This window comes from Lysinibacillus sp. G01H (genome assembly GCF_028872195.1).
GTDB lineage: Bacteria > Bacillota > Bacilli > Bacillales_A > Planococcaceae > Lysinibacillus > Lysinibacillus capsici.
Genome location: NZ_CP118397.1, coordinates 4,383,037 through 4,439,385, shown reverse-complemented (window position 1 = coordinate 4,439,385; position 56,349 = coordinate 4,383,037). Strand labels below are relative to the sequence as shown.

Genomic DNA, 56,349 nt, shown 5'->3' with positions numbered 1-56,349 from the left:
AGGGCTTTCTCTAATTATTCGAAACCGCAATCATATTGTTTTAACGAGTGAGGGGAGAATTGTTTACGAACATATCTCAAAAATATTGCAGCAACAACAGCAGCTTGAAACCTCTGTAGCAAATTTAAAAAATCTCATTGGGGGGACGTTATCGGTTGGTATTCTACCAAGTGTTTCCTTGGTGTTATTACCAAAGGTTTTAGCGTATTTCGAACAACATCATCCAGACCTACAAATACGTTTGATGGAGGGAGATTATGATCAAATCGAAGAATGGCTTCATAATGGCGTTGTCGATATCGGTTTTTTAGTGCAACCAAATTCTAAACATCTTGTATTCGATGCGATTTTTAATGATGAGCTTGTTTGCATTATGGCACAGGAGCATCCATTGGCGAAGGAAGAGATGCTCTCTCTAAAGCAATTGCAGGATGAACGCTGGATTATGCCTAAACGTACGATTGATCGAGATGTATCAAAGATTTTAGCTAAACATAAAATCCATCCCAATGTAGTCTATGAACTATCAGTAGACCAAGTCATTTTGACAATGGTCAATGAAAATTTAGGCATTTCTGTTGTGCCCAACTCCCTTTTACTACATGCACCAAGTAACCTGATTAGAAAAAAATTTTATCAAGCTTATATTAGACAGGTTGGAATTGCACATAAACACAGTATTCATCTTTCTCCAGGAGCTTTGAAGTTTGTAGAAATATCGAAATACTTTGCCTCCTTTTTACAAAATTAGTTATTGACAATTAAAAAAACCCGAACTATTATCTGATAAAACCAATTGGGATTGTTTTGATTAATCAGATGGAGGACTTTGGGTATATGCATACAATTGTTTATGTTGAAATATTTGTCTATTTATTCGCTATGCTAGGAGTAGGGATTTACTTCAGTAAAAAAGATTTATCACATAATGATTACTTTCTAGGGGGAAATAAACTACCGGGCTGGGCGTTAGCCTTTTCAGAGCGTGCAACGGGTGAATCCGCCTATATGTTTTTAGGGGCAATTGGCTTTATTTATGTGGCTGGGTTGTCTGGCATTTGGATTTTATCTGGCATGCTTTTAGGCGTTGTTGTGTCATGGCTATTTTTATCAAAGCGCTTTATGACAGAGCAACAAAAATATAAGGTGAATAGCCTAACAGATTATATTGCTGTTAAATTTCCAAAGCACGCAGATATAATTCGTTGGTTAGCTTCTGCAGTATTGGTGTTATTCTTTGTTTGCTATTTAGCAGCTCAATTTTCCGGGATGGGTAAAACGATTTATTCATTTTCAGGACTCAACATCACATGGGGAACAATTATTATTGGAGCAATAATAATTGCCTATTCATGTATGGGAGGATTTATGTCCGTAGTTTGGACAGATACAATCCAAAGTTTTTTAATGCTGATCTCGTTCGTTATTGTACCAATTGCAGCTTATATGGAAATTCAACATCAAGGTTTAAGCATTTCAACAGAGCTTGCACAAATGGGCAATGGTGCGGATAGTTGGGTTGGAGGCTTAAATGGACTTGCCTTAGGGGCGATGTTATTTACAAATCTATCATGGTTCTTTGGCTGGCTTGGGGGGCAACCTCAATTGAGCTCTCGCTTTATGGCTATTACGACTGAAAAAGAGCGAATTACTGGCCGTAACATGGCGATTATTTGGACATTAATTGTCTATGTGGGTGCCTTTTTATCTGCCATTTTCGCGTCCACTTTGTATAAGCAAGGTTCTATTGAAGATCCTGAAATGATATTGCCGCATATGGTATTTGAAATTTTACCACCTTGGGTTGCAGGAATTATTGTGGCTGGTATTTTAGCAGCTATTATGTCAACGGCTTCGTCTCAATTGTTAGTCATCACAACATCGATAAGTGAGGACATAATTCATAAAACTTTACGTTGGAATATTTCTAGCAAAAAATTGGTTCACCTTTCACGTCTAGTGGCTGTTATTAGTGGGATTGTGGGTATTATCATTTCACTCAAATCAGGTTCAGTGATTTATAGCTTAGTATCCTTTGCATGGGCAGGGATTGGCAATACATTTTCGGTTGTGATCCTTTTAATCTTTTTCTGGAAACGTGTTTCAGGCATTGGGGTCATTGCTACAATTATTGTCGGTTTTATTAGTGCGATTGTATGGTCCCTGTCACCTATGGAGGCAGTTGTGTCAGCCAAGGCAGCGACATTCTTTATTTGCTTAATTGTTGGAGTTGTGCTGTCTTTAGTATGTCCTGATAAAAAGGAAAACGATCTGAATGATATTTTAAAATAATAATAAAACTCCTCTTTTGCTGATATATTTCTCAAAAGAGGAGTTTTCTTTTTATGCTTATGACCATATTGAAATATGATAGAAAGAAGAGCAACCACTCTAACAGGAAATTACATAATGTGTGGACCTTTTTGGTTAACAGGGTTTATGCAAAAATGAAGCAAGGGGGTTAGGAAGTGTTTAGTGATTTTAAGCTTATGGATGAACGACCAATTTATGTACAATTGAAGGATTATGTTCAAGACATGATTGTCAAGGGGCATCTGTTGGAACATCAAAAGCTTCCATCTACCCGTGAACTTAGTAAGTTATTAGCGGTCAGTAGAAACACGGTGCTGAACGCATATGCCGAATTAGAGCTAGATGGCATCATCTATGCAGTGAAAGGAAAAGGGCATTTTATCGGAAAGGTTACTACATTGAAAACTTCTTCTGTTGAAATAGATTGGAAACAAAGGCTGAATGAAACAACTTTATTAGCTGATGAAATTGATTTAATACGACAAGATATACACTGGAAAAAAGGTATGATTTCATTTACTAGTATAGCTCCAGAAGAAAAGCTTTTTGATGTGGAAAATTTCAAAAGGGCATTTCTCACAAGGATGTCCATTGAAGGAGATATTGTCTTGAACTATGGCTATGCCAAGGGGTATAAGCCCTTAATTGACCATCTTCTTAGCTATATGGAGATGAAAGGTGTGGACATTTCGAATAAGGATATATTAATTACAAATGGTTTTACAGAAGGTCTAGATATTTTATTGTCCTCTTTAGCTAAAAAATCAGGGCGTGTACTATGTGAAAATCCTACACATCATGCAGCATTGAAGCTTTTCCGTTTGCATGGGTTAGACATACATGGCATCGATATGCAAGATGACGGGATTGACATGGAACAGGTGGAAGAAACGTTAGCAGATCAGGATTTTGATTTTGCCTATCTTATCCCGTCCTATCATAATCCAACAGGAATTGTCACTTCCTCCGAGAAAAGGAGTGCTATTTTTCAGCTTTTCTCCAAATATCAAATACCCATTGTAGAAGATGGTTTTAATGAGGAGTTAAGGTATTCAAGCTCGCATTTGGCACCACTAATCGCTTTTAGTGGTACAGGTAATAACATTGTCTATATTGGTAGCTTTTCTAAAATTCTTTTCCCTGGCTTACGTGTTGGCTGGATTTTAGCAGATAAGGAGTTAATTGACAGCTTGGAAAGTATGAAAAGAGCTCGAACAATTCATACATCAACCCTGGATCAGGCAGTGTTATATCAATATTTACAGGATGGTTACTTTGAAAAATATTTAAAGAAAGCAAGATTTGTTTACAAGAAAAAATATGAGCTTGCCCGTCAAGCCTGTATGCAATATCTTCCCTTTAGCAGGATAACAGGGGATGGGGGACTTCACCTTTTTATAGAACTAAAAGAGGATGTAGATGCACGTTTGTTGCTTGAGAAGTGCTATGACAAGGGCGTGGTATTTTATCCAGGCGATGTATTTTATACAAATGGGAGAGGTAGTAATACATTTCGTTTAGGTTTTTCTAGGTTAGCAGATGACGATATTATTCGAGGTATTCAAATCATTGGTGATACATTGAAAAACGTTATGAGGAGTTGAAAAAATGAAGGTTGGCGTAATTATGGGTGGTACTTCCTCTGAAAAGCAGGTTTCCATCATGACAGGTAAGGAAATGGTCGCTCAATTAGATAAGCAAAAATACGAAGTTGTGGCCATCACATTAGATGACAACAAAGAGGTAATTGACAAGGTGGGTGATATTGATGTGGCTTTGTTAGCACTTCACGGTAAGTTTGGGGAAGATGGTACGATTCAGGGGGTACTAGAAACGTTAGGTATTCCTTATACAGGAAGCGGTCTTCTAGCAAGTAGTTTGTGCATGGATAAAAATATGGCTAAAAAAATCCTTCGATATGAAGGTGTCGCAACTCCAGATTGGGTGCATCTCATAAAGGGAGAGGAGTTGCCCTTACAGGATATAGAGCTTATAGGTTATCCACTTGTAGTTAAGCCAAATGCTGGTGGTTCTAGTGTGGGTGTCCAAATTGTCCATGATCGGAGTGCCTTATTGGCTGCGATTACAGAGGTATTTAAGTGGGATAACGAAATCATTATTGAGCAGTATTTGATGGGTGACGAAATTACATGTCCAATACTCAATGAACAGCTATTGCCAGTCCTGTCAATCAAACATACAGCAGTATTTTTTGACTATCAGGCAAAATATGATGATGCTTCTACAGTAGAGGAACCTGTGGAACTACCACTTGCAATTCATGACCGAGTGGCAAAGGCTGCGATGATTAGTTACAAGGCTCTAAGATGCACTGTCTATGCAAGAGTAGATATGTTAATTAAGGATGGCGTTCCTTATGTGTTAGAGGTTAATACATTGCCTGGCATGACGCAAAATAGCCTCCTACCAAAAAGTGCCCTTGCTGCGGGGATCAGCTATTCAGCACTATTAGACAGCATTATCGAAAGCTCTTTATAGATGGATAGAAATAGGTAAATAGAAAAATAAAACCACCAATAGAATTTTTGTGAAAGGTGAAAATGGATATCCGTTGCAAGCTACTGCTAATGAGTCCTTAGATCGTTACTTAGGATGAAAGATAAGGAAAAGACACTTTTGCACATGGTTGATTGGAATGGAGCCAGCGTCACTCCTAGGGGTTTAAGCGGCTCATCGGACGCCCCCTGGAAAGGACGCTGGCGTAACGGAAATCCCCCTCGCTTTGCCAAAAGATCTTTTTTCTGCTAGTGACATGAATCTTTTTTCAACAACATAAAACACCTTTTGTTGTTACCTACAAAAGGTGTTTTGACTGTTTTATGATTTTGCTAATTCAATAAAGCCTTCTCCGAAAACGTCCCTTACATCATGAATGGCAATAAAGGCGTCCTTGTCTACTTCTTTGACAATTTTTTTAAGCTTTACAACTTCTTGCTTACTAATAACAATATACAGGATTTCCTTTTGTTCCTTTGTATAATAACCATGACCTGATAGAACAGTTACCCCACGATTCATATAAGCAGTAACCTGTCCAGCAATGTCTTCAGGTTTTTTAGAGATAATGGTAACTGCCTTTTTAGGGTTAACCCCTTCAATAACAAACTCCATTACCTTTGTACCAACATACAGCATAACAATTGTTAGCATTAATGCCTCCGCACCAATGATAAAATAAGATGAAAAAGCAACAATTAAATCGAAGAATAAAAGTCCATAGCTAATACTCCATCCAAGATATTTGTTAGTGATTCTCGCTAAAATTGTAGAACCTGCTGTTGTACCACCAACTCTGATAATCAAGCCAATACCGACTCCTGCAAATACGCCACCAAAAATTGTATTGACGATAATCTCATCTGAAGAAATAGACCATGTTTCTGTTAAATGTAAAAATAAAGAGTGGAATGAGACCGCAATGATTGTATAAATTGTTGTTTGTCTATTTAAAAATTTATAACCAACGATAAGTAAAGCTGCATTCATAGCAAAGCTGACAATACTTGGCGACCATCCGAACAGATAATAAGCAATAATCGTTAAGCCTGTTACGCCACCTTCACCTAAATCATTTGGAATAACAAATAAGTTAACTGCTAGGGCAAAAAGCAGTGATCCAAGCATAATCATTAAAATATCGATAACGTATTTCTTCATTCACATAACACCACCAAATCAAATTTTATTTTTTCTTAAATTCCATACTATATCAGGTTTTCACCAAATGATATACTTTTTGGAATGTTCATTTGTGATATATCGACAGTAATAAGTGTGTCTTTAGAGAGAACTTTGGAAACTTGACATATTATAGCCAGAATTTATAATAGTTGTAACACCGCTAGGAGGGTTATTAAAAAATGACACATGCTATGAGACTACGTTTCCCAATATTGAACCAATAACTGAATAGGGCCAAACTCTATTTTGTGACACCAGAGTAAATGGGATAGTCTGTCCTTTTTTAATCATCTTCATAATCATGAGAAAAAGAGACGCTTGTCTTACAATAAATCTCTTTTACTTTACCTCACAGGCAAATTGTCTGTGTTTTTTTATTGAATGTAGGGAGGAAAGTGAAATGTATAGTCTATTATTCTTTTGATACGAGCTTTGATTAAAAGCTCGTATCGATACCATCGCTATCGATACGGAATGATCAATTTCGGGAGGTAGCAATATGGAAAAGGTTTGCTTTGAGTTAGAAAATGTAGTCGTTACTTATTTAGATAAAGAACTTTTAAATATTGAAAAATTAGCTGTGCATCAATTTGACCGGATAGGTATCGTTGGTAAAAATGGTGCAGGTAAAAGTACGTTGATGAAGTTACTTGCTGGCAAGCAACAACCGGTAAGTGGGAAATTGAAAAGACATGTTCATTTCGGATATTTTGAACAGATGGAGGCACCAACGTTAATAGAGGCAGATCCACAGTTATTAGGGAAATTAGCAGTACCTAAGTATTCTGAAGGATTAAGTGGTGGAGAGCAAACAAGATTAAAGCTAGCACAATTATTTACTTCTTATGAGGAAGCTTTGCTTATTGATGAGCCGACAACACATTTGGATCAACTCGGAATCTCCTTTTTATTAGATGAATTACGTTATTATTATGGGGCACTCGTGCTCATCAGCCATGATCGTGCTGTACTAGATGAGCTGGTTACAACGATATGGGAGGTAGATGGTGGTAAGGTAACGATCTACTCAGGCAATTACAGCGATTATGTCATGCAAAAGCAATTAGAGCAAGATCAACAAAATCAGGCTCATGACCAATATTTGAAAGAAAAGAACCGACTTGAAAAAGCTGTAGATGAAAAAATGAAAAAAGCTGAAAAAATTGCTCAGGCAGGCAATCTGTCTAAAAGAGAGGCTAACGCTAAACCTAATCGTATGTTTATGACAAAGTCCAAAGGCACAAGTCAAAAAGCCGTACAGCGTGCAGCAAAAGCTATCGAACATCGGATAGGGAAGCTTCAAAAAGTAGAAGCGGTGCAGGAAGAAAGAAAAATTGTTTTTCGGCAATCAAAAGCGTTGGCATTGCATAATAAGTATCCCATTATGGCAGATCGATTCACTTTATATGCTCAAGATAAGGTGCTATTACACGAGGTCAGTTTCCAAATCCCGTTAAGTAAAAAAATTGCGCTTACGGGTAACAATGGTAGTGGTAAAAGTACATTACTAAAACATATAGCCAATAATGGTGAGGGAATAACTATTTCTCCAAAGGCTAAAATAGGTTATTTTCATCAGATGGGCTACCAGTTTGCTGATGAGGAAACAGTGCTACAATTTTTAAAGAATCGCTCTGAATATGATGAAAGTTTATTACGAAGCGTACTTCATTCCATGCAGTTTGCTGGCACTGATCTACAAAAGAAAATTACCACACTTAGTGGTGGTGAGGCCATACGTCTTCAGCTTTGTCAGCTGTTTTTAGGAAATTATAATATTCTGCTGTTGGATGAACCAACTAATTTCTTAGATATTCAAGCCCTTGAAGCCCTTGAACAATTTATAGCTGCTTATGAGGGAACAATAATCTTTGTCACACATGATAAAAATTTTATCGACAATGTAGCAGATATTCAGTTTACTGTTCATAATAAAAAGATATTTTAAGTGGAAAAGGTGTGATTCTCTTAGGAGAATCGCACCTTTTTTAGTGAATTTTTATTAGGAAGGAAGGTTAATGGAAAATTTCGGCGAAGGTGTAGATAGATAATATGAAAAAGGATGATGAACGATGATAAATACGGATGTGACGACGAAACTAAAAATCAATCAACCAGCCCATAAAGTATTTGAAGCCATTATTTCCCCTACTGAAATCGGGCATTATTGGTTTTCTAGCAGTTCTGAAAGATGGGGAGAAGGTAAAAGAATTACGCTTAAATATGAGGAATATCGTGCAGAGGGTGTGATCACCGTGCTTGAAATGGAGGTGAATAGAAAAATTGTGTTTGTTTGGGGAGAAGAGCATGGTGAAGTGACGATGGTTACCATCACTTTTGAAGAATCACAAAGTGAAACAATTATTACTGTTGTAGAATCAGGGTTAAATGCACATGACCCAGAAATTGTGACAAAAATGATGGGCCAAAAAGAGGGTTGGGTCTATACATTAACGTGCCTCAAAGGATATTTAGAAAATGGGGTTAGCAATTTACGAGCTTCTCTAGTTCATTAAGGAGGAGAAGTATGTCAACGATCGAAATAGCATTACGATTAAATAACCAGTCGTCTACAGTATTACAGCAATGATTGTTAGAAGCAGCTGAGTGAGGGAGGGATGAATATGAAAAAGTTGTATTGGATGATTGGCGGTGTTTTGGTTTGTATAGGTTTTGTATGTAGCATTATTTTTTGGAAGTTTCAAAAAGAAATCAAGAAGAACGATCCTGAATATATCGTGCAATTTATCAAGGAACATAAAGAGGATAAAAATATTTCCGTAGCCATTCAATATAATCAACAACATTGGGTGGAGCTAAACACCAAGGAACAGCTACCGTTAGCAAGTACGGTTAAAATAATCGTAGCCATCGCCTATGCGCAACAAGCAGCTGATGGCCGTATTAATCCTAAAGAGCAAGTAAATCTAAAGGAGTTAGAGGCATTTTACATTCCTAAAACAGATGGTGGCGCACATAAAGCATGGTTGGCGCAGTTAAACCTTCAGGGTGCAGATAGTGTACCTTTAAGTGAAGTAGCAAATGGCATGATTGCCTATAGCTCCAATGCAAATACGGAATATTTAATGCATGTATTAGACTTTCAAATAATTAATGATGTGCTTACACAGTTAAATGTAGAGGATCATGAACCTTTGTATCCAATTGTAAGTGCACTTTATATTCCCATTCACTTGATGGAGGAAAAAAATTTAACGAAAAAAGCAACATTAACTGCTTTGCGAAAAATGGATATGGTTGAATATCGAGAGCGTGCATTGGCTATTCATTCGAATTGGATAGAACATCCTTTAACAATTGAGGAGAAAACAAAAGCTCAAAAAATGCTCAATATGGATTTTCAAAAGATATGGTCTGATCGTTTAATAAGGGCCACAACAAGTGATTACATCTCTATTTTAGAAAAATTGAATGGTAAAAATTTCTTTAGCGCAGAAGTACATAAATATTTAGATCCCGTGTTGGAGCAATTGATGCAGAATCCTAGAAATCAAGCATGGTTAAAACATGCAGGTCAAAAGGGAGGATCGACGGCATTTGTATTAACACTAGCAGCCTATGCGGAAGATAAAGATGGAAATCAAACAGAGATAGCCTTTTTCGCTAACAACTTAAATACAATGGAGCAGATTAAGCTCTCCAATAGTATGAATAGTTTTCAATTGAAATTTCTTACAGATGATAAATTTCGTAAGCGTTTGAAAGAGGAATTTTCCGAGTTGTGAGTTGCCCATAGATAAGGCAACTCATACTATTGACTACGCTCATCAATCAGTTTTTCAAGAAATTCTGAGAAAGAAGAGGCATATTCTTAGATCATGTCATTCATTAAGTCATAGCACATAACTGGAAATTCGCCGTGTTCATCTTTAGACGAACGATCAAAGAAGTACAATTCGTCAGAGTCTGGAATAAATAAATCCAATCTATTCGGAAATTGTTTACACCACTCCTCGTCAGCCAAGTTAAGACGATGTATATAGAGAATATCATGATCATTGATGTCTCTGTATGCTGGTGGACCGATTGAGAGAATAGATCCACCAGTCAGCTGCCCATTGCCATAATTTTTTAACCACCAGCAATAGGATGGTGGTAATTCAAATCCTAACTCTGCTTCACTTCTACAATCCATTCATGTTTAACAACGTGTCCAGAAAACCATTTAATTGCAGGAGTGCCTGCAAGTTTTTCTGTTAATCTAGCATACACTGTATCTACCTCCAGTCTATATATAAAGATTACTCAATTAAGTCACACTACATGTGAGTACCTTCTTTCATTCAACTGCATACTATAGCGTTATCATGTATGAGAGGATTGAGATAAATGTACCACCCTTATTACGGTAATTATCAATCGTATCATTACGGTTATCAACCTGTTTATTGGGCCTACCCAAATCAGGCAGAACGAGAGCCAAGAAGTAATGTCCAGAATGATTTTGGACCAACACCATTTGTTATCGACATTGAAGAGGCTACAAAGCGCAATAATAATTATCGTACAGCATTGTGGACAGGGTCAAACTTACAAGTAACGGTGATGAGTCTTAATGTCGGAGAAGATATTGGTTTAGAAGTACACCCACATGTGGACCAATTCATTTGTATTGAGGAGGGGCATGGATTAACTCAAATGGGGCCAACTAGAGATTATTTAAACTATCAGAGACATGTCGCAGAAGATACGGCTATTATGGTACCAGCAGGAACATGGCATAATATTACGAATACAGGGGATAAACCCCTGAAGCTTTACACGATTTATGCGCCACCAAATCATCCATTTGGGACTGTACATGTAACAAAGGCTGAAGCTCTTGCGGGTTATGGACAGCATGACTAGGGATCATAAAAGCGTGTTTTCATACAAAACATGCTTTTTTCTTGAATTATGATAGAATGTGTTTTAATTGCAGATAATAAAGGTCCTGAATGAAGGGTGATGAATGATGAAGTATTCAAAAGCAACAAACTATGCTTTACATACAATGGTGTTTTTAACACGCAATCCTAAAGGGAAATCAATGAGTGTAGAGTCTTTAGCAGAAATACAAAAATTATCTCCAACCTATCTATCGAAAATATTAACAAAGCTAGTGAAAGCAGGTTTAATTGAGTCGAATCCAGGTGTTAACGGTGGTTACCGCATTTCTAAGCGCTCCCAAGAAATTTCGTTTTTAGAGGTTATTTATGCGATTGAAGGACAAACCTCATTATTTAGTTGCTCTTCTGATCACGAAGATTCCTTCCATCATCAAGGCTGTCTCATTGAGCAAGTGATGGTAGATGCTGAGAATAATATGAAAGAAGAGCTTAGTAAGAAATTTATAATAGATATAGCTAATAAAATGGAATTAAAAGGATAGCAGCTGGAATAGGAACTAGGGTTTCGCCCCTAGCTCCTTATTATTTTAATTGCATGAGTGCGCCAAAATATTGCTGTGCTGTTGTGAAGCAGATAAATGCTAGTAGCTCACTAATCTCCGCTTCTGTTAAATATTCTTTTAATACAGCCGTGACATTGGGGGCGGTGTGCCCCTTAGCAGACAAGAATGCTTCTGCAAAACCTGTACATACTGCTGTTTTCTCATCATAGTGCTGAGGATTGGGCTTCCCTTTAGCCTGACAATACTGACAGCCATTTTTTTGAGCTAAAGTTTTTCGAACCTCTTCTTTTAATGAAGCGGATAGATGCCCGTCTTTTTCGAGTACCTCCCCCAACTGCTGCCAGTGCAGCTGAATTCCCTTGTTGTAGCCTAATAATTGTTGAAAGGGTGTTAAGCCCTTGTCATATAATTGAATAAGTGTCATTAATCATTCCTCCTTCTATTAATTAGTGTAAAATGTTCATAACGAAGTTAATATATCAATTCGAAGGGAAATATGATTGTTTTCCTTCAAAAAGAAGGGGTATTTACAAAATGGATTTCATTAACGAAATGATACTTAAAGAATTAAAAGAAGATAGTCGAATTTCTATGAGCGAGCTAGGAAGAAGGGTTCACTTATCTGCACCAGCAGTTCGTGAAAGAATAAGACAATTAGAGGAACAGAAGGTCATTAAGAGATATACGTTGGCTATTAATAAAAAAGCATTGGGTTATCCAATTGACGCTATTGTTGAAGCGACAATCAAAAATAACCGCTATGCAGACTTTAAAGAACATCTGAAAGTTTATACAAATATAGACTTCTGTTATCGCATTTCAGGTGAATCATGTTTTTTATTAAAGGGGCATTTTCAATCTTTTCCTGATGTAGAGCAGTTTATTGATGCATTACAACCATATGCGCATACAAAAACTAATTTTATTTTTTCAGATATATGTGAGGACGTATAGAAGATATGTATGGAAATCAAATTATTTGAAGAAGAAATTAATGATTTAGTTCATTTATTGACACAAAATAAATGGTTGTATCACACCAATCCATACATAAAAGAAGAGGCTGTTCGCACCGCATATGCAGAGGGATACTATCAGAACAATCGTGAAACACATTGGATACTTGAAGATGGAGAAAAAGTTGGCGTTATCTTTATTCATGATATAGACGATACGATCCCCCTTTTTGATCTCCGTTTAGATGCAAATTATCGAGGCAAAGGATATGGTGTCAAAGCACTTCATTGGCTACAAGAATATCTGTTTGCCGAAAGAAAGAAAATTCGTATTGAAGGCTACACAAGAGTTGATAATATAGGAATGCGAAAATGCTTTAGTAAAGCTGGCTTTGTGAAGGAAGGGTATTGAAGAAATGCTTGGGAAAATGGCGATGGTACCGTGACAGATAGTATTGTCTATGGTGCCATTAAAGATGATTGGGTAGTAGGGAAGTCGAGACCAATAAAAATAGATGAAGTCCCATTTTAAAGTATTTGAGAGGAGTTATAGCATGGAAAAAGACGTATTAAATGCCTTAAGAAAATCATGGTCCATTCAATCAAGTTCTAAATGGAGTGTGGACAACCCTGCAAAAGGACAATGTGGCGTCACTTCATTAGTTGTGCAGGATATTCTTGGCGGAGAAATTAGGAAGACATTTCTTGAGGAAGGCTGGCACTTTTATAATATTATTTATGGAGAAAGAAAGGATTTCTCCGAGGAACAATTTCCATACCTAATCGACTACCAAGATATTGATTCAAATAGGGTAGAGGCTTTTCAAGATACTAATGATATTCAATATCGTTATCTAAAAACACAAGTTTATCAGCTTTTAGGGAAGGCAGAGAATTAATTATCTCTGCCTTTTTAATTTTCAAAACAAAGTTGTTGACGTGTATAAAAATATCGTGTTATTATTATCTCGAATTCAAGATAAATAAATTCAAGATAAATGAATTCGAACCTTTAGCTTCGTCAGGAGGTATAATTATGGGGTTTTTTAATAAATTTTTTAATACAAAAAAAGAGGAGGAACAAACAATGGCAGAATTAAATATTGGTATTATTATTGGATCAACTCGTGAGGGGCGTGTAAGCCCTCAAGTAGCACAGTGGGTAAAGGAAATTGCAGATCAACGTGGAGATGCCAATTATACAGTGATTGATATTGCTGATTATAAATTACCATTATTAGGTGAGCCAGGACAGGATGCTTCAGGAGCACAAGGTTGGTCAGAAATTATTGCTAAACAAGATGGTTTTGTATTCATCGTACAAGAATACAATCACTCTATTACAGGGGCATTAAAAAATGCACTAGACTACTTACGTGTTGAATGGAATAACAAAGCAGCTGGAATCGTATCTTATGGTTCTGTTGGCGGTGCTCGTGCAGCAGAACATTTACGTGGGATTATGGGTGAGCTTTTAATCGCAGATGTGCGTGTTCATCCAGCACTATCATTATTCACAGATTTTGAAAATGGCACAGAATTTAAACCAAAAGAAGTACAAATAGATTCAGTAAACCAAATGTTAGATCAATTGATCCCATGGTCTAAAGCGTTGTATACAATTCGCTAAGCTTTTACAGATTGAGGTAGGTATAAATAGAGCATAGTATAGGTGAGAAATATAGTCATGAAAGGGCTTGTTAACATGAAAAAACATACAGCAGGTATACACCATATCACAGCGATCGTAGGACATCCGCAAGAGAATATTGATTTTTATGCGGGAGTATTAGGCTTACGTTTAGTAAAACAAACAGTAAACTTTGATGATCCGGGCACATATCATTTATATTTCGGTGACAAAGGTGGGAAACCAGGAACAATCATTACCTTCTTCCCTTGGGCTAATACTTATCATGGACGTATTGGTGATGGTCAGGTTGGCGTTACAACGTATGTTGTACCAGAAGGAGCACTGCCATTTTGGGTTAATCGCTTAGCGAAATACTCGATTCCTTTCCAAAAAGCTGAACGTTTTGGTGAGCAAGTCATTCAATTTGATGATCCACATGGTTTGCATATTGAAATCGTGGCACGTGCGGAAGGCGGGCTCAACGAATGGTCATTTGGTGAAGTAACACCTGAGGTTGCTATCAAAGGATTTGGTGGAGCTACATTATTCTCAAGTCACCCTGAAGAAACTGCAAAAGTTTTAACAGAAGTAATGGGTCTTGAAATGGTTGGGACAGAAGGTGACTATACGCGTTTTACTTCTAGTGCAGAGATCGGCAATACAGTGGATTTAAAAACAGTTGCAGGTCAACGTGGCCAAATGGGTGTAGGAACAGTGCATCATATTGCGTGGAGAGCTCAAGATAATACAGATCATTTAGAATGGCAAGAGTATGTGATGAATCATGGACAACATGTAACAGAAGTAAAAGATCGTAATTATTTTAATGCGATTTATTTCCGTGAACCTGGTGAAATTTTATTTGAAATCGCTACAGATCCTCCTGGATTTGCTCATGACGAGACACCAGAGACTATGGGTAGCCAATTAATGTTACCACCTCAGTATGAGCAGCATCGTGAACAATTGGAAAGAACATTAATTCCTATTAATGTACGTGAACTGGATTAAAGGGAGGAAGTCGCTTTATTTCGATTAATCCTAAAAGTAATTCAGAGTGAGAAACTTGTAGAGCAGATAAATGAAACAGCTGCTCCTTGCCTGTTACAGATAGCGAACTTGTACGAATAGAATTTAATCAAGCGAAAATGTTGAGTTAATAACATTTTCGCTTTTTTTATTATCAATACCATCTAAATAATACAAATTTACTTCGCTTTTACACACAAAAGACTTTAAAGAAGCGGATGTGCTTCTTGTTCCATTTCTGCCTCCCATTTAGCCACTTCTTCACGTACACGAGGAGCAACCTCTTTACCTAGTAGTTCGATAGCTTGCATTACTTGATCATGTGGCATGGTACTTAAAGGCACGTACAGCATAAATCGTGTAATTCCTACGTGCTTGCATAGGTGAATAATTTTTTTAGCAACAGTATCTGGATCACCGACATAAAGTGCTCCTTCAAAGCTTCGTGCAGCATCATAACTAGAACGGTCATAATAGGGCCAGCCTCTTTCCTTGCCTAATTTATTCATACCAGCCATTGTTGATGGGAAAAATGTGTCCGCTGCCCATTCACTACTGGGTCCAACAAAACCTATTGAATGAGTACCTACCTGAAGTTTTGATAAATCATGACCTGCATGAAGTGCTGCCTTTTTATATAACTGAACAATCGGGGCAAATTGCATTGGGCTGCCGCCGATAATTGCTAACATTAGAGGTAAACCTAAAAGCCCAGCGCGAACTGCAGATTGTTGATTTCCTCCACTAGCTACCCAGATTGGGAGATTCTTTTGAACTGGTCTAGGATACACACCTAAATGATTGATTGCTGGTCGATGTCTCCCTTCCCAATTTACTTTCTCAGACTGCCGAATGCTAAGTAGTAAGTCTAAATGTTCCTCAAAAAGTTCATCATAATCATGTAAATCGTAGCCAAATAAGGGGAAGGATTCGATAAAGGAACCACGACCTGCCATGATCTCTGCACGTCCATTTGATAGTCCATCCAATGTGGCAAAATCCTGAAAGACACGCACAGGATCTGCCGAAGAAAGGACAGTTACAGCACTTGTGAGTCGAATGTTTTTTGTTTGAGAAGCAGCAGCAGATAGCACCATTGCTGGCGAAGATGCAGCATAGTCTGCTCGATGATGCTCACCAATGCCAAAGACATCCAATCCTACTTGATCTGCAAGAATAATTTCTTCTACTACTTCACGTAAACGCTGTGCATGACTAATTACTTCACCACTGTGAACATCTGGTTTTGTTTCTACGAAAGAAGTAATTCCTATTTCCATTTGTTATCTCTCCAAGTCTAATTTTATTTAGTAAATCGTTTGGTTATTGCCCAAAAAAGAAGAGCAACCGTACTAATAGAGGCTCCGAGTAAGCAAACCCCTCCCCAACCAAAATGTGCATACATCTGAGTTGAAGCGATTGAACCGCTAGCACTACCAATAGAATAGAACACCATATAGCCTGCGGTCAGTCGACTTCGTGCTTCTATACGTAATGGGAGAATCATCGTCTGGTTCGTGACATGTACTGCCTGTACTGCCAAGTCAAGTAACACAATGCCAATAATTAATGCCAAGAATGACTTATCTAAATAATTAATAAATATCCAGGAGATAAGTAAAAGCGTTAAAGCAATACCTGTCGTTCTTTGTCCATAGCCTTGGTCAGCAAGTTTGCCCGCTTGTGCAGCAGCTAATGCCCCTGCCACACCTACAAGACCAAAAGCGCCAATTACAGTGTGTGATAGAGCCAATGGTGGTGAACTAAGTGGTAGAACAAGGGGCGTCCACAAAATACTAAAATCAGCGAAAATTAGCATGGCTAGAATAGAGCGGATACGTAATGTTCGCTCTTGAATAAACAGCGTGAACACGGATTGAATTAGCTGAGAATAGGTGAGTGATTTTACTTCACGCCCGCCCCCTGGTAAAACTTTTATAAACATACCAACCATTAGAAGCATGAAAGCGGCGGAGGCTAGATAGACAGAACGCCACCCTGCAAGATCTGTTACTAACCCAGCAAAGGTACGAGCAAGTAGTATGCCAATGACAATGCCACTTGTAACAATGCCTACGACACGACCACGTTCTGTAGAGGAAGCCATAGTTGCAGCGAACGCAACAAGGGTTTGAGTCACGACTGCAAGTAGACCAACTAAGGCCATACCCGCAAATAGCACTACAACATAGGAGGCAGTACCGACTAGAAGCAAAGCAACAGAGGACAATAGCATTTGTCCAATAATCAAGCGGCGTTGGTTTAGTAAATCTCCAAGTGGAACTAGAAGAAGTAAGCCTAGCCCATAGAAAATTTGTGTGACAGTAATAATCAAACCAATAATTGATTGATCAATAGCAAAATCATTCGATAATTCATCTAGCAGCGGCTGAGCAAAATAAATATTGGCGACAGACATTCCGCAGGCTGTAGCGAATAATAATGTTACAGCTCGGGATATAGAAGATGATTGATTTATATGAATTGCATCATCATTTGCATTGTTCACACTGTAACCTCCCTTTCTAATTGAGTTGTAATTATAACATACCGTTCGGTACAAAATAATTATTGGTAAATATATCTTAACTACATTGGATTTGTCAATATTTATTTGGTATATATTTTCTTTTTAATTCGGTTGATGAAATGAAATTGACAATAAAAAAAGCCAGATATAAAATAATTACATACTGTTTAGTATCGTAAAAATTTAATGATTAACTTACTATTTCTTCCTAATGGGGTGTATCTATAATGGCAAGAACTCGGGAATTTGATGAGGCAAAAGTGTTAGAGGCAGCAATGCAATTATTTTGGGAGAAGGGATATGAAGCGACTTCTTTAAGTGATCTTACTGCTAGAATGGGGATTCAGCGTCCTAGTATTTATTCAACGTTTGGGGATAAAAAGGAGCTATTTGAAGCGGCACTTCGTAGATATACGACATCTCGCGCATCCGAAATACGGACTAAACTTCAAAGCAATGCCTCTGTAAAACAGGCGTTTTCTATATTTTTTGAAGATGTGATTACTGCTGAATATACAAAAGATCTTAGTAATGGCTGTTTTTGTATCAATACAATGGTTGAATTAGCTCCACATGATGAGAAGTTTGAGATTTTGACGAGAGAGCATCAACTCTATCTATCAGTAATTTTTCAGGAGACAATTGAACGGGGAATTCAATCAGGAGAATTAGAGGCTAACACGGATGCAAAGTCTTTAGCGCAAGCATTAATTGTTGCGTTAATAGGGTTAACAGTTATGCTGAAATCGCAGCCACAACGCTCGTTTGTTGATAACGCCATTGCAACGACGCTGACATTACTTAAATAATAAGGCAATACCCCTTTAGCAGTGCTAAAGGGGTATTGAAAAAATAAGAAAAAAATGCACAAATTTAGTTTATAAAACATAGGATGAATTTATAATTCCTTACAAGCCCATGCGTCAATCTCAACCTTTAAATCTGGCGTAGCGAGTGCAACGACATACATTAATGTTGTGCATGGAAGATGTTTCCCCAAGAAGTCACTGATAATTTCCTTTCGTTGAATAGCATCCATATCCCCCACTAAATAAAAGACGAGCTTTGTAATATCTTGAACCTCCATATCGGCACTATCTAGATTTCTTTTAATATTTTCAAGTGCTATCTTCAATTGAGCTATCGCATCTTCAGGTATAGATCCATCAGTTAACATGCCGATTTGTCCAGATAATGTTAACCATCTCTGAGGTCCTGTCACCTCAATTTGATGTACATAAGGAGCAACGGGTGGATGAATGTTCTGAGGGTTTCTCGCTATTTTCATAGAATCAGTCCTTGTCTCTGTTTAATTTATATCTCTAAACAAAATAGCATAAAGTAATAGTTGATAAAAGTTCTATACAAATACCATTATAAAAGAACATACAAATTGGATATGCAGGTTTAAAGGGTTATAATAGATTTATAGAATTTTGGCTAATACGCTGGTAAAGCTTTCACAAAGGATAAGAGTATCGACTTTTTAATTTGACAAGACATACAATTCACTTCAACCCCGCCTTAGGTTTTATACAGACACTTCTAAAAGAAACATACATTTCGTCTTATTTTGAAGGTAGATGGCTATACTCATTAAATGAGAGGGAAATTTTTACATAAGAATGATGCGTATTGTTATAAATCAATTTTATAGTGTAGCCCTAGGTAGCAGAGGCAGCGAGGCCGTTTTGTAGAAGGAGTGAATAAATGAATAATTTCTTTCGGAGTAATGGATTTAAGCGTTTTATTATTCTAGTTGGGATTGCTCTTGCATTATATTTAATGCGTAGTATGATCAATCTAATTTTACTTACGTTTATTATTACTTATTTGATGAACCAGCTTACTACGAAGACAACGAAAAGCATAAGAAAATATGCGCCGATGAATGAAAAAGCTGTGACGGTAACATTATACCTTTTACTTGTTGCGGGTATTGTAGCTGTTATTTACAAATATTTACCGATTGTGACCCAGCAGATCACACAGCTTTTCGACCTCATTGCAAGTTTTAATCTCGATCCAGATGACAATGAGATTGCGAGATACTTAGCACCGACTTTTGAGAAGATAGAGCTCGGGAAATATTTAGAGCAAGGTGTGGATTTAACTCTTAAAAATATTACGAATATTGGTAAAATCATTATGCAAATATTGATTTCTCTAATTTTGAGTTTATTCATCTTGTTAGAAAAGAATCGTATTATTGAGTTTACAGCTAAGTTTAAGGATAGTAAAATTGGGCCGCTTTACGATGAGCTTCATTATTTCTCAAGAATATTCATCCGCTCATTTGGTAAAGTAATTGAAGCACAATTTATTATTGCTGCTGTTAACTGTGTGTTATCCGTCATTGCCCTTTCTATTATGGGCTTCCCACATTTGATTGCCCTTGGGATTATGCTCTTTATTTTAGGCTTAGTTCCAGTCGCAGGCGTTATCATCTCATTAATACCATTAAGTATTATCGCATATAGCATCGGTGGCTTGATGTACATCGTCTATATTTTAGTTATTGTCATGGTTTTACATGCCATTGAAGCTTACTTCTTAAATCCAAAGCTTATGTCTGCCAAAACAGATTTACCGATTTTCTATACGTTTATGGTCATTCTCTTTTCTGAGCATTTCCTGGGTGTATGGGGACTAATCATAGGTATTCCACTATTTATGTTCCTGCTTGATATTCTAGGTGTAAACTCCTCGGAAGACCCTGCGAAGAAATCGGTGAAGGTACACACTGAAAAACAAATGGAATAGTTCCAAACAAAGGAATCATCTATATACATGATGATTCCTTATTTAATGCACAAGAGGTGTTTATATTGATAAAAGGTCAACAGGTCTATTTAAGAGAAATACGTGAAGATGATAGTGATAGTATTATAAGATGTTTTCAAAATGAAGAAATCATGTATATGACAGGAACACGGAGCATTTTAACAAAGGAACAAATCAAAGAGGCGATCAAACGCTTTAAAGCAGATTCTTCTCGCTATGATTTTGCTATTTGTTTAGTTGATAATGATCAGGTAATGGGCGATTTGGCGATTATGGAAGTTGATTTAGATAATAAAAAGGCAGTGTTCCGTATAGCTTTACATAATATAGAGAATTGTGGCAGAGGTATGGGTTCAGAAGCAGTTAGGCTTGCTCAAAGATTTACATTTGAGGAGCTAAATCTGAATCGCTTAGAATTACAGGTATATTCACACAATAGTAGAGCAATTAAATCCTATGAAAAGGTCGGCTTTAAAAAAGAAGGTGTTTTGAGACAGGCCTTGTTTATGAATAATACATTTTCTGATGAAATCATTATGAGTTTGTTGCGTGATGAGTATATGAAAATTAAAAAGTAGAAATTTAACCAGCACAGATTTTTGTGTTGGTTTTTTTTCTGAATACAAGTATAATTGGTAAAAATTTCTTTGTCTGTATGAAGGGAAAAAATAGTGTTGAAAGTTAAAATGCATTCTAAATCTGATGCAGCAAAACTAATTAAGAGACCCAAAATCGTCTTTGTTGTTGTAAAACAATTATTTTTTGCAGGCATAAAGGAGAGATGGTAAATGAAAATACAATATCCTACTTTAAAAACGCCTCTTACGGTTGGTGTGACAGCACCCTCTAGTGGAGTCGAACAGCATCTTCATCTATTAATAACAGAAGCTGAAAAACAATTAATACAAAGAGGCATGAAAGTTATTATTGGAAATACTACCTGGACGCAGCTTAAAGGTAGAAGTACAACAAAAGAAAAGCGAGTATCTGAACTTATGGACTATTTATTAGATGAGCGTATAGATGTCGTCATGCCACCGTGGGGAGGCAGTTTTTTAATGGAGTTATTACCTCTAATCGATTGGGACGAATTAAAAAAAGCGGGACCCAAATGGATATTAGGGTATTCAGATATTAGTACTTTATCTTTTGTATACACAACCATGACGGGGTACGCATCCGCACATGGTGTGAATTTTACTGAATTATCTGCACCTCAATGGGATGAACTTTCTTCTAAATGGATAGACGTAATTACATGTAAGTCTGGTCATTCAATAACTCAAAGCTCTTCTCACTATTTTCAATCGAGCTGGCAGCAAGTCTATAAAAATCCTGCTACAGGATTTTATTTTGACAGTGAAACCGAGTGGAAAGTTCTAAACCAAGAGCGTAGTAATCGTATGACAGGTAGGTTGATAGGTGGCTGTTTAAATACATTGCAAATTCTTATAGGTACGCCCTTCGATTACGTTCAATCCTTTATTAATGAATATTGCTCTGAGGAAGGAACAATATGGTATTTAGAAAGTGTTGGTATGGATGCAGCAAAAATCTACCGAGCTTTGTGGCAATTAAAGTATAATGGTTGGTTTAATAAATGTAATGGTGTTCTAATCGGGCGAGCAGGACTATATGAAAATCTAGGGGACTTTACATTGATGGATGCATTACGAGATATTTTTGACGAGATGGAAATACCAGTTTTCTATGAAGTAGATATTGGACATGTGCCCCCTCAATTAATTCTAGTGAATGGAGCGGTTGGGGAAGTAATCGTAGAAGAAGGAAGAGGTACGCTAAAAATGCAATTTTCTTAGGCAAACATATTAAAAGGGGACCTTGATGAGGTCCCCTCTTATTTAAGCATGGTCAGGAGATGAAAGGGTTCTTGGATTTTTCCTAATGAACAAGTAAATAAGAAAGGTTGTAATTCCTTCTGCTACTGGGAAGGTCCACCAAATAGCCTGCGAGCCAAGTACCTTGGGTAGTATGATGAGAGTAGGGATAAATAAAATAATACTACGTAGTAACATAATTGTCGTGGCAATACGGATTTTTTCAATGGATTGAAAGAATTCTGCGAACACCATGTTGATCCCTAAAAATACATAGCCAATGGCGAAATGCACAAAGCCCTGTGCTGCCATACTACGAATTTCAAATGAGCTATCTCCGAATAACGCCATTAATTGAGAAGGGAAAAGAAGAGCTATAAGAGCTGTGGTTAATCCTAAAATAAATGCGGTAGCTAAACCGATTTTTAATAAAGCTGTTAATCTTTCTAATAATCTTGCCCCGTGGTGATAGCTAACTAACGGTTGTAGAGCCATACCGACGCCAAGGAAAATAGTCAGCAAGACAGTATGGATGTAATTGACCATTGCATAGGCAGTAACGCCATTCGCACCTGAATAATGTAAAAATGTAACGTTATACAAAATAACGATAACTGCAACGGAAGCTTCAACGATAAAGCTAGGTAAACCTATAGCAAAAATTTTTTTAAAATCTGATAGATTTAAAAATGAAGTGACAAATTTTAACTCAGATTGAGGACGGAAAAAATGAAGACATAGCACGGATGTTCCTATAATTGTAGCTATTGCTGTCGCTAAGGCACAGCCAGTCACACCATAGTCTAGTACGAAGATGAAAACATAATTTAAGACTATATTCAAAACCGACGTTGTAATTAAGCCCAACATAGCTAACTTTGGATTGCCATCATTTCGAATAAAAATACTTAAAAGATTTTCAATTGTGTAAAACACCCCAAAGAGCAAAATTACATGTAAATACTCCTGTACAAAAGGATACGTATCATCGCTTGCCCCAAATATATAAGAAATATCCTTTAGATTTAACGCGAGGAATCCAATTATCGTGATGACAACCACTAGCATTGTAGAGAACGACAGTGTAAATAGTTGATGAGCACGTTGCTTATTGCTCTCCCCAAGAGAAATGGAGAAAAGAGTAGCTCCTCCCATGCCAATCCATAGAGAAATAGAAAGCAAAATAGAGAAAATAGGAACAGCTATATTAACTCCAGCTAAAGCTGTAGGTCCCACGCCATGACTAACGAAAATGCCATCTACCAATATATTGACGGACATTAAAAGCATCCCGATCATTGCAGGGAATAAGTATGATAAAAATAATGGTTTCAGTGGCTTTGTTTCAATTGGATTAATGGTTGTCATAACCATGCACCTCCAAAACCATTACTTTTTCGCCTTTATCATCTAGCTCACCATTAAATATAAAACCGAATTGTCTATACAGCTGGATAGCTACAGCGTTATTGTCATAAACACTTAAATATATCTGAAGACAGTTGAACTTTACTGTTAAATATTGAATAAGTTGCTGTAAAAAATGTTTTCCCAAACCTTGTCCTTGGTATTGTTCTGCAATTAGATAGCGATCAAGCCATACTCGTTGACTGTAATCATCATGAGGGAATAAGCCGTACATAGCGAAGCCTATAGCGGTGTTATCTTTATACAGACCTAAAGGCGTAAAGCGTCGATCCATTTCCGCCTCTGCTAAGCATTGGTCTGTAGATTCAATAAAATGTTGCTGATTGTCAGCGATGCGTAATGCTAAAATTTCTTTCTTGTTAAAAGCTGTAATGTCACGAATCTCCGTGAACATAATGTCAAAACCTTTCTATTTTTATTTTGAATAGGTACAATCTAAAGTATATAGTAACTATATAGTCAAGGGAGGGAACTCAAAAAATGCTTAATAAAAGTGTAAAGTACTTTACAACTGGTGAATTTGCTAAATTATGTAAGGTGAATAAACAGACACTTATTTATTATGATCAAATTGGTTTATTATCTCCCATCATGAAGGATAGTAAGGATTATAGATATTATTCACTTGCTCAATATGATTTTTTCGGTGTTATTGAATTATTAAAGGCAGTGGGGATGTCCTTAAAGGATATTCAGCATTATATGGCAGAGAAATCACCTGAAAATTTTTTAGAATTGATGCACCAACAAAAAGAGCATGTTGCGAAGAAACGTAGAGAACTAGAAATGATTGAGAATATTATTGACGTCAAAATCAAAATGACAGAGGAAGCACTGCATCTAAACTTTAAGGACATCACGATTGAGTATTTTCCTGAAGATACATTATATTTGAGTAAAAATATTGAGAATTCTACAGAAGAGCAGTTTGTGAAGGCTGTATCTGACTTTATTGAGGAATTGGATCGCTCTCAATTAGATACGGGGTATCCCATTGGAGGGATAACAAGAAGAGAGCAAGTGTTAGCTGGAAATTACGACAACTATAGTTATCTGTATATTGAGCAACCAAATCCAAGAGAAGGGCATCCTTATTTTAAGGCGATAGAGGGTGAATTTGTGATTGGTTATCATGTAGGCCCCTCCTCAAAGCTTGGTGAGACATACACACGGCTATTTAATGTCATGCATGAAAAGGGTTATGAGCTAGGTCAGTATGTATACGAGGAATACATTTATGATGCCGTAATGAAAAATCGAGAAGAAGAGTATGTAACCAAAATTATGATGGAAGTAAAGAAAGTAAAATAATTCATTAAGACGTAATAGAAAGGAATGAATTTAGCTGAGTCATTTATCATATACGAAGGTTTAGATGGCAGTAAAATAATAGCATTTTGTCATTCTGTTTAAAGTTAGCCTAATCAGTAAATGATTTCCTGACGATAAATAAGAAGTATGACATCACATGAGCCTTATATGGAGGTTAGAGACAATGTGGATTGAGCGTTGGAATCATTTAGTAGAGCGATTGAAGCAGCAGGGAGCTTGTGTACATCCGATTGAAATGCGGCCAGTCGCTACCGAGCAAGAGTTACAGCAGGTTGAGGAAAGACTTGGAGTACAAATCCCTAATGGGTTTCGTCAACTGTTGCAAAATTGCTCAAAGCAAGTAAGTATTTATTGGTCATTACCAGATGAGGCGATACTTCCCATTGAACTGCTAGATACGCCTTCTGGTGAGTTTGGCTGGAGCCTAAAAGCTTTAGACTTTCCTTACTTTGGAGAGAATGATGAATCGTATGAACAGCAATATTTACAATTTTTTACGGCAGGTAATGGAGATGCTCTTCTGCTTAAGCTTGACGATGAAACAGTTTGGTATTGGAGCCATGAAGAAGATGAGCTTGATTTGCTTGCTGCTAGCTTTCATTCGTACGTTGATAATATGACGGCTTTAGGCTGTATTGGAGTAGACTGCGGACAACATCGTCAATTTTGTAGTGAAAATGGATTGGATATTGAATTGGCTAGTTCACAAGTATGGCTAACTTGGCTAGAACAATATTTAAGCTCTAATTTACAGCAGGCTCAATCCAGCTTAGAATCTTTACTTCATTATGTTTCCATGCATGGTGTGAAAAAAACAAGCGTACAGGAGGCATTTTTGCATTTTGATGGAGTACAGGTGTATCAGGCACTTCGACATAAGTTAGAGCGAGCTCAATCTCAATTAGAACAAAAGGCGTGGAGTGAAATATTAGTCAAGATATGTCCGAGTGAGGCGGGAAATTGGGCGAGAGAACTTTGGCAAGGACAGAGTGACGTACCGGACTGGCTGAGATCCTATGTCACGTTTCCTATTGATGGGTGGGATACACTTTTGGCTGAGTCACAGCCAAGTGCAGAGACGTTATACGAGTGGTTAAATGGCAACGAAGTAGAGAGGCTAACATCCATCCGAGCTATTTGTCAGATGATGCAGCGGGGAATCACACCAACAACTATGATAGACGAAGAAAAATGGCGCCCTTTGCTGGCATATTGGGTTGAACATGAGGTGCTACGGAAAAACAAACAGCTGTTTAACCAAGCGCTTAGTTGTTTGGAAAATTGGTTATTAAAATGCTATATGCGACTAAGGGGAGAGTAGATTGAACCATTTTACGATATTTGCTTCCAAAAATGATACAGATGATATTCAGGATAAACTATCCGATGTATTGGCAAAAAGCTTTATTATTGAAAAAGATGATAACGAATATTTATTAAAATCAAGAGGTTTATTTAATAAATATAGATGCTCTATAAATATTTTAACTGAAGATACGCACCCTGATTATTTTGTAAAAAATATACCTGGGATGATGGGCTTTTACGATAAAATTCCATTTAAAGATGAACAGCTAAAAGAACGCATAATGATTCAAATATCAGTGCTCAATACTGTCGTTGCAATCGAAATGAACAAAGAGATGACAGAAGACCATATGCAGCAATTTATAAAATTACTAGCAAGCATAGGGGGGATTGGTTTCCTAGCAGATGGTACTTTGCTGGATCAGAACGGTATGGTTATTGTTTATCCTAATGGAGAATCAGGTCCATCTGATTTTCAACCACATGCTTGCACAAGAAAGATACATGCACAAGAGGTCACATCAGCACAGGGAGAGGCACGAAAAAATAGAACGATAGCTTTTTTAACAGATAAGGACATACCTTATGCGTCATCGCTTCCTCAGCTACCACCAGTAGAAAATCTTCAATTTAAAAGCCAAGAGGATATTGCAAGAAGAGCGGTTGCCCTGTTGATTGTTATTCAATTCGCTTGTGATGTAGCACAGAAGGGTGATATTGAGGAGTCTAGAGAGTTCTTTACCAATATGCTACGCACATATGAGGTGCATGAATTTTTAACGGAGCATGAAAAATGCTTTCTTGAGGCTCAGCATCCTGGCGCTCAAGAAGCAGTCAATATATCATGGCAATATGAAGCCTATTGGACACTTATTTGGGCATTGGGGCTTGTGGAAGAGCTAAATTTCCCTGACGATGTATGTGATTGTGAATATGCAATTCAAGTAGTTTCTCGTTGCGAGACATTTGAGCAATTTTATGATCAAACTGTACCGCACAGTAAGGAAGAAATAGTAGATGAGGCGGATAAAATTTACAGATTACATTGGGCTTGTGTAGATAGTCGCATCAATGGACAAGAAGCTCCTTTAGCATTAAATGAAAGTGTTGTGATGGAAAGACGTAGAGGCTTATTTTGGATGATTGGATATCAAGGCGAAGAATGGGATACTATATCGATGGATACTTAAAACAATAGCAAACTAGGAAATCTAGTTTGCTATTGTTTAATAAGAGAGATTATTTGATATAAGTTGGTTTATTCACCTGGTCTATTAAAAGTAGACCATCGTATTGGTCGCGCGGAACAAGACTTTCCTGTATCATTCCCCAACTATAGGATAAGCGTGGTTCAAACATCCATGAGTTGCCTCGTTCATTTTGACGATTGCGTAAATCGATGAATGTGTAAGGTTTATTTGTTGAAGACAGAATATCTTCAATAGATCCTTTGACAGGAGGTAAGACAGGCATAGGTTCTCCCATATTATTTGCTGTCTCTCCACTAGTCATGTATAGACCTATTACATAGCTATATTTCTTATAGATATCAGGTAAACGTTCCCCCATTAATTTAACTGGGTAAGGAGACCCCATTACATCCGATTGTGCTTTACGAATATGATCGTTATGAGCCCATACAATAAACTTTTCTGTTGGGTACACCTCTTCAGCTAACCAAAGTAAGTTCTCCATCATCGCTTGATCTCGCCATTCCATAGTTTGCAAAAATGATTCTATATTATTTTTTTCAATGTCGATATTGGACTGAATTGTTAACTCTATATATTCGTCTGCTAGTCGAATGCGATCTGCTAGAGTGCGATCCATTAGTTTTACAATATGAGGCTCTTTTGGATAAGCTGCCTGTAGCTCTTTTTCTTTGATTTGTATTTGTGATTTTACCTGTTTATACACATCAATTATAGTAGCTTTTACTTTTTGATAGCCCTTCAAATCTTTTCCCGAGCTCCATTCAGCAAGTTCCTTCTCAGCTTCATTGAATTGCTGAGCCAACTTGGGGTTATGCAGCCAATCTCCGTTCGTAAATGCCCCTTGCTGTTGAATATCGAAGCCAGTAAGTACAAGAGGTTGCTCTGTTGCTTGAGTCAATTTTGCATAGTCAAACAGAGGCAAAGTTTCTTTTGTCCACCAAACGCCGAAAATGGCATCCTTCATTGTTTGTAGAGCTGCTTGTTTATCAATTTGTCCTTGAGCGTTCATTACATTGCCCATACCACTTTCAAAGGCAAGGACATTATAGCCCATATCTTGATGTAAAAATTGTATTAAACGTGTTTTTGCTAGATTGAATTGTGCCACTCCATGAGAGCTTTCCCCTAAAAAGACAATACGTTTATCATGTAATAAAGGTTTTAGCATCTCTAAATCCTCAAATTTGTTAGCGGGAATTTTTAGTCCATTAAACGTTTCAGGCTGGATGGATGACAGGCTATATGCATGGTCATTCGCCCATTTTTTCCAATCAAGTAATGTTTCATTAGAAGTCCTAGCTTGTTTGACGGCAGAAACGTTTTCAATAATCTCCTCATTTACAGGGGCAACAGCAGAGACATTTACTACTCCACTTACTGTTATTAAACTTGCCAGTGCAAAACTTAATAAAACCTTATGCTTCCTAGCTTTCCTCATTAATTATCAGCCCTTCACTTTATATTGATACTTAATTATAGGAAGGGGAGTTTAAAGTTTAGGAAGAATTTGTTTAAAATTAGTTTAAATTTAGTATGTAAAAAAGAAAAACACCTCCAAGTGATGGAGATGTAGGAATGCTATTTATAGTGATACGTACTTGCTCTTGCATGGTTACGTTGAATTTGGTTAAACCATGCACGATCCTTTTCTTCTTGTTTTAATGTACCAACAATGGAGGAAGAGCAGCTCACGCAAATTTTAGCTTGCGTAATCTGCCCACATCGTTCGCATGGTGCCCCTAAATTAGGGAAAATGGAGTTCTTTAATTTTCCTGCTTTTACCCATTTGTGAAGCAACTCAGATGATACGCCTGTTAAAGCGACAACTTCATCGTTTGTTAGGTAGCGATTATTTTTTCTTAATAAAAAATGATGTAGCTCTGAAAATATATCCTCTTCTCTCACATCAATTTTCCTTTGAAATAGCAACATAGTTAATCATCTCCTCGTCCCACTAATTAATGATTTCATTAATTGTTACAGGTTGTTCGTCATATTTATAATTTTCCCAACGATTGCGTGCAAGCTTGCGATATTTTGTCGAAACATTTCGATCAGCAATTAAGCGTGAAAATCCTTTTTTAGCTTCAGGAATATCACCAAGTCGAAGGCTCAATTCAGCATGTAAAAACTGAATTCTCTCTCCACCTTCTTGATTAGAGGCAAAGGATTTACTATAAAAGTCTCTAGCTGCAAAAAGATAGCGCTTTTCGGATTCTTCGTCCTTTTTTAATCGATAGAGCCAAGCAATTTTTAAAGCGAAATTCGCCATTAAAAGAGATTCTTCCATTGACGCACGGGATACTAAATAGGCGAGCTTAAAACTGATAATGGCATCATCAATTGTACGTTCCTGACAAATATCCATAGGTTTCTGGAGCTCTTTAATGTATAGTTCATCAATGAGTAGCATGAAAGGTCCATATGTCCGTGTCATAGATTTATGGTAGGCATAGCCACAATGTGGACATACGGCAACTTCATATAGCAAAGGGTTTAGGCCATCGTAAACAGGCATGAAATCCGTTTGTTCTTCGATAATTTTATATCGATTAGGGCGAACTTTATATGTTGTAAACTGCTTTTTGCAAAATTTACAATCCACACTACTTTCATAGTAGTAAATGTTAAATGCCATAAGAATCAACTCCTTTGCGTACTCTAAAATTTTATTTCTTTTGTTCTATTTATACATAAGATTTTATCGTTCAATGTATTTAAGTTATTATCTTTTATTTTAACAATTTTGTGTTCTTTGGTATACTCCTTTAGAATTATTAAAATAAAAATATTCAAGGAATTTTTAGTTAAATATTATTATAAATACGCTTGTAATAGTTTTTATCGGTGGTGTAAATGGAAGTTGTATAGTTTGCTTACAGTTTGTCAAAATACTTTCACATATTTCAAGGGAGAAAAATTATAAATTTAATTTAATTGGTTCTAAATAACTATAATGGAGGTGCTCAAAATGAAGTGTAATATCGTGTTTTTTGATGTAGACGGCACATTGATTAATTATGAGGATGGCTGTGTGGAAGAAAGTACAAAACAAGCTATTCAGCTATTGCAAGAAAAGGGAATCCATCTTGTAGCGGCTACTGGAAGACCCTTATCTATGTGCTATGAGTTAAAAGCGCTGGGGATTGAAACCTTTATTACAGCAAATGGAGCCTATGTGAAACATAAGGAACTTGTCATACATAAAACTCCGATTGCCAAAGAAATTGTCCACAATGTACAGGCTTTTGCACAGGAACAGCAGCATAGCCTAACATTTTTTACAGAGCAGCTATCCATGAATAGCATACAAAGTCCAGTAGCTTTAAGAGCGATGCAAGAAACTTTATCTTTACGAGCTTTTCCACTTATAAATGAAAAAATTGTAGATGAAGAGGTTTTCCTCATGTGTTTATATGCGGATGAGCTGGCAGAAAAAAGATATACTAGCCAATTTTCGAATATATTTTTACAGCGTTGGCATCCTTATATAGTGAATGTCTTACAGCAGGATGTTTCGAAGTCTATAGCTATTAAAGCGGTGCTTGATCATTTTAATATTGACCCTAAGAATGCGATTGCCTTTGGGGATGGGGATAATGATATTGATATGTTGGAGTATGTAGGAGTAGGAATTGCTATGGGAAATGGTAGTAAAGCTCTAAAAAGAGCTGCCAATTTTGTTACAAAGAAATCTACGGATGGCGGTATCAATTTTGCTTTACGTCAGCTTCAAGTCATTTAGAGCGCTGAGGTTACACTATATATAGCAGGTAGATTTTAATAAATTTTAGGTGGGATGATTTATGGCACATCACGTGCAGTCTCTAATTGAACATTACGGATACTTTGGGATTATCGTGATTCTAATTGGAGGTATTGTTGGGGTGCCACTTCCTGATGAGGTGTTTCTAACTTATGTAGGCTATAGTGTTTACCGAGAAAGTCTTGAACACATTCCTGCTTTGGTCAGTGCAATGATTGGTGCGGTTGGAGGCATTACCTTAAGCTACTATATTGGTTATCGTTTTGGCTTACCGTTATTGCAGAAATATGGCCCTAGAATTCATATTACAGAGCAAAAAATTGACTTTACGAAAAAGATGTTTACAAAAATAGGACCTACCCTATTATTAATTGGCTATTTTATTCCAGGGGTACGCCATTTGACAGCATATATTGCGGCTATTAATAATTATCCTTATAGAAAGTTTGCGCTTTTTGCCTATATAGGGGCATTTATCTGGACGTTCACATTTATATCATTAGGAAAGATGCTTGGAGAGAAATGGCGATTTGTTGGATACTATTTAACTCATTATAGTATCTATCTTATCCTTTTATTTATTGTAGGGATGCTCATTGCTTACTTTTTATTCAAAAAAAGAAATGGACAAACATAAAAGTCGGTATACGCTATACCGACTTTTATGTTATGGCAAAATAGCAAATGAGCGCACAGGGAAGCCAGATGCTTTTTCTGGCTTAGGTACGATATTGAAGATGATAGCACCTTTCGCAGGTAGCTTGTCTAAATTAGTCATTAGCTCAATTTGATAGGTGTCTTGGTCAAGCACAAAATATTCGCCCTCTAGCTTGCCATTTTTACGAAAATCAGCAGCAGAGTCCGTATCGAATGTTTCATGACCAATTGCGCTTACCTTACGTTTTGTTAGTAAAAACTGTAAAGCTTCTAAACCCCAGCCAGGGATATGGTTATGTCCATCTGCATCCTTATTACTGAAAGCCTCTTTATCTGGCCAGCGCTTACTCCAATCTGTACGTAATGCAACAAATGTTCCTGCTTCAATTTCTCCATGCTTGTCCTCAAAATTAAGAATATCTTCTACACTTAATGTAAAATCATGGTTGCTCGCAGCCTCTTGTGATTTATCAATAACAACAAGGGGGAGAACAAGCTCTTTTAGTTCTAATTCTTCTAAGTAGCGAGTATCTCGCACAAAATGAATGGGTGGGTCGATATGTGTGCCATATTGACCAGGGAACGTGAATTGTTGAGCGAAGAAACCATCCTTATGAGAAAATAATGTTTCAAATTTAGCGTCCTCAAACATAAAAAAATGTGGTGAATTAGGGCCGAAAGTATGTGTTAAGTCAACCCACTGTTTCGATTTTAATAATTCCAATGCTTGCAAAAGTTCATTAGACATCGATTTCCCTGCTTTCTGTAAAAAATAGTGGTAAATAAAAAAGGAGTCCCCTAATAGAAGAGGACTCCTGCTTGAAACAACGGTAGTTCTTCTTCTCATCTTCAAGGCTGATCATTTTGCCAATTGGAATTAGCACCATACTGTTAGCTGGTTGCTGAGACTTCATCGGGCCAATCCCTCCGTCTCTCTTGATAAGAAAAGTAATATAAGAATTTTCAGAAATAACAATACAAACACTTTAGCATAGTTTTTTATAGTTTACAAGTTCACTAGGAATTTTCACCAATTCAAATTTAAGGTGACGCCACAACAATCATTATCAATAAGACGTATTATAAAACTGTCTGGTGTATAGTTTGTTTCAAATTTCACCGTAATGCCTGTTGATGTGATTAATTTTTCAACCTCTGTTTTATTTGAAAGTTGAGCAGCATTCATTAAATCATGTGCGAATTGTTGGGAGCTATCTATTTTATCCGTAAGTAATTGGGCTTGCTGCATCATCGCCTTCATCCGTGATGCTGAAGCTTTTAATTTGTGTGTATCGACAGGTGGAAAAGGATTATTGGTCGGCATTGCTAGGTGTTGCGAAAAGGGTCTAATGGCAAAATGATTAGCGATAGGCGATGTTGGATAATGATAGGGATGCACAAAATACGGATAAGGATTGTAATACAAGGTCATTCCTCCTATCCTATAACTGATAACTTATCTTATGTAGCCAAACGGCTTTCGGTGTTATTAGCAGTGCAATGTTTGTCCTAAACATTTAAAAAGGAAGCTAAAGTAAGCTTCCTTTTAGCCAAGTACATTCAAGACATCATCAATTTTTTTACTATGTGATAAAATGCCATAATTCATCCATGTTAAAAAGTCTACTTCATAGATACAGTTGCTTTTAACGGCAGCTAGGTTTTTCCAAGTAGGAGTTTTTAAAATAGCACGTTCCTCATTTTCATAAATGGAATGTTGTTTATCAAAGGTAATAAATAAATGATCAGCATCTAATTGCAACAATTGAGCAAATGTCAGTTGAACTTTACGTTGATTGTGCGGAATACTCCATACTAGTGAATGTGGCATTAAACCTAAGTCACGATATAAAATGGGGCCCGTATAGCCACATTCAGGGCCCGCGTATAGAGTAATGCCAATGGCTGAAATACGGAGAAATGCCACACTTTGCCCATAAACAGATTTGCTAAGAATTCCTTTTGCTTGTTGTACTTTATCTTCATATTGTAGGATTACGTCTTGCATCAAAGAGGTTTTTCCTGTTAGATCTGCAATTTTAAATAAAGTAGATTGCCAATTCTCTCCGGGGTGTGAGAGGTGGCAGACGGGGGCTACCTCATCTAAATGATGAAAGGATTCCCAACGCTCTATACCAGAATCTAGCATAATTAAAGTTGGCTTATAGTAAAGGAGTCGATCTATTTCTCTATTTTGTACATCGATATCTGGCACTTCCTGTAGACCTAAATAGTCTTGTTTTCCCCATTTTGAATGACTGAATTGAGCAATTGGCGTAATCCCAAGGGCAACAAAGAAATCTTCTAAGAATGGTGCAAATACACGTAGATGGCTGCCTTGATTTCTTCGATATTGTCCTGGAGAGATGCCGACATGTTCTTTAAAACGACGATTGAAATAATACTCATTATTAAATCCGACAGATTGGCTAATTTCAAATACTCGATCATTTGTTGTCATTAATAGTTGCTTAGCTTTTTCAATACGAATGTTAGTTAAATAGTGAAGAGGAATTTGTCCCGTAATATCTTTAAAAATACGCGTATAATTCCATCTTGGTACGTCAGCGAGCTGTGCTAGCTGTTCAACCGTCCACTCCTTTTCATAATGTTTATGTAAATGGTTAATGGATTGTTCAACAGATTGGCGATCATTTTTTTGCATCTGCTTGGGTATGGTTTGATGTAAGAGCAATAACATCAGTTCTTGAAAGTGCACATGCTGTTCAAAAATCGTGTGTTCATCCTCTGCTAACCGGTTCTGATAGATGACTTCTAGCAGTCTATGACATTGTGAAAAGGGGAGAAGATGTCGTTCGCTGATACTTGTAAAATGGCTATGTGAATTCTGACTATTACTGAGATTGACAATGTTGAATTGTAATTGATAAAAACAAAGGTGCTCACTTTGAATGTGGATACTAACCGTGTTATTTGGCGGTATCAATATGCACTTTTCTTCACTAAAATGAATGGTGTCATGATCTATTTCTAGCTTTCCGCTACCATTCATTACGATGAAAAGTGTATAGAAATCACTACTAATCAATAACTTTTTTGATGATTGAATTGCATAAGAGATATTTTGTAACGTATAAACATGTGTTAAGTTACCCATTGATAATTCACCCCTTTTTGTTGAATTGGCATAACAACACAAAGAAAGCCCTCATTAAGAGCGTTCTTCATGTTGTTGAAAAAGATCATATGACTAGTAGAAAAAGCCCATTTAGCAAGGCAAGGGGTTGATTTCCGCTCCTCCAGCGTCCTTTCCAGGGGGCGTCCGATGAGCCGCTTCACTCACTTACGTTCGCTCCAGGGTCTCATCTGTGACGCTAAATCCCCTTGGAGTGACGCTGGCTCCACTCCAATCAACTATGCTGCTAACGTGTCTTTTCTTCTTTCGTACTAGCAGTAGGGAACAAAAAAGTCTATTAAAGAGAGGATAGGCACTTATTTCAATGTGAAGAAGTGATGAGTGACAAAACCTATCCATTTTCTCCTTCACAAAAGTGCTATTGATTATTTTGTTTTTTAACACTAAACCAAAGAAAGCCCTCGTTAAGAGCTTTCTTTTGAAAATTATTTGACGAACCATTTCTCTAGATCATCATACTTTAGCAAATTGGCTGTGATTGCGCCAGATTGCCAATATGTGCGATCAGCAATATAGACATGCCCGTTTTTTACAGCAGGGAGTGTTTTCCATAGTGTACTATCTAACCACTTAATGGCTTCTTGGTTTTCTTTAGACTCCCATGTACCGTTTGAAGGGAAAAGGATGATATGATCCGCATCTAATTCCGTGATAGCCTCTTCCGATAAGACCTCTTGGGACTCTGCCATATTACGGGCTAATGGATGTGGTGTTAAGCCTGTCTCTGTGTAAATATAGCCAGAGTAGCGATTTTTAATGCCAAATAACGCTAATGTATTATCTGCTACATTTAGTCGTACAACAGCAACTGTTTCGTCTCCAATTGATTCATCTAGTTTTGCTTTTAAATCGGAAACACGTTGCTCATATCGATCAACCATTTCTTTTGCTTTATCTGGAATATTTAAAACATCAGCTATTGTTTTTGCAATTTCACGTGGATCTTGTAGAATATCTTCTTTCAAGCGGTAAGTCGGCGCTACCTTTGAGTATTCCTCATACTTTGCCTTGTCTGCGGCACCATCTACAATGATTAAATCAGGCTTGGCTTGTAATAATGTTTCCATGCTACCAGTAATGTCGAACTCAGGAACATCTAATCCTAAATAGTCCTGTTTTCCCCAAGATGGGTGATACCATTGCACAACGGGATTTACATCCAAAGCAGTTAAATAGTCTTCCAAATAGATAGCAGCTACACGCTGTGGATTTGTAGGAATTTCTACTTTTCCAAACTCGTCTTCTACAATTCTTGTATCTTTAGATGATTGTTCTTCTGTAGCTGTATCCTCTTTTACTTCATTTGAGCCACAGGCACTTAATACGAATATTAGTGCAAAGAAAACTACAAATGAAAAATATCGACCTCTACGCATTTTATTCACTCCTATAGATTTACTAAAACAGTAAGGGTATTCCCTTAAATCATAATGATAATCATTCTCGTTTGGTTCAAGTAAATTATAGGATACAACATATCAACAAACAATACACATTCTCTACTACTTTTTTATACAAAATGAAATTCAGAGAGTTATTGTTTTTTGTTATCGAAAAGTAACCATAAAAGTGTAACAATTGCTGCTAGCATAACCATCAGGAATCCGTATAGGGGCGTATGCGCCAACGATTGGTGGCGAATAATAAAACCCCCGATATATGAGCCTAAAAATATGCCTATGTTGAAAGCGGAAATATTCAATGCTGAGGCCATTGAAATTGCTGATGGAATATATTTTTCAGATAGTAGAACAGCATATAGCTGCAATCCTGGGACATTCATAAACATAAACAATCCCATTGTCAGCACCATCATTAATCCCATAATAGGTGATTCAAGAGTAAAACCAATGCCAAGTAATGCCAATGCAAGTCCAACAAAAATAATAAAGATGGAACGTAGTGGATTATGATTAGCAAAATGACCACCTAGAGTATTACCGATAGCTACACAGATACCATAGACAACTAGAATAATGACGACTGTATGTGGGGAATACCCCATATATTGCTCTAAAATAGGTGAAACATATGTGTAGACAACAAAAGCACCGCCGTATCCAATTGCGGTAATGAATAGTATTAAGATCATTCGAATATTGCCTAATACTTTGCCAATATCACGAATAGAGATGGGATTGCCTTTCGATAATTGGCTAGGTACTAACAATGCATTACTAAATAAACCGACAATTCCAATGACGACAATAAAAATGAATGACATACGCCAATCTGTTACTTGTCCAATAAATGTACCGAGTGGGACACCTGTTACAGTAGCTAATGTTAAGCCAGTAAACATAAAGGCGATAGCACTTGCTCGTTTATTTGGTTCCACTACATCGGCTGCTATAACAGAAGCGATGGACATAAATACACCATGTGCTAATGCTGAAATAATACGTCCGATTAATAGTAAAGCGAAATTAGGAGCTAAAGCGACTGCTAGGTTACCCATTATAAAAATGGACATGACAAGCAATAATACGGTTTTTCGATTAAGGCGGGATGTTAGGGCTGTTAATAATGGAGCCCCAACAGTTACCCCTAGTGCGTATATAGAAACGGTTAAGCCAGCTGTGCTAAGAGAAATACCAAAGTCATCTGTAATTAATGGTAAAAGTCCGACACTGATAAATTCAGTGGACCCTATACCAAATGCACTGATAGCAAGTGCTAGTAAGGTGAGTGTAGCATTTGGCTTTTTTGATTTTGACATTTTACTACTATCTCCTTTGATTTTTTTATTTTGTGTAGTAATATTCATACATACCAAAAAGATATGTAGAGTACTTTTAGTTACTTTTGTATATTACAGGAGGTTTACGATGCAAAAAGTTTACAATATTGGTGTCGAAGCTACACTAGAAGTTATTGGGGGTAAATGGAAACCAGTTATTCTTTGTCATTTAAACCACCATGGTAAAATTCGAACAAACGAATTTCGACGATTGATTCCAGGTATTTCACAAAAAATGCTCACAAACCAATTAAGGGAACTGGAGCAGGCTGGGTTAATCAATCGAAAGGTCTTCAATCAAGTACCCCCAAAAGTTGAATATTCATTAACACCTTATGGACAAGGAATGGAACCAATTCTGAACATGCTTTGTACGTGGGGTGAAAAACATGTTGAATTATTACAGGATAAAGGTGAAGATGTTCTGTTAAAACAACGTGATGATGATATCGCCATACAGCAAACATCATAGTGAGGGGAGAAAGAGACTGTCATATACAAGACAGTCTCTTTCCTCTTTTTTTATAGAGCAAAGTCAAATTCATCTGGATTTGGTCCAACACGTTGTTCACGATTCATCTCATTGATTAATGCCATTTCTTCGTCTGTTAAAGTAAAGTCAAAAATATCAGCGTTTTGCATCATACGCTCTCTACGTACTGATTTTGGAATTGTAATTACTCCATTTTGTACATCCCAGCGTAAAATAACCTGAGCATTTGATTTTCCGTATTTTGTTGCGATTTTTGAAATTGTTTCATCTTCAAGAAGTCCACCTTGCATTAAAGGTGCCCATGCTTCAAGTTGAATTTCATGCTTGTTACAGAATGAACGAAGCTCAGCTTGTTGTAAACGTGGGTGGAATTCCACCTGATTCACAACGGGTTTAACATGAGCAAATGACAGTAAATTTTCTAAGTGAGCAACAGTGAAGTTACATACACCGATTGCTTTGATCCTGCCTTGTTCATATAGATCTTCCAGTGCTTTCCACGATTCAGCATATTTATCTTTACCAGGCCAATGAATTAGATAAAGATCTAAATAATCTAAACCTAATTTTTTTAGGCTCTCTTCATATGCTGCAATTGTTTCATCATAGCTTAAACCATCGTTCCATACTTTAGATGTGATAAATAAATCTTCACGACGTAAGCCAGTAGATGCTAGAGCTTGTTTAATACCTTCCCCTACACCTGCTTCATTGCCGTAAATAGCAGCAGTATCGATGCTGCGATAGCCAACCTCGATAGCATTTTTAACCATTTCTGCTGTAGCGTCATTTTCTACTTGAAAAACACCTAAACCCATACCAGACATTTGTTGGCCATTATTTAAAGTGATTGTATCTTGTAAATGAGTAATCATTTTTAGTCCTCCATGTTTTGTGATTATTTGATTGCTTACTCATTATGCTGCTAATAAACTCTCAAAAAAAGTACGTACTTTTTTGTGTCATAGAAACGTAGAGGTAACTTTTGTGAGCTGGCAATGATTAGAGAAATAAAATTAGTAAAAAATATTGCTTGGCCTACAAAAAGTCTTTGGATACAATTAAACAAATATTTTTCTTGCGGTAATAAAAGGAAATGTACGTTCGGTAGAGAATTAAAGTAGTAATACTTTAAAAAGGGGATTTTGAAGATGAATCGTTTAAATTTAATTACATTAGGTGTTAAAGATATGGTGGAATCTCTAAATTTTTATCGAGAGGGACTGGGTTTTGAAGTGGTGGTATACGGAGAGGAGACGAATCCCGATGTCATGTTCTTTAATAATGGAGGAACAAAAATATCATTATTTCCAATTGAACGTTTAGTCAAAGATATCAATGAAACCAATCCACCAGAAATTAGCCAAGGCTTTGGTGGAATCACTCTTGCCTATAATGGTAAATCAAAAGAAGAAGTGGATCGAGTCTTTGCATTAGCAAAAAAGGCGGGTGCAAAAATTATTAAGGAGCCCGAAACTGTATTTTGGGGTGGCTATAGTGGCTATTTTCAAGATCCAAATGGCTACTATTGGGAAGTTGCCTATGGCGACATGTGGCAGTTTGATGAGAATGATATGCTGATTATTCAATAATTGTTCAAAAAGAGAGCAAACTAACGCTTCTAGTTTGTTCTCTTTTTTATTAATCGTTAACAATAATGCTCCCTCATTAAATCCACAAAGTTTTGAGCGGCTTTAGATAAATAATGATTCTTCAGCCATATTAGTCCTACTGAGGTGGATAATTCTGCTGATGGAATTTCGTATGCATGAAGTGGTAAATCTCCATATTGCTTTAAAATAGTTTCAGGTACGATAGAGGAGCTAAAGCCAGAAGCGATTAAGTTCATTAACAGTGCCGTATCTGAGCATTCTCCAACAATGTGGGACTGCAACTGGAAGCGAGAAAATGCTTCTAATATCGAATAATGTACGCCTAAGCCTTCAGTGCTTGGTAAAAGGATTGGCCAATTTTGTATGTCCGCTAAAGATACATCGTGTTCTAAGAGGTCGAATTTTTTGGATTGTATAAAGTAAAATGGTTCAGTGTACATATGAAGAACAGAGAAATCATCTAATTCTAAAGGTAAGCGAATGATGGCAAGTTCTACAACACGTTCCCTTACTAATTTACATAGATAAGAAGATTCGTTTTGTTGAATTTTATAAGTCACCTTTGGATAATATTGTTGAAATTGTTGTAGTAATGGAGGTAGCTCAATTACTGAAAACGTATTAATGCCCAATGTCAATCAACCATGAAGGCCTAATCCAATATCCTTAACCTCTGCTTCTGCCTCTTTCATTAATTGTGCAACCTGCAACGCATATTTATATATGTCTTTCCGGCTTCACTTACTTCAAAATATTTGCCGCTCCTTTCTACTAACTTTGAACCGAGTTCTTCCTCTATCGTTTTTAAATGCTGACTTAATGGTGGTTGAGAAATATGTAACCTTTCAGCCGCAGCAGAAATCTTTTTTTCTTCCACAATTGCTATAAAATAGCGTAGTTGTCTTATATCCAAACATAAACACCCCTCTACTATAGGTAAAACCTAAGAAAATTATATTTCTCTCATGTTTTTAATATAGTTAGGGCCATGTTAGCATATTTATCAAAGAAAAAAGAAGTGAAGTTTCTTTTTTCTAGCACCTAAATGTGAAGCGAGCAACGTAGAAGATAAAATAATTCCACTTTTATTAGGAGTATATGACTCTTGCCATGCTTTGGGGCTTGCCTTGCAATACTGATTCCTACACCTTTCTAAATGAATTTGAAGCAGGTGATAAAGTAGCAGCGTATACTATAAAAGAGCCACTTTTATTAGTTGCTTTTTTCAATAAATCAACGTTTTTGATTTTCCTAAGAAAATAAATAACAGTTCCCCTATAATAACCATGTATGGAAATTATAAATTTTTTATTTCAAGTTAAATGTATCAAGGAGGATGAACATTGATTCGTATATTGTACATAGAAGATGAAAAAGAAATCGGACAATGGGTAAGCAAGGAATTAACTGAACGAGGTTATGATGTGACGTGGCTGGAATCAGGGGAGGGGCTTGAGCAACATATTAACTCAAAAGATATTGCTATATTGGATGTGATGCTACCTGGATTGGACGGTTTCTCCATAGGTAAAAGAATTAAACGGGAAAATAAAGACCTGCCAATTCTAATGTTATCAGCACGAACAGCTGTTGAAGATAAAATTGAAGGGCTACATTTTGCTGATGATTACTTAACAAAGCCATTTCACCCTGATGAGCTCGTAGCAAGACTGGAAGTATTATTAAGAAGATATCAAAAAAGTGATGATGTACTGACATTGCAGCACCTTAAAATTTATACGAAAGATATGCAAATAATCAATACGATTGATGAAGAAGAAATTCTTTTGACAGGGAAACAATTTTATTTATTACAGTATTTTATACGTCATTTAAATCAAATTTTAACGAAGGAACAACTCTATGAAGGCGTTTGGGGTGAGAGCTATATAGAAGGTGATAAAACACTCATGGTGCATATTCGTTACTTAAGAGAAAAAATAGAAATCAATCCTGCAAAGCCTGCGATTATTGAAACAATCCGAGGCATTGGCTATAGGGTGAAACAATGAAATTTTTTCGATCATTATTAGCAAAATATATGCTCATTATTATATTAGCCATATCAATTGTGCAAATCTCCTATCTTGGTGTTGCTATTTTTGTATTAGGCATTACAAAGACAGGGACAGGAGAATTTTCAAGTGGAGTACTTGTAGAAAGTGATATTGAGGAGCAATGGCATGCACAGGCTAAAAATATGACCAATGCAACAGATGATTTGATGAAGCAGTTATTTCAAAAGTGGCAAGAGCAATTTCCTAAGGCTTCTATGTTTTGGGTAAGTGAAGAGGGGAACTTACTGACTACATGGAATGTGAAGGATCAGTTACCAGCAAAGTGGACACCAGCCTACACAACTCAATTTATAAAAGAACGTTATGGAGATGATCCATTTACTGTTATTGCCTTCTTAGGTGATGATATATCAAATGGCTTTATTGTATTAGAGATTCCAAGGGTAGCATTTAATCCTCCACTTATAAAAGTCTATGATAACTATGGTAACTTTTTATTTTTTGGTGTAATTGCGGTTATATTATTTTTCATTGTAGTTTCGCTTTTATTTTTCAAGGGAATTCGAAAAAGACTATTATATCTGCAAGAGGCTATGGAAATACGTGATGTAGATGGTTTACCTATTGAAATTCAGGTGAAAAAACGAGATGAGATTGGGCAATTGGAGCATAGTTTTAACAGAATGGTTTGTGAACTGCGAGACAGTAAACAGCGTCAACAGAAGGAAGAACAGCTAAGACGTGAATTGATTGCTAATCTATCACATGATTTACGGACACCTTTAACGAAAGTAAGAGCCCAATCCTATACAATTAGCAAAGAAGTATTATCTGAGGAAGGGAAGCAGGCATTAAAGGCTATGGATACATCCATAGTGAATATCGATGCTTTAATTGAAAATTTGATATCCTACACATTGCTTATGGCAAGTAAATATAAATTTGAACCGAAAGACATCAATGTTATCCGATTTGTAAGGGAACATCTAACGACATGGTATCCAGTTTTCGAGCGAGCAGGTTTCACAATCGATATTGAGCTACAGCCATTTGAGCCTGTTGAATGGCGTGTTGATCCATTGTGGTTAGGGAGAGTATTAGATAATATTTTCCAAAATGTACTGCGCCATGCGAATAGTGGTAAATATATAAGTGTGAAAACGGAATCGACGGAGTGTTATACAGCATTTATTATTGAGGATCATGGTCAAGGGATGAAAAATGAGTCGAATGAAAAGGGTGCTGGAATCGGCTTATCAATTGTTGATGTCATGATAAAGGGCATGCATCTAGAATGGAATATCCATTCTGATCACTCTGGTACACAAATTATCATAAAAAAACCTGCGAAGCTTGAGAAATAAATGCTTCGTAGGTTTTTTTATGATAGAAATGATTTTTAAACAAAATTTAAACTTAGCCCATACCTTTTTTTAAACTTCCCTTTTTAAGATAGTTAAAGAGGTGAGGACATTGGAATATATCATACAAACACAAAACTTATCAAAAAGCTTTGGGAAAGAGCAAGCTGTCTCAAATTTGAACTTGCAAATACGCAAAGGTGAAATATATGGATTTTTAGGTCCGAATGGGGCAGGTAAAACGACTACAATTCGAATGCTTCTAGGTTTAATGAAGCCCTCTTCTGGAACAATTAAAGTCTTTGAAAAAAATATTACGAAGGAACGTATCCAAATTTTAGCTAAGATTGGTTCATTGGTGGAAAACCCTTCTTATTACCCACATTTAACGGCATATGAGAATCTAGAGGCACTAAGAAAAATACTAGGTGTACCGAAAACTCGAATCGATGAAGTTTTGGAAATTGTCCGTTTGAGGGAAGCTGCCCATAAAAAGGTCAAAGGTTTCTCTTTAGGAATGAAGCAACGTCTTGGTATTGCTGCTTCTTTACTACATAGTCCTGAATTACTCATTTTAGATGAACCAACGAATGGCCTCGATCCTTCAGGCATTATAGAGATTCGTAATTTAATTAAAAGATTACCAGAGGAATATGGCATGACCATTATAATCTCCAGCCATTTATTATCAGAGATTAATCAAATGGCAACACAAGTTGGGATTGTTTCGAAAGGGAAATTAATTTTCCAAGATTCTATTGAGGCTATGCGTCGATTTGCCCAACCAAAGGTTACTTTTAAAGTAAACAATGGTGAAAAAGGATGGCGTTTCTTATTAGCAAATGGTATTAAGGCGGATTATCAAGATGGTGTGATTTTCTTAGAAGAGTGCTCGGATGAAAAGGTTGCTCATATTGTCCAAGTTCTTGTTCAGGAGGGCATATCTGTATTCCGAGTCGAGGAAGAGAAACGTTCATTGGAGGATATATTCCTGGAAATGACGATGGGAGAGCAGGGTATATGATGGGAAAGCTATTAACTGCTGATTTCTTAAAAATCAAACGTAAAGGATTATGGCTTCTAACACTTATCGGCCCTTTAGGAGTGATTGCTCTGCAAATGGTCAATTATGGAGTAAGAAAGGATTATCTCTTACAGCAAAGTGAGGATGATTGGGGCTATTTCTTACTAAATGTGCATTCATTTACACCGCTTGCCATAGTCTTGGGTATTGCCATTCTTACGTCATTCATAGCAAGCATTGAAAATGAGACCAATGCTTGGAAGCAGCTCATTGCATTACCTATTTCCAAATTAACCGTGTATTTGTCAAAATTTACGCTGTTAGCTATCTTACTATTTTTCGCCTCAACGTTATTAATGTTTTTTACCCTGAGCTACGGGCTGTTTTTAGAATTAGGTGACACAGTACCTTACATGGAGCTAGCCAAATATAGTTATTTCCCTGCTTTTGCAGCATTACCTATCTTGGCTCTTCAATTGTGGATAGCGAGTGTAAGTCATAACCAAGGGATTCCGATAACTGTAGGCATTTTTGGGGTGATTTTTACCTATTCTTCCTATGTTCTCCCAGATTGGATGATATGGAAATGGCCATCATTGATGAACCAATGGAATGAGCCGATGATCAATGTCTTATTAGGCTTAGGAATTGGTATCTTACTCTATATTATCGGCATGATTGATTTTGCAAGAAGGGACGTGAAATAATGATTGCTTTACTTCAAGCTGAATGGTTTAAGTTACGTAAATCAAAAATGGTACCCATTATTTTAGCAGGACCCATGATTGGACTTTTTATAGGCCTATCCGCTAATTTAGAGGACAACATGCAAGGGATTGAAATCAATGAGTGGTATATATCATTATTTTCGATGAATTTAACATATGCTCTATTATTTTTACCTCTTATTTCTGGTGTTTTTACCAGTCTTATTTGTAGGTATGAACATCAGTCTGGTGGATGGAAGCAGCTTTTAGCATTACCTGTAACAAGAGGGAAAGTATTTGTAGCTAAATACATATTGATTATGCTGCTTGTTTTAGCAATGCAGATATTGTATTTAGGCTCGGTCTTTGCTGTTGGGATGGTAAAAGGCTATACAGATTCTTTCCCTATGGAGATTGTTTGGAAAAGCATAGTGGGGGGTTGGGTAGCGACATTGCCATTAGTAGCCTTGCAATTGTGGATGTCCATTATGTTTAAAAGCTTTGCTGCTCCATTTGCTGTTAATGTCATATTTACTTTACCATCAATTTTAGCAGTGAATTCTGAAAGAATTGGTCCGTATTATCCTTGGGCACAACCCTTTTCGATGATGTATATAGGTGGCAATACAGACGATGTATTCTTTGTACCGTGGGAGCAATTGTTAACCGTAGTAGGTGGGGGATTTATCCTATTTTTCCTCGGAGGATATTACTATTTCCAGCGAAAATCCATTTAACCTAAAAGGAGAATGAGAATGATGAAACGTAGCTTACGTTTTTTAACTGCATCGATGCTATTAGTAGCTCTAGTAGGATGTGGACAGAGAGAGGCTGTAAAAGATGCCGCACAATATACGAATGAAATTAAAGATATCAACATTCCTGATGATGTAAAAATTATTGGTTTTGGGGAAGCAACACATGGCAATATCGAATTTCAAACATTAAAAAGAGATGTATTTAAAGCGATGATAAAAAATGAAAATGTCCATGTTTTTGTCTTAGAAGGAGATTTTGGAGGAGCCCAGCAGATAAATCAATTTATCGAAAACGGTGTCGGGACGGCGGAGGAAGCTATAAAAGCGTTAGACTATGGCATCTACAAAACAGAACAAATGGTAGAGTTTGTGCAGTGGATGCATGACTATAATCAGACAGTTGATGATCAAGAGAAAATTTATTTTTATGGCAATGATATGCAGCGCTATGATTACAGTAAAAAGGGGTTACTTGATTATTACGCCAAGGTACATGCTGACAATGCAAAAAGATTCACGACTAAGCTAGAGCATGTTTCCAACAAAACGATGAGAGAATTATCGGATAGTCAGCTAATTGAGCTAGATAAAACGATTGATACAATCATCAACGATTTACAATCAAACAAAGCGATGTATGAGAAAAAATCTTCAAAGGATGAATTCTCCTTTGCTGTTCAATATGCGCAAATTATGAAGCAACGTACGCAATTATTTTTAAATGAAGATAATTATATGAATTTACGGGACGAATATTTAGCTGAAAATTTACAATGGATTGTTGAATATGAAGCAACGCAAGGTCATGATAAAGTATTAATGTCTGCTCATAATGGTCATATTGAGAAAACTTCTGCTACGATGGCAGGCTATCAATCGATGGGGCATTATTTAAGTGAGCAATATAAAGATCAATATTTTGCGATTGGCACAGACTTTGTGAAAAATACATTCCATGCACAAAATGGGTCTGGTGAACGAAAGGAATATACGATTGAGCATCACAATGCTTTAGTGGATGCCTTTAGTGACATTGACAATAACATCTTTTATGTGGATTTTGAAGCTGCCAAACAATCGAAGGAGCTTGCGAATATTCTTTCAAAAAAGCAAAGAATGGGCAATATCGGCGATGATTTTCGTCCATGGTATAAGCTGACACAAATGCTGTACACCATTAAAATGACACCTGAGGAAGCCTATGATGGTCTCATCGTTGTGCAAGAAGCAACACCAACAAAAATAATTGATTAAGATAAATTTAGCAACCTTCATCAAAAAAACGGTTTCCATCTCCAGTATGATAAAGATGAGGTGAGTAACATGGAGTATAGTCAAGCGACACAAAGAACTATTGCCTATATCGAGGAGCAATTGATGGAGGAAATTTCTCTTGAATGTCTTCCTAATACTGCTGGTTATTCGAAGTACCATCTAAGTCGAATTTTTAAGCAAGAAACGGGATTTACGATTGGTGAATATATTCGTATACGTCGGCTGGCTATGGCAGCGAGTTATTTGATGTACTCTAATGTATCGATATTAACGATTGCTGTTTCACTTCAGTTTCAATCACAAGAGGCTTTTACAAGAGCCTTTAAAGAAGTTTATGCTTTACCACCAGGAAAGTATCGAAAAGTAATGCAATCATTAAATATGATGGAGGAGAAACATTACATGGAAACAGTTGAACAGGTTAAAGGATGGGTGTTGAGTGGTGCTAATCCAGAATTGTATAAATTTCATACAGATGACAAGGTATTTCATTCAGGGAAGCGTTCAGGAGTATTGTATTCCACAACTGCCTCAGCAAATCATGGTCAATTTGCTACAATGATGCAGGGTTTTCAGGCAGCTGACTATAAAGGGAAACGCTTGAAAATGTCATGCTATTTAAAGACGGTAGATGCTACAAAGTGTGGTGCATGGATGAGTATTGACAATGGTACAGGTGATACGATTCAATTTGATAATATGGATCAGCGCCCTGTGACAGGTTCTACTGAATGGAATCATTATTCTATTGTCTTAGACGTACCTGAAGAAGGTCATTCCATTTATTTTGGTGTGTTACTAATTGGTTCGGGTAAAGTCTGGGCAGATGGCTTTCGTTTTGAAGAAGTTGACAACAAGGTTCCCTCAACAAATATGCTTACGCAGGAACATTTATCAAATCATCCTACTAATCTAGACTTCAGTATGGAGTAAATTAGACAGCACTTACAAAATTGCGAGATGACTTTTTTGAATAGCGTATTGATTACCTCTAATTTGTTAAAGATAACAAAGAGGAGGTGTGAGACGATGGCACAAGAAATTCTTTGTGAAGTCAATAACTGCACATTTTGGGATTCTGGTAACAAATGCACAGCTGAAAAAATTTATGTTGTCAGCCAAAAGGGACAACATGCTTCCAACAGCGAGGAAACAGACTGTAAAACATTCGAACCTGAAACGCATTAATGCCAAAAGGGTAGCCATGTATATGGTTACCCTTTTTCCCTGTCTTTATTAATAAATATCTACCTTTTCTTTGTTAAATAAAAGAGCATGGGCATTTTTCACTTTTTCTTCTACATAATCCAGTGAGTATTTACCAACAGAATCTGTTAAATCCCCAATTGCCCGCGACAAATTGTCAATAATCGGAATTAATTTGTGCATTTCTGTGCGATGCTTCTCTTTGTGCATCTCATCCATAATTTCATATGCAAGACGTTGGATCTTCCTTAGTCGCAATTTTTCAGATTGCATTGAATCCTCCTTATTGAACCAATTTATGATGTCTAATTATATGAGCTACAATAAGGTTTCATGAATAATGTTCTTTAGAAATAATTGCTCGTGTTATGAAGGGCTAGCGCAATTTCCCTTATGCCAACATCAATCTTGGATTCGTCTATATTTGATACATTCAGTTTGATAATACGTTCACGATAAAATGCATCTAAATAATTGCGGTTAATAGGATCTAACAAAATATTTTGTTGTGCCAAATGATCAATAATCTTAGTAGTATTCACCTGTCTTGGTAGAATAATATGGCTATGCATACAGATCTCCTTAGAGGATTGATATTCTGCCAGATGAGTTGCTATAGATTGTTGAAGTTGATTTGCTCGGCTTGCATAAGCTTCACTGACTTTTTTCTGATAACGTTCAAACATACCACTTTTCAAGTAGAGCTCTAATGCAGCTTGGGAGATCATGGAGCTATCAATATCAGTGGTATTTTTATACTGTTGAAAGGTATTAATCAAAACATTTGGTAAAACGGCAAGTCCGATACGTAAGCCAGGAAACATAATTTTAGAAAAGCTTTTTAAATAAATAACCCGATCCTGTGTATCCTCCGTAAATAGGGGATCTATTTTTGTATTTTGCTCAAAATCCGCTAAATAATCATCTTCAACTATATACACATTATATTTATAGGCAAGTTTTCGGATTGCATCCTTTTCTTTTTTACTATAGGAAGTACCTAGAGGATTGTGCAGACGTGGCATCGTATAAAAGAACTTTATGTCGTGTTTACTAAAAATGTTTTCTAGTTCATCTAAATCAATACCATCCGTTGTTCTTTTGATGCCCATTGCCGGAAGTTCATAGGTTTTTAAATAATCCATATACAAATGATAGCTAGGTTGTTCCACTAAGATGGTTGAGCGACCATTTGGAAAGGGCATTATACTTAGCAAGGATAGAGATTGTTGGACACCTGAAGTAATGAAAATATTTTCTTCCTTTGTAAACAGTTGATAGCCTGTTAATAGTTTTTTTGCTTCAACTATTAATGACGGTAGGCCTTTTGGTGTCCCATATCTAAATAAATCTGCTTGGTATGTGTCGATGGCTTTATTAATACAATGCTGAAAATCTTGATAAGGGAATGCATGCCAATTGGGCGAAGATGTAGCAAAATCTATGTAATTTTTCATTTTTGGTTGGATGGGCAGTTGATGATCAACAACATAGTAGCCGCTTTTAGGCAATGAATAGATAAGATGCTGATCCTCCAGTTTTTTTAAAGATGCTAAAATCGTACTCTTACTACAGGAAAATTGCTGTGATAACTGGCGAATAGAGGGGAGCTTTGCCCCTGCTTGAAATGAACCTGTTTGAATCTGAGTCAGGAGCTGAGAATAAATCCATTCGTATTTAAGCATACATAACCTCCAGCACATCTGTATCGGTACAGATGTGTTTTTTTTATATCGTCAATAAGTTCTCTATTTAATACGATAACTATACCGGCCGGAATGTTTTAAAGAAGGAGTACTATCCTATGTCAGGAAAAAGAAATGCCTATATAGCAGCAATAATTTATGCATTTGTCATTGGTCTCTCATTTATGTTTGTGAAAGTTACGTTGACTGTAGCAAGTCCTATTGATATACTTGCACATCGTTTTACTTTTGCATTCATAGGTATTGTTATAATAATGGTATTTACAAAAAATAAGCTAATAATGAACATGCAGGACCTACTACAAATATTACCGTTAGCCATCTTGTATCCAATTGCTTTTTTTACATTTCAAGTGCTTGGACTTGCTAAAATTTCCTCATCAGAGGCGGGAATTATTCAAGCGACAATCCCTATTTTTACATTAGCACTGGCAGGTTTATTGTTAAAGGAAAAAGCTACACGGGGTCAGCTTGTATCTGTAAGTTTGTCTGTACTTGGTGTCATTTATCTGTTAATGATGAATGGAACAAATGCTACTACAGGAAATATTATAGGAAGGGGATTTATATTACTATCAGCGATTGCGACATCGCTTTATAATATTTTTGCTAGAGGGCTTACCAAGAAATATTCTTTACTAGCATTAACATATGTCATGACATTGTGTGGATTTGTTATTTTTAATGGAATGGCTCTCGGAAGTCATATGATGAATGGAACACTCAATGAATTTTTTAAGCCATTAACACATGCTCATTTTGTCTTCGCTATTTTATATTTAGGTATACTATCTTCACTCGGTACATCCTATTTATCCAATTATGCTTTATCTAAATTGGAAGCATCTAAAATGAGTGTCTTTAGCAATTTTGCAACACTTATTACTATTTTGGCAGGGGTCTTATTTTTACAGGAAGATTTCCATCTAAATCATCTTATTGGTGGCATCATGATTATTATTGGTGTGATAGGGACGAATTATTTTGGGCGGAAAAATGTCGAACAAGTGAGATAATGAATAGGAACTATTTAGTAAAGAGAGTATAATAATTGTTAATAAATTACCTTCAAAACTAGGAGGTTTTTATGGGGAAAATTTATGTCATTAGACATTGTCTAGCACAAGGGCAATCACTAGACGCACCCTTAACACAGAAGGGAATAGAGCAAGCAGATAGTTTAGCTGAGTTTTTCAAAGATCTAAAAATTGATCGAATTGTATCTAGCCCTTTCTTACGAGCAATCCAATCCATTGAACCATTAAGTAGTAGAAAAAGTATGACGATTGAAATTGATGAACGTCTTTCGGAGCGCCTTTTAAGTACTGGAGATTTTCCAGATTGGTATGAAAAATTACAGGCGACATTTGTTGATATGGATTTAAAATATGATGGTGGAGAATCCAGTAATGAAGCGATGCATAGAATTGTAGACCTTGTAAAAGATGCATTTGAACAGGATGTTGATAATACATTAATCGTGAGTCATGGCAATATCATCTCTTTACTACTGAAGTATTATGATAAGGATATTGATTTTCACTGTTGGAAAAATTTAAGCAACCCAGATGTTTTTCTACTAAGCCCTAAGCATAATGAAGTAATGATAGAGCGAATATGGGGTGCACAGTATAGTGAAGGCTAATATTAATTGGTATGGTAGGAATTGTTTCTTGCCATACCTTTTATAGTGAAGGAGAGTAAGATGGAGACGATATTAAAGGAAATTTTAAAATGGGTTAAACAAGCTGATAAAAAGATCATAATCGGCATTTCTGGTCATGGAGCTGCTGGAAAAACGATATTTGCCAAAAAACTTATACATGCTTTACATCAAGATCAAGTGAATTATTTGAATACTGATCCGTATATTGTGAATTCGGATATTCGCAAGCAAACAATACTTGATTATACATATCAAAATGAGCATCATCGTTTTAAAATGACGGCTTGTCATCCCGCAGCTCATCATCTGCCATCATTGGAGCGAGATGTTCAGATGATAAGAGCAGGACTCGATTTAATGACAATCGATACACATTATATGAAAAGTACATTAATTTCTTCGAAAAAACAGATCACGATAGTAGAAGGAATGTGTGTAGCATTTATAGATCCGGAGTTACTGGATTTAAAGATTTATTTTTATACGGATGGGGCTACAGAGCTTAAGAGAAGATCAGATCGTGATGTGCTTGAAAGAGGGACAGATATAAATTATTTAAAACAATCACATGATGAGCGACGTATTCAATATGAATTATTTATGCATCCACATTGCCAACATTTTGATATGGTTATTAAAACTCAGTATGATGAAATCCATATTGAAAAAAATCCACTTGTAAAATAAATGAGGGCCTTCTGCACGTTGACTAGCGGAAGGCTCTAACTTTAGTATTGAAATTTTACACGAACAGTAGCATCAATAGCAATTTGTCCCTGTTCTATAGGCGTAATTCCCGAGGATACAGCCATAGAGCGATAAAGGATAGGTGTGTTAGCCTGCTCTTCCACAATCTCTACAGGGAGTGGTTGCAAAGGCAGGTGCATAGTTTCTGCTATTGTTTTCGCCTTCAATTGAGCATTCTGTAGCGCTAAGCTTAATGCTTGCTGATAGTAAGCATCGGTATGGTCTATTTTGAACTGAATATTGGTTATTCGATTTGCCCCATTTTCTACAGCCGTATCAATTATTAAGCCCAAATCATTGGTATCTGAAACGTTGACGGAAATGGCGTTGACTACTTCGTAGCCATTAAAAGTTTGTTTGCCATCTTTGAAATTATATAGTGGTGTGATTGTATAACTAGCAGTTTGAATTTGTTCTCTTGGAATACCAAGTGCGATAAGAGATTGTATAACTTCATTCATGATTGCCGCATTTTCCTGTTGAGGACCTTGTACATGGTTGCCCTTTGTTTGGACTTCAATTTGTAATTGTACAGAGCTAGGTGTAGACATTACCTGTCCATAGCCGATTACAATCATAGTACGTGATGGATGATGTGTTTGTTGACTGACCTGTGCATAGTACATCTAATACCACCTTTCATAGGTTATATAATCATGCTATGCAAAAATATTTATGATTTATTTATTCTTTTTAAAAATTTGTCATGTAGCTTTGTGAATAGAAGTAAAGCTAAAATAGCTCCCAGCAAGGCTAAAAACATGTCCCATTGTGCATCCCATTTATCTCCCTGCATGCCTAAAAAATCCTTTGCTCCTTTACTTCCCTTCGAGATTCTTGTACTTAACCATTCAATGATTTCATAAAAAGCAGCAATTGCGAGCAGAATACTGATCGTAATACCTGTAAGCCAAGCTCCTTTTGCAAGTGGTGTTTTCCTGATTAGTATTTCCCTTATTACGATGGCTAATAAACCTTTTAAAAAATGGCCAAAGCGATCATAATTATTACGTTGTAAATGAAATTCATCTTTTACCCAATTAAAAAGAGGGACTTCCGAATAGGTATAATGCCCACCTATAAATGTCAGGATCGACAAGAGAGCGATAATAAAATAAGAAAATGTGGTGAAGCGGAATTTACGATAAATGCAAACAACGACTGTTATTGCCACAATTCCCGGACTAACTTCAGCTAGCCAATCTAAATAGGAGGAAGGCTTTATAAAAGACCAGATGAAAACAATTAAAACAATAATAAGTAAGGTGACGTGTATTTTAACATGTTGCCTACTATTCATATTAACAACTCCCTTTGTCCCACAGTATGGGAAATAGGGAAATTGCTTATTCAAATTTGTTGCAAACAAAAAAGAAAAGCGTCTAGTTGACGCTTTTTTAGCCAATTAGATCATTTTTAAAAGTGCCTCTACGCCAGTCATTCCTTCTGTAATACCAAGCTGTTCTGCTTCATATGTTACAGATTCTAATGGAGCTGTTAATAGCTCGTCAATTGTTTTCACGCCTACTGCACGACCAGCAATAATTTTCCGATCAACTAGGCGACTATTTAATAGACCGACATCTAAAGCACCACACATAATGTAGCCTGTATCATTAGAAATGGTTAGTAATGTTGTTTTAGGTAATTGCACAACTACTGCAGTGAAGAAATGCCCTTTAATCATAATAGGTTCAATTGTCACCATTGAAATCACTCCTTTTCTCTATATACATATGGTGAAGGCTAGCAAGGTGTTCGACATTTTCTTGAAAAAAATCATGGCAACTAACTAAACATGTTACTAGATGTATAAGAATGAAAGGAATTGGAGGAATAGGGGAAGTATAGGAGGTGCTTTATTTATAACAAAAAGGAATCTACTCAAATGAATAGATTCCTTTATCTTTTATTATCTTGTATAAGAAAGCAAAGCTGTTTGTTTAAATTTATGTAATGCATTTGTTGCCTCACGTTTAGAACTATACTCAAACATGCGATAAGTGTTTTCTTCAAATACTGTAATAATCCACATATATGTCATCCCCTTTGTTGTGTTGCATAACATTTATATATTTATAATAACTGTTATATATCAGATTTAATTTCATTTTACATCAATAAATCAAAAAATAAAGTACTATTCAAAGATTTTCACATATTGTTCAAAATTAAAAATAACGTTTAAAATTTTCCTGAAGTAATTAAAAGGAGAAAACAGACAATCCTTCACAAGTATATTTCATGGCAATTCGTAAATAGTAAGTTGACGGAGTTCTGTGATTTCGGACTTGGGAGGTGATGCTATGACACGTATTTACGTATTCATTTTTATTGTTTTCTTTTTAATCATCTCGGGATTTTTAGTGCAGGAAGGCTACGCAGATAAAGGTCGTCCTTATTATGAGGAGACAGGGGAAGTTGTTTGGGATATCAAAACAGAGGATAAAATTGTTGCACTCACCTTTGATGATGGTCCACATCCTAAATACACAGCAGCTGTGCTAGATTTATTAGCAAAATATGATGCAAAAGCCACGTTTTTTATTATTGGAAAAAATGCAGAAAAATATCCAGAGCTTGTTTTACGTTCTTATACAGAAGGCCATGAATTAGCAAATCATACGTATACACATCCATTTAAAGTTTCCATCAAAAAATTGCAAGAGGAGCTTCAACAGACAAATGACACGATTTATAGTATTACTGGTTTTTCCCCAGTTTTATTCCGTCCCGTTGGTGGAAATTACACGGATGCTATGATTAATGCTGCTGTTAAGGACGGCTATAAGGTAGTAATGTGGTCCTGGCATCAGGATACGCAAGATTGGAAAGAGCCTGGTGTAAGGAAAATTGTGCAAAAGGTAATGAAGGGAACAAGGCCTGGAGATGTTATTTTATTTCATGATGGTGGCGGGAACCGTAAACAAACAATTCAAGCACTAGAAGAAATACTACCTGCATTAAAAAAGCAAGGTTACACATTTGTTACAATACCCGAGCTGATTGAAAGCAAACAGCAACAAGAGCAAGTTCAATAATGAAAAATGAGCCATCTCAACAATGTTTGAAATGGCTTCTTTTTCACTTAAATAAAAGGTTTGAATTAGAAGAAAATAATTGGAGCTAGTGCAATACCTAAAATTGTTCCTAGAGCAATTCCATAACCAAAACCTTCTCCTCCATACCCTCCAAATCCCCAAAACCCTAAACCATAACCACTATATCTTCTATCAGGTAGAATCCATACCTGTCTTCTATCTACCCTTGTGATTTCTCCAACATGTACTTTACCAGATGAATCCGAGATTCGAACACGTTTACCATGATATTTACAGCAAAGACTATAAGTATCAGCTGGATTCACACATATCCCTCCTTTCAATGTCATTACAAGCTAATATATGCGATTTGATGCATTTATCACTAGCCGATTGTCTATTCAAGACATATGCTGTGAAGAGGTGATAATATGGCAGTTGTGTCAACGGATAAGTGGTTAAATGAATTTGTAAGTGCTAGAAAATCAACTAGAAGGGATGAGCGAACAAGCTTACAATGCTCGATTCTTTGCGATCGATTAGTCAAACTATTTCGAGATGGGCTTCCAGAAGAAATTCACTATACATTACAGCAACAGGGTCTATTTTTACCTCATGAGGAAGTCGATGTTGAAAAATTAAAAAGGCAAGAAGTGTGGGCCAGTGTACAGCAGGAGTTCCTATACTTACAGAGAAAATGGAATGGCCCATCAATACCAATTTATATTTTCCCAATTACTCAGCAGCAAACGATAACCAATAAAAATGGTGTCGCTTATCCTCATTCGCTTTTTTTATTTGTGGGTGATTTAGAAAAGCAGGAGCTTCAAGCATTATTTGCTCATGAATATAACCATGTTTGTCGTATACACATATTAAAAAAAACTTTAGATGATATGACTTTATTGGATTCTCTCATTTTAGAAGGCTTAGC

64 protein-coding genes, 1 pseudogene and 1 riboswitch (2 of these 66 cut by a window edge) are annotated in these 56,349 nt (G+C 36.5%); of the genes and pseudogenes, 40 read left to right on the top strand and 25 right to left on the bottom strand.

The annotated features are described in order from the left end of the window. The 4 genes from PSR12_RS22545 to PSR12_RS22530 all read left to right on the top strand — a co-directional run. On the top strand, positions 1-751 hold the 3' portion of the coding sequence (locus PSR12_RS22545; protein WP_274770607.1) for a LysR family transcriptional regulator. 131 nt of this gene lie to the left of the window's left edge; 751 of the gene's 882 nt are visible here — the last part of the coding sequence; its start codon lies off the left edge, out of view; its stop codon occupies positions 749-751. A gap of 86 nt (positions 752-837) precedes the next feature. Then, positions 838-2,292 (top strand): sodium/proline symporter, encoded by a 1,455-nt coding sequence (locus tag PSR12_RS22540; protein ID WP_274770605.1) that lies wholly within the window; start codon positions 838-840, stop codon positions 2,290-2,292. 176 nt (positions 2,293-2,468) lie between these two features. After that, positions 2,469-3,917: a MocR-like pyridoxine biosynthesis transcription factor PdxR gene (gene pdxR / locus PSR12_RS22535; RefSeq protein WP_274770603.1), complete on the top strand. Its 1,449-nt coding sequence runs from the start codon at positions 2,469-2,471 to the stop codon at positions 3,915-3,917. A gap of 4 nt (positions 3,918-3,921) precedes the next feature. Continuing rightward, positions 3,922-4,812: a D-alanine--D-alanine ligase gene (locus tag PSR12_RS22530; RefSeq protein WP_274770601.1), complete on the top strand. Its 891-nt coding sequence runs from the start codon at positions 3,922-3,924 to the stop codon at positions 4,810-4,812. A gap of 339 nt (positions 4,813-5,151) precedes the next feature. On the opposite strand, the gene PSR12_RS22525 is transcribed toward PSR12_RS22530, so the two are convergent. After that, positions 5,152-5,991, bottom strand: a complete 840-nt coding sequence (locus PSR12_RS22525) for a YitT family protein (RefSeq protein ID WP_004231561.1) — start codon at positions 5,989-5,991, stop codon at positions 5,152-5,154. 203 nt (positions 5,992-6,194) lie between these two features. Here PSR12_RS22525 and PSR12_RS23925 point away from each other — a divergent pair, with 203 nt between their 5' ends. From PSR12_RS23925 to PSR12_RS22510, 4 genes are all read left to right on the top strand, one after another. Then, on the top strand, positions 6,195-6,239 hold the full coding sequence (locus tag PSR12_RS23925; RefSeq protein WP_115364072.1) for an erythromycin resistance leader peptide: 45 nt from the start codon (positions 6,195-6,197) through the stop codon (positions 6,237-6,239). Positions 6,240-6,514: 275 nt separating this feature from the next. Then, positions 6,515-7,963, top strand: a complete 1,449-nt coding sequence (locus PSR12_RS22520; RefSeq protein ID WP_221681744.1) for an Msr family ABC-F type ribosomal protection protein — start codon at positions 6,515-6,517, stop codon at positions 7,961-7,963. A 124-nt stretch (positions 7,964-8,087) separates the two neighbouring features. Further along, positions 8,088-8,531: an SRPBCC family protein gene (locus tag PSR12_RS22515; protein ID WP_221681742.1), complete on the top strand. Its 444-nt coding sequence runs from the start codon at positions 8,088-8,090 to the stop codon at positions 8,529-8,531. A gap of 108 nt (positions 8,532-8,639) precedes the next feature. Then, positions 8,640-9,761 carry a serine hydrolase gene (locus PSR12_RS22510; RefSeq protein WP_103118968.1) on the top strand — a complete coding sequence of 374 codons (1,122 nt, stop codon included), beginning with the start codon at positions 8,640-8,642 and terminating at the stop codon, positions 9,759-9,761. Between the two features lie 86 nt (positions 9,762-9,847). Here the strand turns inward: PSR12_RS22510 and PSR12_RS22505 are convergent, their stop codons facing one another. After that, on the bottom strand, positions 9,848-10,171 hold the full coding sequence (locus PSR12_RS22505) for an SMI1/KNR4 family protein (RefSeq protein ID WP_255601489.1): 324 nt from the start codon (positions 10,169-10,171) through the stop codon (positions 9,848-9,850). Positions 10,172-10,365: 194 nt separating this feature from the next. On the opposite strand from PSR12_RS22505, the gene PSR12_RS22500 reads away from it, so the two are divergent. Both PSR12_RS22500 and PSR12_RS22495 read left to right on the top strand, forming a co-directional pair. Then, complete coding sequence (locus PSR12_RS22500) at positions 10,366-10,884, top strand: cupin domain-containing protein (RefSeq protein WP_221681740.1); 519 nt, start codon at positions 10,366-10,368, stop codon at positions 10,882-10,884. A gap of 103 nt (positions 10,885-10,987) precedes the next feature. After that, positions 10,988-11,407, top strand: coding sequence for an Rrf2 family transcriptional regulator (locus PSR12_RS22495; protein WP_221681738.1), 420 nt, complete (start codon positions 10,988-10,990; stop codon positions 11,405-11,407). Positions 11,408-11,447: 40 nt separating this feature from the next. Here the strand turns inward: PSR12_RS22495 and PSR12_RS22490 are convergent, their stop codons facing one another. Continuing rightward, the gene (locus PSR12_RS22490) at positions 11,448-11,852 is read right to left on the bottom strand and encodes a carboxymuconolactone decarboxylase family protein (RefSeq protein ID WP_221681736.1); all 405 of its coding nucleotides are present in this window, start codon (positions 11,850-11,852) and stop codon (positions 11,448-11,450) included. Positions 11,853-11,962: 110 nt separating this feature from the next. On the opposite strand from PSR12_RS22490, the gene PSR12_RS22485 reads away from it, so the two are divergent. From PSR12_RS22485 to PSR12_RS22465, 5 genes are all read left to right on the top strand, one after another. Then, complete coding sequence (locus PSR12_RS22485) at positions 11,963-12,382, top strand: Lrp/AsnC family transcriptional regulator (protein ID WP_257520782.1); 420 nt, start codon at positions 11,963-11,965, stop codon at positions 12,380-12,382. 9 nt (positions 12,383-12,391) lie between these two features. Further along, the gene (locus PSR12_RS22480) at positions 12,392-12,796 is read left to right on the top strand and encodes a GNAT family N-acetyltransferase (protein ID WP_255601483.1); all 405 of its coding nucleotides are present in this window, start codon (positions 12,392-12,394) and stop codon (positions 12,794-12,796) included. A gap of 142 nt (positions 12,797-12,938) precedes the next feature. Beyond that, the gene (locus PSR12_RS22475; protein WP_274770595.1) at positions 12,939-13,283 is read left to right on the top strand and encodes a YunG family protein; all 345 of its coding nucleotides are present in this window, start codon (positions 12,939-12,941) and stop codon (positions 13,281-13,283) included. Positions 13,284-13,420: 137 nt separating this feature from the next. Then, on the top strand, positions 13,421-14,014 hold the full coding sequence (locus PSR12_RS22470) for an NADPH-dependent FMN reductase (RefSeq protein ID WP_257520779.1): 594 nt from the start codon (positions 13,421-13,423) through the stop codon (positions 14,012-14,014). A gap of 75 nt (positions 14,015-14,089) precedes the next feature. After that, positions 14,090-15,028: a ring-cleaving dioxygenase gene (locus PSR12_RS22465; protein WP_221681731.1), complete on the top strand. Its 939-nt coding sequence runs from the start codon at positions 14,090-14,092 to the stop codon at positions 15,026-15,028. Between the two features lie 224 nt (positions 15,029-15,252). Here the strand turns inward: PSR12_RS22465 and PSR12_RS22460 are convergent, their stop codons facing one another. Both PSR12_RS22460 and PSR12_RS22455 read right to left on the bottom strand, forming a co-directional pair. Continuing rightward, on the bottom strand, positions 15,253-16,326 hold the full coding sequence (locus PSR12_RS22460; RefSeq protein WP_221681729.1) for an LLM class flavin-dependent oxidoreductase: 1,074 nt from the start codon (positions 16,324-16,326) through the stop codon (positions 15,253-15,255). 23 nt (positions 16,327-16,349) lie between these two features. Next, the gene (locus tag PSR12_RS22455; protein WP_221681727.1) at positions 16,350-17,555 is read right to left on the bottom strand and encodes an MFS transporter; all 1,206 of its coding nucleotides are present in this window, start codon (positions 17,553-17,555) and stop codon (positions 16,350-16,352) included. Positions 17,556-17,803: 248 nt separating this feature from the next. On the opposite strand from PSR12_RS22455, the gene PSR12_RS22450 reads away from it, so the two are divergent. Further along, positions 17,804-18,385 carry a TetR/AcrR family transcriptional regulator gene (locus tag PSR12_RS22450; RefSeq protein WP_221681725.1) on the top strand — a complete coding sequence of 194 codons (582 nt, stop codon included), beginning with the start codon at positions 17,804-17,806 and terminating at the stop codon, positions 18,383-18,385. Between the two features lie 89 nt (positions 18,386-18,474). Here the strand turns inward: PSR12_RS22450 and PSR12_RS22445 are convergent, their stop codons facing one another. Further along, entirely contained in the window at positions 18,475-18,864 is a 390-nt protein-coding gene (locus PSR12_RS22445; RefSeq protein ID WP_221681723.1) for a RidA family protein, read from the bottom strand. 422 nt (positions 18,865-19,286) lie between these two features. Between PSR12_RS22445 and PSR12_RS22440 the strand changes: the two genes are divergently transcribed. From PSR12_RS22440 to PSR12_RS22430, 3 genes are all read left to right on the top strand, one after another. After that, positions 19,287-20,339, top strand: coding sequence for an AI-2E family transporter (locus PSR12_RS22440; RefSeq protein WP_009370575.1), 1,053 nt, complete (start codon positions 19,287-19,289; stop codon positions 20,337-20,339). 65 nt (positions 20,340-20,404) lie between these two features. Beyond that, positions 20,405-20,938 (top strand): GNAT family N-acetyltransferase, encoded by a 534-nt coding sequence (locus tag PSR12_RS22435; protein WP_221681721.1) that lies wholly within the window; start codon positions 20,405-20,407, stop codon positions 20,936-20,938. A 210-nt stretch (positions 20,939-21,148) separates the two neighbouring features. Further along, positions 21,149-22,180, top strand: a complete 1,032-nt coding sequence (locus PSR12_RS22430) for a S66 family peptidase (protein ID WP_221681719.1) — start codon at positions 21,149-21,151, stop codon at positions 22,178-22,180. Positions 22,181-22,222: 42 nt separating this feature from the next. On the opposite strand, the gene PSR12_RS22425 is transcribed toward PSR12_RS22430, so the two are convergent. Then, a complete protein-coding gene (locus PSR12_RS22425; RefSeq protein WP_221681718.1) occupies positions 22,223-23,566 on the bottom strand; it encodes an MATE family efflux transporter in 1,344 nt (447 codons plus the stop codon). Continuing rightward, on the bottom strand, positions 23,553-24,020 hold the full coding sequence (locus PSR12_RS22420) for a GNAT family N-acetyltransferase (RefSeq protein WP_257520773.1): 468 nt from the start codon (positions 24,018-24,020) through the stop codon (positions 23,553-23,555). The genes PSR12_RS22425 and PSR12_RS22420 overlap by 14 nt, the downstream gene beginning before the upstream one ends. Positions 24,021-24,106: 86 nt before the next feature. On the opposite strand from PSR12_RS22420, the gene PSR12_RS22415 reads away from it, so the two are divergent. The 3 genes from PSR12_RS22415 (at position 24,107) to PSR12_RS22405 (ending at position 27,456) form a co-directional block, all read left to right on the top strand. Next, positions 24,107-24,937 carry a MerR family transcriptional regulator gene (locus PSR12_RS22415; protein ID WP_221681713.1) on the top strand — a complete coding sequence of 277 codons (831 nt, stop codon included), beginning with the start codon at positions 24,107-24,109 and terminating at the stop codon, positions 24,935-24,937. A gap of 184 nt (positions 24,938-25,121) precedes the next feature. Further along, on the top strand, positions 25,122-26,279 hold the full coding sequence (locus PSR12_RS22410) for an SMI1/KNR4 family protein (RefSeq protein ID WP_274770589.1): 1,158 nt from the start codon (positions 25,122-25,124) through the stop codon (positions 26,277-26,279). Between the two features lies 1 nt (position 26,280). Beyond that, positions 26,281-27,456, top strand: a complete 1,176-nt coding sequence (locus PSR12_RS22405; protein ID WP_221681709.1) for a DUF4272 domain-containing protein — start codon at positions 26,281-26,283, stop codon at positions 27,454-27,456. Between the two features lie 49 nt (positions 27,457-27,505). Here PSR12_RS22405 and PSR12_RS22400 read toward each other — a convergent pair whose 3' ends face one another. From PSR12_RS22400 to PSR12_RS22390, 3 genes are all read right to left on the bottom strand, one after another. Then, positions 27,506-28,918, bottom strand: coding sequence for an erythromycin esterase family protein (locus PSR12_RS22400; RefSeq protein ID WP_274770586.1), 1,413 nt, complete (start codon positions 28,916-28,918; stop codon positions 27,506-27,508). A 140-nt stretch (positions 28,919-29,058) separates the two neighbouring features. After that, positions 29,059-29,412 carry a hypothetical protein gene (locus PSR12_RS22395; protein WP_221681706.1) on the bottom strand — a complete coding sequence of 118 codons (354 nt, stop codon included), beginning with the start codon at positions 29,410-29,412 and terminating at the stop codon, positions 29,059-29,061. A 22-nt stretch (positions 29,413-29,434) separates the two neighbouring features. Beyond that, positions 29,435-30,118: a DUF2225 domain-containing protein gene (locus PSR12_RS22390; protein ID WP_221681705.1), complete on the bottom strand. Its 684-nt coding sequence runs from the start codon at positions 30,116-30,118 to the stop codon at positions 29,435-29,437. A gap of 333 nt (positions 30,119-30,451) precedes the next feature. On the opposite strand from PSR12_RS22390, the gene PSR12_RS22385 reads away from it, so the two are divergent. Together PSR12_RS22385 and PSR12_RS22380 are read left to right on the top strand one after the other, a co-directional pair. Continuing rightward, positions 30,452-31,225, top strand: coding sequence for a Cof-type HAD-IIB family hydrolase (locus tag PSR12_RS22385; RefSeq protein ID WP_221681704.1), 774 nt, complete (start codon positions 30,452-30,454; stop codon positions 31,223-31,225). Positions 31,226-31,286: 61 nt separating this feature from the next. Further along, complete coding sequence (locus PSR12_RS22380; RefSeq protein WP_221681703.1) at positions 31,287-31,883, top strand: DedA family protein; 597 nt, start codon at positions 31,287-31,289, stop codon at positions 31,881-31,883. 30 nt (positions 31,884-31,913) lie between these two features. Here PSR12_RS22380 and PSR12_RS22375 read toward each other — a convergent pair whose 3' ends face one another. The 5 genes from PSR12_RS22375 to PSR12_RS22355 all read right to left on the bottom strand — a co-directional run bounded on the left by PSR12_RS22375 (position 31,914) and on the right by PSR12_RS22355 (position 37,779). Beyond that, a complete protein-coding gene (locus PSR12_RS22375; protein ID WP_221681831.1) occupies positions 31,914-32,651 on the bottom strand; it encodes a cyclase family protein in 738 nt (245 codons plus the stop codon). Positions 32,652-32,743: 92 nt separating this feature from the next. After that, positions 32,744-32,849: riboswitch (SAM riboswitch) on the bottom strand. Between the two features lie 81 nt (positions 32,850-32,930). Then, positions 32,931-33,335 carry a YuzC family spore coat inner layer protein gene (locus PSR12_RS22370; protein WP_255601474.1) on the bottom strand — a complete coding sequence of 135 codons (405 nt, stop codon included), beginning with the start codon at positions 33,333-33,335 and terminating at the stop codon, positions 32,931-32,933. A gap of 114 nt (positions 33,336-33,449) precedes the next feature. Next, positions 33,450-35,021 (bottom strand): helix-turn-helix domain-containing protein, encoded by a 1,572-nt coding sequence (locus PSR12_RS22365; RefSeq protein WP_221681701.1) that lies wholly within the window; start codon positions 35,019-35,021, stop codon positions 33,450-33,452. Positions 35,022-35,485: 464 nt separating this feature from the next. Further along, positions 35,486-36,436, bottom strand: coding sequence for an ABC transporter substrate-binding protein (locus PSR12_RS22360; protein ID WP_274770584.1), 951 nt, complete (start codon positions 36,434-36,436; stop codon positions 35,486-35,488). Positions 36,437-36,594: 158 nt separating this feature from the next. Then, a complete protein-coding gene (locus tag PSR12_RS22355) occupies positions 36,595-37,779 on the bottom strand; it encodes an MFS transporter (RefSeq protein ID WP_274770583.1) in 1,185 nt (394 codons plus the stop codon). Positions 37,780-37,888: 109 nt separating this feature from the next. Between PSR12_RS22355 and PSR12_RS22350 the strand changes: the two genes are divergently transcribed. Further along, on the top strand, positions 37,889-38,272 hold the full coding sequence (locus PSR12_RS22350) for a winged helix-turn-helix transcriptional regulator (protein WP_274770582.1): 384 nt from the start codon (positions 37,889-37,891) through the stop codon (positions 38,270-38,272). Positions 38,273-38,322: 50 nt separating this feature from the next. Here PSR12_RS22350 and PSR12_RS22345 read toward each other — a convergent pair whose 3' ends face one another. Further along, positions 38,323-39,168, bottom strand: coding sequence for an aldo/keto reductase (locus PSR12_RS22345; RefSeq protein WP_221681695.1), 846 nt, complete (start codon positions 39,166-39,168; stop codon positions 38,323-38,325). Positions 39,169-39,444: 276 nt separating this feature from the next. Between PSR12_RS22345 and PSR12_RS22340 the strand changes: the two genes are divergently transcribed. Beyond that, complete coding sequence (locus tag PSR12_RS22340; RefSeq protein WP_221681691.1) at positions 39,445-39,885, top strand: VOC family protein; 441 nt, start codon at positions 39,445-39,447, stop codon at positions 39,883-39,885. A 56-nt stretch (positions 39,886-39,941) separates the two neighbouring features. Here PSR12_RS22340 and PSR12_RS22335 read toward each other — a convergent pair. Further along, a pseudogene (locus PSR12_RS22335) lies at positions 39,942-40,819 on the bottom strand (LysR family transcriptional regulator). 185 nt (positions 40,820-41,004) lie between these two features. On the opposite strand from PSR12_RS22335, the gene PSR12_RS22330 reads away from it, so the two are divergent. The 9 genes from PSR12_RS22330 to PSR12_RS22290 all read left to right on the top strand — a co-directional run bounded on the left by PSR12_RS22330 (position 41,005) and on the right by PSR12_RS22290 (position 48,237). Continuing rightward, the gene (locus PSR12_RS22330) at positions 41,005-41,169 is read left to right on the top strand and encodes a hypothetical protein (protein WP_274770580.1); all 165 of its coding nucleotides are present in this window, start codon (positions 41,005-41,007) and stop codon (positions 41,167-41,169) included. Positions 41,170-41,249: 80 nt separating this feature from the next. After that, entirely contained in the window at positions 41,250-41,918 is a 669-nt protein-coding gene (locus tag PSR12_RS22325; protein WP_221681689.1) for a response regulator transcription factor, read from the top strand. Beyond that, entirely contained in the window at positions 41,915-43,288 is a 1,374-nt protein-coding gene (locus PSR12_RS22320) for a sensor histidine kinase (protein ID WP_274770579.1), read from the top strand. The genes PSR12_RS22325 and PSR12_RS22320 overlap by 4 nt, the downstream gene beginning before the upstream one ends. Positions 43,289-43,397: 109 nt before the next feature. Then, positions 43,398-44,309, top strand: coding sequence for an ABC transporter ATP-binding protein (locus PSR12_RS22315; protein WP_221681685.1), 912 nt, complete (start codon positions 43,398-43,400; stop codon positions 44,307-44,309). Then, positions 44,306-45,016, top strand: a complete 711-nt coding sequence (locus PSR12_RS22310; RefSeq protein ID WP_274770578.1) for an ABC transporter permease — start codon at positions 44,306-44,308, stop codon at positions 45,014-45,016. The genes PSR12_RS22315 and PSR12_RS22310 overlap by 4 nt, the downstream gene beginning before the upstream one ends. Beyond that, positions 45,016-45,753 (top strand): ABC transporter permease, encoded by a 738-nt coding sequence (locus PSR12_RS22305; RefSeq protein WP_221681681.1) that lies wholly within the window; start codon positions 45,016-45,018, stop codon positions 45,751-45,753. Before PSR12_RS22310 ends, PSR12_RS22305 begins: the two co-directional genes overlap by 1 nt. 18 nt (positions 45,754-45,771) lie before the next feature. Then, positions 45,772-47,028: an erythromycin esterase family protein gene (locus PSR12_RS22300; protein WP_274770577.1), complete on the top strand. Its 1,257-nt coding sequence runs from the start codon at positions 45,772-45,774 to the stop codon at positions 47,026-47,028. 69 nt (positions 47,029-47,097) lie between these two features. Further along, positions 47,098-47,982 carry a helix-turn-helix transcriptional regulator gene (locus PSR12_RS22295; protein WP_274770575.1) on the top strand — a complete coding sequence of 295 codons (885 nt, stop codon included), beginning with the start codon at positions 47,098-47,100 and terminating at the stop codon, positions 47,980-47,982. Positions 47,983-48,078: 96 nt separating this feature from the next. Next, positions 48,079-48,237: a DUF1540 domain-containing protein gene (locus PSR12_RS22290; RefSeq protein WP_004231699.1), complete on the top strand. Its 159-nt coding sequence runs from the start codon at positions 48,079-48,081 to the stop codon at positions 48,235-48,237. 48 nt (positions 48,238-48,285) lie between these two features. Here PSR12_RS22290 and PSR12_RS22285 read toward each other — a convergent pair whose 3' ends face one another. Both PSR12_RS22285 and PSR12_RS22280 read right to left on the bottom strand, forming a co-directional pair. Further along, positions 48,286-48,528: a hypothetical protein gene (locus PSR12_RS22285; protein ID WP_004231701.1), complete on the bottom strand. Its 243-nt coding sequence runs from the start codon at positions 48,526-48,528 to the stop codon at positions 48,286-48,288. Between the two features lie 74 nt (positions 48,529-48,602). Further along, on the bottom strand, positions 48,603-49,940 hold the full coding sequence (locus PSR12_RS22280) for an aminotransferase-like domain-containing protein (protein ID WP_221681674.1): 1,338 nt from the start codon (positions 49,938-49,940) through the stop codon (positions 48,603-48,605). A gap of 119 nt (positions 49,941-50,059) precedes the next feature. Between PSR12_RS22280 and PSR12_RS22275 the strand changes: the two genes are divergently transcribed. The 3 genes from PSR12_RS22275 (at position 50,060) to PSR12_RS22265 (ending at position 52,314) form a co-directional block, all read left to right on the top strand. Then, positions 50,060-50,977 (top strand): DMT family transporter, encoded by a 918-nt coding sequence (locus PSR12_RS22275; RefSeq protein ID WP_221681673.1) that lies wholly within the window; start codon positions 50,060-50,062, stop codon positions 50,975-50,977. A 71-nt stretch (positions 50,978-51,048) separates the two neighbouring features. Then, entirely contained in the window at positions 51,049-51,606 is a 558-nt protein-coding gene (locus PSR12_RS22270; RefSeq protein WP_274770571.1) for a histidine phosphatase family protein, read from the top strand. A gap of 60 nt (positions 51,607-51,666) precedes the next feature. Next, positions 51,667-52,314: a uridine kinase family protein gene (locus PSR12_RS22265; RefSeq protein WP_274770570.1), complete on the top strand. Its 648-nt coding sequence runs from the start codon at positions 51,667-51,669 to the stop codon at positions 52,312-52,314. Positions 52,315-52,355: 41 nt separating this feature from the next. On the opposite strand, the gene PSR12_RS22260 is transcribed toward PSR12_RS22265, so the two are convergent. The 4 genes from PSR12_RS22260 to PSR12_RS22245 all read right to left on the bottom strand — a co-directional run bounded on the left by PSR12_RS22260 (position 52,356) and on the right by PSR12_RS22245 (position 54,409). Further along, positions 52,356-53,000: an SIMPL domain-containing protein gene (locus PSR12_RS22260; RefSeq protein ID WP_274770569.1), complete on the bottom strand. Its 645-nt coding sequence runs from the start codon at positions 52,998-53,000 to the stop codon at positions 52,356-52,358. Between the two features lie 47 nt (positions 53,001-53,047). Then, positions 53,048-53,674, bottom strand: a complete 627-nt coding sequence (locus PSR12_RS22255; RefSeq protein WP_257520751.1) for a DUF2238 domain-containing protein — start codon at positions 53,672-53,674, stop codon at positions 53,048-53,050. 105 nt (positions 53,675-53,779) lie between these two features. Next, the gene (locus tag PSR12_RS22250; protein ID WP_004231716.1) at positions 53,780-54,082 is read right to left on the bottom strand and encodes a YunC family protein; all 303 of its coding nucleotides are present in this window, start codon (positions 54,080-54,082) and stop codon (positions 53,780-53,782) included. Positions 54,083-54,286: 204 nt separating this feature from the next. Further along, a complete protein-coding gene (locus tag PSR12_RS22245; RefSeq protein WP_255501615.1) occupies positions 54,287-54,409 on the bottom strand; it encodes a hypothetical protein in 123 nt (40 codons plus the stop codon). Positions 54,410-54,680: 271 nt separating this feature from the next. On the opposite strand from PSR12_RS22245, the gene PSR12_RS22240 reads away from it, so the two are divergent. Then, the gene (locus PSR12_RS22240; RefSeq protein ID WP_257520750.1) at positions 54,681-55,415 is read left to right on the top strand and encodes a polysaccharide deacetylase family protein; all 735 of its coding nucleotides are present in this window, start codon (positions 54,681-54,683) and stop codon (positions 55,413-55,415) included. Between the two features lie 65 nt (positions 55,416-55,480). On the opposite strand, the gene PSR12_RS22235 is transcribed toward PSR12_RS22240, so the two are convergent. Further along, complete coding sequence (locus PSR12_RS22235) at positions 55,481-55,741, bottom strand: hypothetical protein (protein ID WP_257520749.1); 261 nt, start codon at positions 55,739-55,741, stop codon at positions 55,481-55,483. A 105-nt stretch (positions 55,742-55,846) separates the two neighbouring features. Here PSR12_RS22235 and PSR12_RS22230 point away from each other — a divergent pair, with 105 nt between their 5' ends. Beyond that, on the top strand, positions 55,847-56,349 hold the 5' portion of the coding sequence (locus PSR12_RS22230) for a DUF2268 domain-containing putative Zn-dependent protease (protein ID WP_221681653.1). 292 nt of this gene lie beyond the right edge of the window; the window shows 503 of its 795 coding nt (coding positions 1-503); its start codon is at positions 55,847-55,849; its stop codon lies beyond the right edge, outside the window.

Excerpts from the sequence above, each read along its gene's own strand:
- PSR12_RS22540 (WP_274770605.1), top strand. The coding sequence starts at position 838 with ATGCATACAATTGTTTATGTTGAAATATTTGTCTATTTATTCGCTATG.
- PSR12_RS22530 (WP_274770601.1), top strand. The coding sequence starts at position 3,922 with ATGAAGGTTGGCGTAATTATGGGTGGTACTTCCTCTGAAAAGCAGGTT.
- PSR12_RS22525 (WP_004231561.1), bottom strand. The coding sequence starts at position 5,991 with ATGAAGAAATACGTTATCGATATTTTAATGATTATGCTTGGATCACTG.
- PSR12_RS22520 (WP_221681744.1), top strand. The coding sequence starts at position 6,515 with ATGGAAAAGGTTTGCTTTGAGTTAGAAAATGTAGTCGTTACTTATTTA.
- PSR12_RS22515 (WP_221681742.1), top strand. The coding sequence starts at position 8,088 with ATGATAAATACGGATGTGACGACGAAACTAAAAATCAATCAACCAGCC.
- PSR12_RS22510 (WP_103118968.1), top strand. The coding sequence starts at position 8,640 with ATGAAAAAGTTGTATTGGATGATTGGCGGTGTTTTGGTTTGTATAGGT.
- PSR12_RS22505 (WP_255601489.1), bottom strand. The coding sequence starts at position 10,171 with ATGGATTGTAGAAGTGAAGCAGAGTTAGGATTTGAATTACCACCATCC.
- PSR12_RS22500 (WP_221681740.1), top strand. The coding sequence starts at position 10,366 with ATGTACCACCCTTATTACGGTAATTATCAATCGTATCATTACGGTTAT.
- PSR12_RS22495 (WP_221681738.1), top strand. The coding sequence starts at position 10,988 with ATGATGAAGTATTCAAAAGCAACAAACTATGCTTTACATACAATGGTG.
- PSR12_RS22490 (WP_221681736.1), bottom strand. The coding sequence starts at position 11,852 with ATGACACTTATTCAATTATATGACAAGGGCTTAACACCCTTTCAACAA.
- PSR12_RS22485 (WP_257520782.1), top strand. The coding sequence starts at position 11,963 with ATGGATTTCATTAACGAAATGATACTTAAAGAATTAAAAGAAGATAGT.
- PSR12_RS22480 (WP_255601483.1), top strand. The coding sequence starts at position 12,392 with ATGGAAATCAAATTATTTGAAGAAGAAATTAATGATTTAGTTCATTTA.
- PSR12_RS22475 (WP_274770595.1), top strand. The coding sequence starts at position 12,939 with ATGGAAAAAGACGTATTAAATGCCTTAAGAAAATCATGGTCCATTCAA.
- PSR12_RS22470 (WP_257520779.1), top strand. The coding sequence starts at position 13,421 with ATGGGGTTTTTTAATAAATTTTTTAATACAAAAAAAGAGGAGGAACAA.
- PSR12_RS22465 (WP_221681731.1), top strand. The coding sequence starts at position 14,090 with ATGAAAAAACATACAGCAGGTATACACCATATCACAGCGATCGTAGGA.
- PSR12_RS22460 (WP_221681729.1), bottom strand. The coding sequence starts at position 16,326 with ATGGAAATAGGAATTACTTCTTTCGTAGAAACAAAACCAGATGTTCAC.
- PSR12_RS22450 (WP_221681725.1), top strand. The coding sequence starts at position 17,804 with ATGGCAAGAACTCGGGAATTTGATGAGGCAAAAGTGTTAGAGGCAGCA.
- PSR12_RS22445 (WP_221681723.1), bottom strand. The coding sequence starts at position 18,864 with ATGAAAATAGCGAGAAACCCTCAGAACATTCATCCACCCGTTGCTCCT.
- PSR12_RS22440 (WP_009370575.1), top strand. The coding sequence starts at position 19,287 with ATGAATAATTTCTTTCGGAGTAATGGATTTAAGCGTTTTATTATTCTA.
- PSR12_RS22430 (WP_221681719.1), top strand. The coding sequence starts at position 21,149 with ATGAAAATACAATATCCTACTTTAAAAACGCCTCTTACGGTTGGTGTG.
- PSR12_RS22425 (WP_221681718.1), bottom strand. The coding sequence starts at position 23,566 with ATGACAACCATTAATCCAATTGAAACAAAGCCACTGAAACCATTATTT.
- PSR12_RS22420 (WP_257520773.1), bottom strand. The coding sequence starts at position 24,020 with ATGTTCACGGAGATTCGTGACATTACAGCTTTTAACAAGAAAGAAATT.
- PSR12_RS22415 (WP_221681713.1), top strand. The coding sequence starts at position 24,107 with ATGCTTAATAAAAGTGTAAAGTACTTTACAACTGGTGAATTTGCTAAA.
- PSR12_RS22410 (WP_274770589.1), top strand. The coding sequence starts at position 25,122 with ATGTGGATTGAGCGTTGGAATCATTTAGTAGAGCGATTGAAGCAGCAG.
- PSR12_RS22400 (WP_274770586.1), bottom strand. The coding sequence starts at position 28,918 with ATGAGGAAAGCTAGGAAGCATAAGGTTTTATTAAGTTTTGCACTGGCA.
- PSR12_RS22395 (WP_221681706.1), bottom strand. The coding sequence starts at position 29,412 with ATGTTGCTATTTCAAAGGAAAATTGATGTGAGAGAAGAGGATATATTT.
- PSR12_RS22390 (WP_221681705.1), bottom strand. The coding sequence starts at position 30,118 with ATGGCATTTAACATTTACTACTATGAAAGTAGTGTGGATTGTAAATTT.
- PSR12_RS22385 (WP_221681704.1), top strand. The coding sequence starts at position 30,452 with ATGAAGTGTAATATCGTGTTTTTTGATGTAGACGGCACATTGATTAAT.
- PSR12_RS22380 (WP_221681703.1), top strand. The coding sequence starts at position 31,287 with ATGGCACATCACGTGCAGTCTCTAATTGAACATTACGGATACTTTGGG.
- PSR12_RS22375 (WP_221681831.1), bottom strand. The coding sequence starts at position 32,651 with ATGTCTAATGAACTTTTGCAAGCATTGGAATTATTAAAATCGAAACAG.
- PSR12_RS22370 (WP_255601474.1), bottom strand. The coding sequence starts at position 33,335 with ATGACCTTGTATTACAATCCTTATCCGTATTTTGTGCATCCCTATCAT.
- PSR12_RS22365 (WP_221681701.1), bottom strand. The coding sequence starts at position 35,021 with ATGGGTAACTTAACACATGTTTATACGTTACAAAATATCTCTTATGCA.
- PSR12_RS22360 (WP_274770584.1), bottom strand. The coding sequence starts at position 36,436 with ATGCGTAGAGGTCGATATTTTTCATTTGTAGTTTTCTTTGCACTAATA.
- PSR12_RS22355 (WP_274770583.1), bottom strand. The coding sequence starts at position 37,779 with ATGTCAAAATCAAAAAAGCCAAATGCTACACTCACCTTACTAGCACTT.
- PSR12_RS22350 (WP_274770582.1), top strand. The coding sequence starts at position 37,889 with ATGCAAAAAGTTTACAATATTGGTGTCGAAGCTACACTAGAAGTTATT.
- PSR12_RS22345 (WP_221681695.1), bottom strand. The coding sequence starts at position 39,168 with ATGATTACTCATTTACAAGATACAATCACTTTAAATAATGGCCAACAA.
- PSR12_RS22340 (WP_221681691.1), top strand. The coding sequence starts at position 39,445 with ATGAATCGTTTAAATTTAATTACATTAGGTGTTAAAGATATGGTGGAA.
- PSR12_RS22330 (WP_274770580.1), top strand. The coding sequence starts at position 41,005 with ATGACTCTTGCCATGCTTTGGGGCTTGCCTTGCAATACTGATTCCTAC.
- PSR12_RS22320 (WP_274770579.1), top strand. The coding sequence starts at position 41,915 with ATGAAATTTTTTCGATCATTATTAGCAAAATATATGCTCATTATTATA.
- PSR12_RS22310 (WP_274770578.1), top strand. The coding sequence starts at position 44,306 with ATGATGGGAAAGCTATTAACTGCTGATTTCTTAAAAATCAAACGTAAA.
- PSR12_RS22305 (WP_221681681.1), top strand. The coding sequence starts at position 45,016 with ATGATTGCTTTACTTCAAGCTGAATGGTTTAAGTTACGTAAATCAAAA.
- PSR12_RS22300 (WP_274770577.1), top strand. The coding sequence starts at position 45,772 with ATGATGAAACGTAGCTTACGTTTTTTAACTGCATCGATGCTATTAGTA.
- PSR12_RS22295 (WP_274770575.1), top strand. The coding sequence starts at position 47,098 with ATGGAGTATAGTCAAGCGACACAAAGAACTATTGCCTATATCGAGGAG.
- PSR12_RS22290 (WP_004231699.1), top strand. The coding sequence starts at position 48,079 with ATGGCACAAGAAATTCTTTGTGAAGTCAATAACTGCACATTTTGGGAT.
- PSR12_RS22285 (WP_004231701.1), bottom strand. The coding sequence starts at position 48,528 with ATGCAATCTGAAAAATTGCGACTAAGGAAGATCCAACGTCTTGCATAT.
- PSR12_RS22280 (WP_221681674.1), bottom strand. The coding sequence starts at position 49,940 with ATGCTTAAATACGAATGGATTTATTCTCAGCTCCTGACTCAGATTCAA.
- PSR12_RS22275 (WP_221681673.1), top strand. The coding sequence starts at position 50,060 with ATGTCAGGAAAAAGAAATGCCTATATAGCAGCAATAATTTATGCATTT.
- PSR12_RS22270 (WP_274770571.1), top strand. The coding sequence starts at position 51,049 with ATGGGGAAAATTTATGTCATTAGACATTGTCTAGCACAAGGGCAATCA.
- PSR12_RS22265 (WP_274770570.1), top strand. The coding sequence starts at position 51,667 with ATGGAGACGATATTAAAGGAAATTTTAAAATGGGTTAAACAAGCTGAT.
- PSR12_RS22260 (WP_274770569.1), bottom strand. The coding sequence starts at position 53,000 with ATGTACTATGCACAGGTCAGTCAACAAACACATCATCCATCACGTACT.
- PSR12_RS22255 (WP_257520751.1), bottom strand. The coding sequence starts at position 53,674 with ATGAATAGTAGGCAACATGTTAAAATACACGTCACCTTACTTATTATT.
- PSR12_RS22250 (WP_004231716.1), bottom strand. The coding sequence starts at position 54,082 with ATGGTGACAATTGAACCTATTATGATTAAAGGGCATTTCTTCACTGCA.
- PSR12_RS22245 (WP_255501615.1), bottom strand. The coding sequence starts at position 54,409 with ATGTGGATTATTACAGTATTTGAAGAAAACACTTATCGCATGTTTGAG.
- PSR12_RS22240 (WP_257520750.1), top strand. The coding sequence starts at position 54,681 with ATGACACGTATTTACGTATTCATTTTTATTGTTTTCTTTTTAATCATC.